Annotated in this window: 40 protein-coding genes; 20 read left to right on the top strand and 20 right to left on the bottom strand. The window is 70.8% G+C overall.

The genetic code is table 11. The features are described from left to right. From AB0K07_RS00200 to AB0K07_RS00190, 3 genes are all read left to right on the top strand, one after another. Positions 1-188, top strand: a 188-nt coding sequence (locus tag AB0K07_RS00200; RefSeq protein ID WP_363749758.1) for a hypothetical protein, incomplete at its 5' end; no start/stop codon positions are given. 867 nt (positions 189-1055) lie between these two features. Then, complete coding sequence (locus AB0K07_RS00195; protein WP_363749756.1) at positions 1056-1613, top strand: hypothetical protein; 558 nt, start codon at positions 1056-1058, stop codon at positions 1611-1613. A 64-nt stretch (positions 1614-1677) separates the two neighbouring features. Next, positions 1678-2898: a M23 family metallopeptidase gene (locus AB0K07_RS00190; protein WP_363749754.1), complete on the top strand. Its 1221-nt coding sequence runs from the start codon at positions 1678-1680 to the stop codon at positions 2896-2898. Between the two features lie 239 nt (positions 2899-3137). Here AB0K07_RS00190 and AB0K07_RS00185 read toward each other — a convergent pair whose 3' ends face one another. Then, positions 3138-3833 (bottom strand): hypothetical protein, encoded by a 696-nt coding sequence (locus tag AB0K07_RS00185; RefSeq protein ID WP_363749753.1) that lies wholly within the window; start codon positions 3831-3833, stop codon positions 3138-3140. A 155-nt stretch (positions 3834-3988) separates the two neighbouring features. Between AB0K07_RS00185 and AB0K07_RS00180 the strand changes: the two genes are divergently transcribed. The 3 genes from AB0K07_RS00180 to AB0K07_RS00170 all read left to right on the top strand — a co-directional run bounded on the left by AB0K07_RS00180 (position 3989) and on the right by AB0K07_RS00170 (position 6190). Beyond that, the gene (locus tag AB0K07_RS00180; RefSeq protein ID WP_363749752.1) at positions 3989-5188 is read left to right on the top strand and encodes a sensor histidine kinase; all 1200 of its coding nucleotides are present in this window, start codon (positions 3989-3991) and stop codon (positions 5186-5188) included. Beyond that, positions 5185-5835 (top strand): response regulator transcription factor, encoded by a 651-nt coding sequence (locus AB0K07_RS00175; protein ID WP_363749751.1) that lies wholly within the window; start codon positions 5185-5187, stop codon positions 5833-5835. Before AB0K07_RS00180 ends, AB0K07_RS00175 begins: the two co-directional genes overlap by 4 nt. Before the next feature lie 217 nt (positions 5836-6052). After that, positions 6053-6190, top strand: coding sequence for a hypothetical protein (locus AB0K07_RS00170; protein ID WP_363749750.1), 138 nt, complete (start codon positions 6053-6055; stop codon positions 6188-6190). A 313-nt stretch (positions 6191-6503) separates the two neighbouring features. Here the strand turns inward: AB0K07_RS00170 and AB0K07_RS00165 are convergent, their stop codons facing one another. Then, the gene (locus tag AB0K07_RS00165; protein WP_363749749.1) at positions 6504-7748 is read right to left on the bottom strand and encodes a hypothetical protein; all 1245 of its coding nucleotides are present in this window, start codon (positions 7746-7748) and stop codon (positions 6504-6506) included. A 370-nt stretch (positions 7749-8118) separates the two neighbouring features. On the opposite strand from AB0K07_RS00165, the gene AB0K07_RS00160 reads away from it, so the two are divergent. Beyond that, positions 8119-9405 (top strand): hypothetical protein, encoded by a 1287-nt coding sequence (locus AB0K07_RS00160; RefSeq protein ID WP_363749748.1) that lies wholly within the window; start codon positions 8119-8121, stop codon positions 9403-9405. A 1434-nt stretch (positions 9406-10839) separates the two neighbouring features. Here the strand turns inward: AB0K07_RS00160 and AB0K07_RS00155 are convergent. From AB0K07_RS00155 to AB0K07_RS00135, 5 genes are all read right to left on the bottom strand, one after another. Next, a complete protein-coding gene (locus AB0K07_RS00155) occupies positions 10840-13428 on the bottom strand; it encodes a non-ribosomal peptide synthetase (RefSeq protein WP_363749747.1) in 2589 nt (862 codons plus the stop codon). A gap of 83 nt (positions 13429-13511) precedes the next feature. Continuing rightward, positions 13512-14546, bottom strand: a complete 1035-nt coding sequence (locus AB0K07_RS00150; RefSeq protein ID WP_363749746.1) for an ABC transporter ATP-binding protein — start codon at positions 14544-14546, stop codon at positions 13512-13514. Then, complete coding sequence (locus tag AB0K07_RS00145; protein ID WP_363749744.1) at positions 14543-16144, bottom strand: iron ABC transporter permease; 1602 nt, start codon at positions 16142-16144, stop codon at positions 14543-14545. Before AB0K07_RS00145 ends, AB0K07_RS00150 begins: the two co-directional genes overlap by 4 nt. Beyond that, positions 16128-17153 (bottom strand): iron ABC transporter substrate-binding protein, encoded by a 1026-nt coding sequence (locus tag AB0K07_RS00140; protein WP_363749743.1) that lies wholly within the window; start codon positions 17151-17153, stop codon positions 16128-16130. The genes AB0K07_RS00145 and AB0K07_RS00140 overlap by 17 nt, the downstream gene beginning before the upstream one ends. Beyond that, positions 17132-19735 (bottom strand): AMP-binding protein, encoded by a 2604-nt coding sequence (locus AB0K07_RS00135; protein WP_363749742.1) that lies wholly within the window; start codon positions 19733-19735, stop codon positions 17132-17134. Before AB0K07_RS00135 ends, AB0K07_RS00140 begins: the two co-directional genes overlap by 22 nt. Positions 19736-19761: 26 nt before the next feature. On the opposite strand from AB0K07_RS00135, the gene AB0K07_RS00130 reads away from it, so the two are divergent. Together AB0K07_RS00130 and AB0K07_RS00125 are read left to right on the top strand one after the other, a co-directional pair. Then, positions 19762-20328 (top strand): hypothetical protein, encoded by a 567-nt coding sequence (locus AB0K07_RS00130; RefSeq protein ID WP_363749741.1) that lies wholly within the window; start codon positions 19762-19764, stop codon positions 20326-20328. Between the two features lie 708 nt (positions 20329-21036). Beyond that, complete coding sequence (locus AB0K07_RS00125) at positions 21037-21465, top strand: MerR family transcriptional regulator (protein ID WP_363749739.1); 429 nt, start codon at positions 21037-21039, stop codon at positions 21463-21465. Positions 21466-21620: 155 nt separating this feature from the next. On the opposite strand, the gene AB0K07_RS00120 is transcribed toward AB0K07_RS00125, so the two are convergent. Further along, on the bottom strand, positions 21621-22379 hold the full coding sequence (locus AB0K07_RS00120) for a methyltransferase domain-containing protein (RefSeq protein WP_363749738.1): 759 nt from the start codon (positions 22377-22379) through the stop codon (positions 21621-21623). 342 nt (positions 22380-22721) lie between these two features. On the opposite strand from AB0K07_RS00120, the gene AB0K07_RS00115 reads away from it, so the two are divergent. Beyond that, entirely contained in the window at positions 22722-23270 is a 549-nt protein-coding gene (locus AB0K07_RS00115) for a DUF1062 domain-containing protein (RefSeq protein WP_363749736.1), read from the top strand. Positions 23271-23363: 93 nt separating this feature from the next. Here AB0K07_RS00115 and AB0K07_RS00110 read toward each other — a convergent pair whose 3' ends face one another. Beyond that, the gene (locus tag AB0K07_RS00110; RefSeq protein WP_363749734.1) at positions 23364-24122 is read right to left on the bottom strand and encodes a methyltransferase domain-containing protein; all 759 of its coding nucleotides are present in this window, start codon (positions 24120-24122) and stop codon (positions 23364-23366) included. Positions 24123-24358: 236 nt separating this feature from the next. Between AB0K07_RS00110 and AB0K07_RS00105 the strand changes: the two genes are divergently transcribed. Further along, positions 24359-24538 (top strand): hypothetical protein, encoded by a 180-nt coding sequence (locus tag AB0K07_RS00105; RefSeq protein ID WP_363749732.1) that lies wholly within the window; start codon positions 24359-24361, stop codon positions 24536-24538. A gap of 14 nt (positions 24539-24552) precedes the next feature. Here the strand turns inward: AB0K07_RS00105 and AB0K07_RS00100 are convergent, their stop codons facing one another. Both AB0K07_RS00100 and AB0K07_RS00095 read right to left on the bottom strand, forming a co-directional pair. Beyond that, complete coding sequence (locus tag AB0K07_RS00100; RefSeq protein WP_363749730.1) at positions 24553-25068, bottom strand: hypothetical protein; 516 nt, start codon at positions 25066-25068, stop codon at positions 24553-24555. Continuing rightward, positions 25049-25885 carry an inositol monophosphatase family protein gene (locus tag AB0K07_RS00095; protein WP_363749729.1) on the bottom strand — a complete coding sequence of 279 codons (837 nt, stop codon included), beginning with the start codon at positions 25883-25885 and terminating at the stop codon, positions 25049-25051. The genes AB0K07_RS00100 and AB0K07_RS00095 overlap by 20 nt, the downstream gene beginning before the upstream one ends. Before the next feature lie 157 nt (positions 25886-26042). On the opposite strand from AB0K07_RS00095, the gene AB0K07_RS00090 reads away from it, so the two are divergent. Then, positions 26043-26639: a hypothetical protein gene (locus AB0K07_RS00090; RefSeq protein WP_363749728.1), complete on the top strand. Its 597-nt coding sequence runs from the start codon at positions 26043-26045 to the stop codon at positions 26637-26639. Between the two features lie 24 nt (positions 26640-26663). Then, entirely contained in the window at positions 26664-26849 is a 186-nt protein-coding gene (locus AB0K07_RS00085) for a cellulose binding domain-containing protein (protein ID WP_363749727.1), read from the top strand. A gap of 87 nt (positions 26850-26936) precedes the next feature. Here AB0K07_RS00085 and AB0K07_RS00080 read toward each other — a convergent pair whose 3' ends face one another. Continuing rightward, the gene (locus AB0K07_RS00080) at positions 26937-27605 is read right to left on the bottom strand and encodes a hypothetical protein (RefSeq protein ID WP_363749726.1); all 669 of its coding nucleotides are present in this window, start codon (positions 27603-27605) and stop codon (positions 26937-26939) included. Between the two features lie 181 nt (positions 27606-27786). On the opposite strand from AB0K07_RS00080, the gene AB0K07_RS00075 reads away from it, so the two are divergent. The 4 genes from AB0K07_RS00075 to AB0K07_RS00060 all read left to right on the top strand — a co-directional run bounded on the left by AB0K07_RS00075 (position 27787) and on the right by AB0K07_RS00060 (position 33434). Next, positions 27787-29004, top strand: coding sequence for a HupE/UreJ family protein (locus AB0K07_RS00075; RefSeq protein WP_363749725.1), 1218 nt, complete (start codon positions 27787-27789; stop codon positions 29002-29004). 223 nt (positions 29005-29227) lie between these two features. Further along, complete coding sequence (locus AB0K07_RS00070) at positions 29228-31120, top strand: metallophosphoesterase family protein (RefSeq protein ID WP_363749724.1); 1893 nt, start codon at positions 29228-29230, stop codon at positions 31118-31120. 92 nt (positions 31121-31212) lie between these two features. Continuing rightward, the gene (locus AB0K07_RS00065) at positions 31213-32292 is read left to right on the top strand and encodes a DUF916 domain-containing protein (RefSeq protein WP_363749723.1); all 1080 of its coding nucleotides are present in this window, start codon (positions 31213-31215) and stop codon (positions 32290-32292) included. A gap of 170 nt (positions 32293-32462) precedes the next feature. Next, positions 32463-33434: an NADP-dependent oxidoreductase gene (locus tag AB0K07_RS00060; RefSeq protein ID WP_363749722.1), complete on the top strand. Its 972-nt coding sequence runs from the start codon at positions 32463-32465 to the stop codon at positions 33432-33434. A gap of 9 nt (positions 33435-33443) precedes the next feature. Here the strand turns inward: AB0K07_RS00060 and AB0K07_RS00055 are convergent, their stop codons facing one another. Further along, positions 33444-34127, bottom strand: a complete 684-nt coding sequence (locus AB0K07_RS00055) for a TioE family transcriptional regulator (RefSeq protein WP_363749721.1) — start codon at positions 34125-34127, stop codon at positions 33444-33446. A gap of 100 nt (positions 34128-34227) precedes the next feature. Here AB0K07_RS00055 and AB0K07_RS00050 point away from each other — a divergent pair, with 100 nt between their 5' ends. Beyond that, positions 34228-34743 (top strand): DUF6194 family protein, encoded by a 516-nt coding sequence (locus AB0K07_RS00050; protein ID WP_363749720.1) that lies wholly within the window; start codon positions 34228-34230, stop codon positions 34741-34743. A gap of 28 nt (positions 34744-34771) precedes the next feature. Here AB0K07_RS00050 and AB0K07_RS00045 read toward each other — a convergent pair whose 3' ends face one another. The 7 genes from AB0K07_RS00045 to AB0K07_RS00015 all read right to left on the bottom strand — a co-directional run bounded on the left by AB0K07_RS00045 (position 34772) and on the right by AB0K07_RS00015 (position 40288). Beyond that, a complete protein-coding gene (locus AB0K07_RS00045) occupies positions 34772-35371 on the bottom strand; it encodes an HAD-IA family hydrolase (RefSeq protein ID WP_363749719.1) in 600 nt (199 codons plus the stop codon). A gap of 42 nt (positions 35372-35413) precedes the next feature. Further along, positions 35414-36694, bottom strand: coding sequence for a sigma-70 family RNA polymerase sigma factor (locus AB0K07_RS00040; RefSeq protein ID WP_363749718.1), 1281 nt, complete (start codon positions 36692-36694; stop codon positions 35414-35416). 2 nt (positions 36695-36696) lie between these two features. Beyond that, a complete protein-coding gene (locus AB0K07_RS00035; RefSeq protein WP_363751335.1) occupies positions 36697-37047 on the bottom strand; it encodes a YciI family protein in 351 nt (116 codons plus the stop codon). 104 nt (positions 37048-37151) lie between these two features. After that, positions 37152-38363 (bottom strand): low temperature requirement protein A, encoded by a 1212-nt coding sequence (locus AB0K07_RS00030; protein WP_363749717.1) that lies wholly within the window; start codon positions 38361-38363, stop codon positions 37152-37154. A gap of 133 nt (positions 38364-38496) precedes the next feature. Next, positions 38497-39555, bottom strand: coding sequence for a tryptophan--tRNA ligase (gene trpS / locus AB0K07_RS00025; protein ID WP_363749716.1), 1059 nt, complete (start codon positions 39553-39555; stop codon positions 38497-38499). Positions 39556-39643: 88 nt separating this feature from the next. After that, positions 39644-39814: a hypothetical protein gene (locus tag AB0K07_RS00020; protein WP_363749715.1), complete on the bottom strand. Its 171-nt coding sequence runs from the start codon at positions 39812-39814 to the stop codon at positions 39644-39646. A 9-nt stretch (positions 39815-39823) separates the two neighbouring features. After that, on the bottom strand, positions 39824-40288 hold the full coding sequence (locus AB0K07_RS00015; RefSeq protein WP_363749714.1) for a PRC-barrel domain-containing protein: 465 nt from the start codon (positions 40286-40288) through the stop codon (positions 39824-39826). A gap of 288 nt (positions 40289-40576) precedes the next feature. Between AB0K07_RS00015 and AB0K07_RS00010 the strand changes: the two genes are divergently transcribed. Then, the gene (locus tag AB0K07_RS00010; protein ID WP_363749713.1) at positions 40577-40789 is read left to right on the top strand and encodes a hypothetical protein; all 213 of its coding nucleotides are present in this window, start codon (positions 40577-40579) and stop codon (positions 40787-40789) included. 87 nt (positions 40790-40876) lie between these two features. Further along, positions 40877-41140, top strand: a complete 264-nt coding sequence (locus AB0K07_RS00005) for a hypothetical protein (protein WP_363749712.1) — start codon at positions 40877-40879, stop codon at positions 41138-41140. Positions 41141-41818 lie beyond the last annotated feature (678 nt).

The raw sequence follows: 41818 nt of genomic DNA, 5'->3' as shown, positions 1-41818 counted from the left end.
CCGGCCTGGCTGGCGGTGTCACCGGTGACCTCGGTGGGACTCTCGACGGCACGGTCGGCGGGCTCGGTGTCGGTGGTGTGACCGGTGACCTGGGCGGCCCGTTGCACGGCATCGGCAGCATCGCGGGGGACCTCGGTGTAACCGGCGACGCGCATGCCAGCGTGGATGGCGGGCTCCTGGGCGCCTGACCGGCGGCCCGCTTGAGCTGGGCCTTCGCGGCATGCGGGGGCCGGGGTCGCGTTCCATCGCGCGGTTCCCGGCCTCCGCAGGGGCTTTGCCGGGGCCTCGTTGACGTGCGGTGCGGCTGGGCGGGCGCGACCCCGGCGGGGCCGTTCGCTGCGTCGGGCCGGCTCTCTACGACCAGGGGCCGTCACCGTACTGGTCGCCGCACACGTCCAGAACGTCAAGCTGTGCCTGGGCGATGTCAACGTTCGTCTCCGGCCCGGGTGCTGCACTTGCCGCTCCCGCCGAGGCTACCGTCGTCGTCCAGACGCCGTAGCTGCCGTGAGTGAGCTCCTCAGCTCGGACGAGGCAGCACGACCAAGCGCTCGCGGTTGCCCCTAGCTGACCGTCGACAGGGCGCGCTACCGGACGCCCCTCGGGGGCTTGCGGCCTCAACAGGGCCGCAGTCCGACTCCGGGGATCGGGGCGGTAGTAGGTATCGCCGTCCCCGCCCGAAGGGCCGGGTCCATATTGGGTGGGGCCGGCGCCGAAGGAAACCTACGCGGCGGCCCTCGCCTAACCATCATCTCGCCGCCGCAATTTGCCGGCACGGCGATGGACTCGTGCTCCTGGGGCAGCACCGGCAGCTACACCTATTGATGAACAGCACCGCATGAGCACCGGCCCGCCCACCGCGCGGGCCGGTGATTCCCTTTCAAAGGTGCTCGGGGTCCGAACCTCTGGCTCGGTTGAGCACGACGTGCATCTGGCCGGGGGCGGACGTGGGTCGGCCGGCTTACAGTGTGGACATGTGGGAGTCGGTTGCTGCGCCGGTGGTGGGACTGCTGGCCGCCGTGGCCGCGGCTGCCCCGACGCCGCCACCGTCCCCTCGGGTGGATGCCGCGCCGGTGCTGACGTCGACACCGTTTGGCGCACTGCCCGGGCAGCAGGTGACCCACACCATCACGATCTCCGGTAGGGGCACCCTCAATGCGGCCCGGGTCACGTTCACCACGACAGCTGATCTCGACAGTGTCACTGCCCGGGCCGTGCCAGGTCGGTGTGCGGCAGCCCCTCGTACCGTCGTCTGCGACCTCGGTGACCTGCGCCTGGGCACAGCCGAGGCGGTGCCGCGGATGACGATCACCGGGCGTGTCCACGCGGGTGCGACGCCGGGCACACTGGTCCGCAACCGGGTCGCTGTCACCTCGGTGGAGTTCACCACGACGAGCGCCCAAACCGCCAGCAACGCCTATCTGCTCCCGGGGTCGACGCCCACCGATCGGCCGCTGAGTCCGCCGGCCGTGGCGAGCGAGGTTTCGCCGCCCGGACGGTCGATGCGGGTGCCGGCCGTCGCGGGGGTGGTCGTGGCCGCCGTGGTCGCGGCGGCTGCTCTACTGACGCGTCGTCGTCGGCGGCGTCGCAGCCCGCCGCCGCTCGGCCGGGTGTAACGGACAGGCACCGGATTCCGATGTAGCAAAGGAACGGGGACAGGCCGGCGGGCAGGAGTACAACATGGACCAGAAGTGGTGGAGGCATGCCACGCTGGCGACCGTCGCCGGGGCGACGACGCTGATGATGACATCGCTCTGCTTGGACGCCGGGGCGGCGACCGCCGCAGCACAGACCTCAACGCAGGGGCCACTGCCCCTACCGACTCTGCCGGCCCTGCCGAGCCCGTCGCTGACGGTGTCGCTACCACCGGTGAAACCGCCGATGGTGACGCTGCCGCCCATCAAGCCGCCGACGGTGAAGCCGCCGCCCGTCCCATCGACCACTGCGTCGACGCGACCGACTGCGCCACCCGCGACCACTCCGCCGCCCGCCGGAAAGCCACCGCGGGTGGGCGTCTCGGCCCCGCCCAGCAACGACGGGCCGATGGTGAGCCCCGGAGTGGCCCCTGCGCTCATTGCTGGCGACCCCGGCGCCGACCTGTATCCGCAGCCGCCGGTGGACGTCGCCGTCACCCCACAGGCCCGCCAGGTCGCCGCGCTCAGCGACGTCCAGCACCGGATCCAGTACCTGGAGAACATTCTCGCTCGGACCCGCGACGACCTCACCAAAGTGCAGCGCGGACCGGACCCGGTGCTGCAACTGCTGACCTCGCTGACCGTCGGCGGGGATGCGGATGCGGCATCGCCCTTCGCCGTGGCGGACTCCGCGGAGGTGGTGGACACCCCCACCGGTCGCGCTGTCGCTCTGTCCGCCGCGATCACCTCCGGCCAGGCCGAACTTATCCGCCGCCGGACGGAGGAGACGCGGCTGCGGCAGGAGATCAGCAGTCGCGTCCGCGCCGTGCCCGCCCTGGCCGCACCGGCCCGCACCGTTGCCACGGTCGGTGGGGGCCGGCTCGGGCGTCCACTGTCGGGCCGGCTCACCAGCAAGTACGGCACCCGGTTCGACCCGTACTACCACGTATGGCAGTTGCACTCGGGCGTGGATCTCGCCGCTCCAACTGGTACCCCGATCCTCGCGGCCGCGGACGGCCGTGTGTCGCGCGCCGGCTGGTACGGCGGCTATGGCAACTACACCTGCATCGATCACGGCAGGGCTGACGGGCAGCGGCTGTCTACGTGCTACGGCCACCAGTCCAAGCTGCTGGTGTCTCGCGGTCAGCGGGTCCGCGCGGGCCAGGTCATCGGACTGGTCGGATCAACCGGTGCCTCCACGGGTCCCCACCTGCACTTCGAGGTACGTCTGGGCGGCCGTCCAGTCGACCCTCTGCCTTGGATTTGAGCCGGACCATCCTCTCGGCGTGACGCGAGGTCGTCGGCCGGGTCAGGCCCGCCGAAGAAACCGTCGAGGGTCGGCGCGGCGCCTGCCGAGCCAGCGCGCAGCCCTGATGCGCTCGGCCGTTCGAACGAGCGCGCGAAGGCCGCTGGCCGGCTACCTTGTTGCGGACGCTCGGCCGCGCGACATGTCTGTGAGACGTATGTAGGTCTGGCAGACATGTCGCTCCCCGGCGTGACTCCGAGTCAGGCGTCTGCGGTCGCCCGGGTTGCCGTCCCTGCCGGCGCGGAGACCGGGCGCGACCGCTCGACGCCGAACGCCAGGCCGGTGAACCCGGCCATCATCAGCACGCTCACCGCGACCTTGAGCGGGACCCCCTCGGTGACCAGGTCCAGCACCTGCCCGACGGTGAGGACCAGCGGCACCCAGAGCGCCACCAGCCGGGCCCGCCACGCGCCGAAGGCGAGTACCAGGAGGCCAACGAGCCAGCCGATCAGCCACACCGCGAACGAGGCCATCACGAACGGGTCCCCGTCGAGAGCGTTCGTCACCGGCCGGGCGGCGTCGGCGTCGACCCCGCCGCCGGCCAGGGCCCCGAAGAAGGCGTTGTAGTGCCAGAGGTGGACGGTGGAGAAGTAGAGCCCGAGCAGGGCGAGCGCGCCGCCGATGGTGGCCGCGACCGGCTTCCGTCCGCCCAGCACGGCAGCCAGCCCGAGCGTCGCCGGCAGCAACACCAGGTGGGCCAGGGCGAACAGGACGGTCTCCACCCGCCACGCGCCCACGTTCCCGGCGGCCACCGCCACGTTGCCGGCGCCGTCCGACACGTCGTCCGGGAACATCACCCAGTAGAAGGCGTTCGCGGCGCCGTAGAGCAGGCCGCCTGTGAGCAGGGTGGCCGCCGTGAGACGCCGACCCATCCGCCGTCCGGTCCCGTCATCCATCAGAATCTCCCTCCAAGAAGCTGTGCGAGGGACGCTAGGAGCCGGGCACGGTCGAGTCGTCGGTCGCGAAGTTGATCCCCGGGTGGAGTCCCGGCCGTCGCCGCTACACCCGTGGGTGGACGCGGAACTCCGCTCGCCGTGGATACGCTTCCGGCATGTCACCCGCCCTCCACCTTCGGGCCCGGTGGCGCGGGGTGGCCACCACGCTCGCCGGTGTCGCGCTGCTCGCGTTCGGCCTGGCCGAGCTTTACGTCCCGCTGGCCGGCTACGTGGAGGGGCAGGGGCCGGACCTCGCCGCGCTTTCCGCCGGCTGGCTCGCCGTGCTCACCGTGCTGCTGGCGGGCTACGCCCTCGCGGTGGCCGGCTGCACGTCGTACCCCCGGGCGGCCGCCGTCCTCGCCGGCGCCTGCTTCACCGCGCAGAGCTTCACGCCCGTGCTGCCGGAGTGGCCGGTCGTGCCGCTGCTGGCGCTGCTCGCCGCCTGCTTCGGCTGTGTCGCCGTCGGCGGCCGGGCCGCGCCAGCGGTCGCCGCGGTCAGCTACTTCGTCCCGCTCGGGATCGAGAACGCCATGGCGGGCGACTCCGACTGGGCGTTCATCCTGTTCGTCGGGCTCGCCGTGTTCGGCCCCGGGTACGCCGTACGGATGCGGCGGGCCCAGGCGGCCCGGCTGGTCGCGCTGGCCGCCGAGCGGGAGGCCGCCGCCCGGACGGACGAGCGGCTGCGGGTGGCCCGGGAACTGCACGACATCGTCTCGCACGGGGTCTCGGTGATGGTGCTGCAGGCCGCAGCGGCGCAGGCCGTGCTCGACTCGGACGCGGCGCAGGCACGCGCGTCGCTCGACGCGGTTCAGGACGTCGGACGCGAGGTGGTCACCGAGCTGCGGCGGCTGCTCGTGATCCTCCGGGGCGCGGAGGCGGCCCCGGAAGGACTGCCGTCGCTGCGGCGGATCGACGCGTTGACCGCCGGGGTGCGTCTCGCCGGCGGACGGGTCGAGGTGACCGTCGCCGGCGACCTCAGCACGGTGCCCGCCGCAGCCGACGTCAGCGGGTACCGGGTCCTCCAAGAGGGGCTGACCAACGCCGCCCGGCACGCGCCAGGCTCGACCGTCCGCGTCTCGATCGAGGTGGCCGGCGACGTCCTTCGGCTGCACGTGGTCGACGACGGAGCGCGGCCGGCTCGGCGGAACGCCGGCACCGGCCACGGTCTGACCGGCATCCGGGAGCGGGCGGAGCTATTCGGCGGCACGGTCAGCGTTGGTCCGGGTCCGCACGGCGGCTTCGAAGTACGGGTCGAGCTGCCCTTCGACGCCGAGGCGTCCGCCGCCCCGCTCTCCCCGACGGGAGTCGCCGGGTGACCCGCATCCTCATCGCCGACGACGAGGCGCTGGTGCGCGGCGGCCTTCGCATGATCCTCACGGCACAGCCCGACATCGAGGTCGTCGCCGACGCGGCCGACGGCGAGGAGGCCGTGCTGCTCGCGGCCCGGTGCGTGCCCGACGTGGTCCTGATGGACATCCACATGGCGCCCACCGACGGCATCGCCGCCACCGAGCGGATCCTGGCCGAGCGCAATGAGACCCGGATCATCATGCTGACCACCTTCGACCTCGACGAGTACGTCTACCGCGCGCTCCGGGCCGGCGCCTCCGGGTTCATGCTCAAGACCACACCGCCCCGGGAGCTGGCCGAGGCGGTGCGGACAGCGGCCCGGGGCGACGCCCTGCTCTCCCCGTCGATCACCCGTCGGCTGATCGACCACTACACCGCGACTGCTTCGGTGGTCGGCAACCCGGGCCTGGCGGAGCTGACCGTCCGGGAGACCGAGGTACTGCGGATGATGGCCCTCGGCCTGTCCAACCGCGAGATTGCCAGTGAGCTCTTCGTCGGAGAGGCGACCGTGAAGACGCACGTGAACCGCATCTTCGCCAAGCTCGGGGTGCGGGACCGGGTGCAGGCGGTCGTGCTGGCGTACCAGAGCGGGGTGGCCCAGCTCCGGCGGTAGCGGGTGCCACCGTCAGCCGATCAGCGGGCGGAAGGTGCCGAGCGCGACGCTGACCGTCAGCGCCGCGCCGGCCAGCACCGCCGCCCCGGCGATCAGCAGGCCGTCCGCGGCGGAAATCAAGGACACCCCGGATGGTCCGCCCGCTGCGCAACCGTCGCCCGTCACGCCGGTCGAGCAGTCAGCATCGGAGGTGCCACTCCCGTCGATCGACCCCGCTGTGGGTGCGCCTTCGACTGGCCCGCTCACGCCGGTCACGCTGCGGCAGCTGGCCGCCGAACTGACGGCGGTGATCGACGACGCGGAGAGCAGGAACGAGATCGACCCCGCCGACCGCCACCCGGCCGGCCGACTGTAACAGGCCACAGGCAGGACCGGATCCAAGGAAATAGGCACTAATCTTCACATGCGAAATAGCGGCTACCAGCGCCAGTAGCCGCGTCCGGCAAACACGGGCGCCCCCACCACCTCACGGCAGCGGGGGCGTTCCGGTGAAGATCAGGCGTCGAAGCGGACCCGACAGCGGCGCGCCACCACCAGCGCCACGCCAGCAAGCACCGCGAGAGGGCGGCGGCCTTCGCCGAGAGCGACCTCGGGCCCCTCACCGCGATGCCCAGCGGTGACCGACCGCCGATCGCCCGGCCCGTCGGCGACGGGCCGGGCGTCGGGTGTCACGGCAGGGTACGGATCCGCAAGGTCACCATCTCCGGCTCGGCCGACTGGTCAGTGACCGCGTAGATCTTGTTGCCGGACACGGCCAGCCCCCCCTTGACCAGGTTGTGCGCCCACGTCTCCTGGTTCGGCAGGTGCCCGAATTCGCATGTGATGATCGGCGTGATGCCGCCCGGCTCGAAGACCCAGACGTCCTTGTCGTACGACGAGTTGGTGCCGGCGACGACGAGGCCGTCGGGCCGGATCGCCACGGCGTTCGGGTACGTGACGGTGGGGTACCGGTGCACCTCGACGAGGTCGGACGTGCGCAGGACCGGGTGGTAGTACGGCGCGCCCGAGGGGACGATCACCTCGGTGCCGTCGGGAGTGACCGCCAACTGCGCGACCGAGCCACCGTCGGTCCGGCTGATCGCCCGCTGGACCAGCCCCGTCGCGGTGGCCTCGAAGCGGACCAGCAGGGCGGGGCTGGAGCCCGTCGCGCCGGCGATCAGCATGTCGGGTTGAGCGGGTGAGGTGGCCAGCAGCATCGCCGAGCTGATCCGCTCGTCGATGGCGTCCACGGCGTTCACGGAGAACTTGCCGGTCGCGAGGTCGACCCGGCCGATGCCCGCCGTGGGCTCGTTCTCGCACCCCCACGAGACCCAGAGTTGGCCGGCCGCGAAGGCGATGTCCTTCGGGCACGTCATGGTCCCGTCGGTCTTCCCGGTGAACTGTCCGTCCAGTTCCCACGTGTCCAGGTCCACGATCCTGAGCCAGTCCTGGTCGCCAGCGGCGATGTAGAGCTTGCTGCCGTCCGGGCTCAGCGTCATCCCGGCGGCCCCCGGCGCGATGCCTGGAAGGGTGCGAAGGACGTTGCCGTCCAGGTCGGTGACGATCAGACCGTCGGTGCCCTTGCCCCCGGTTATGTAGACCCGGCCGCGTGCCTCGTCTACCAGGATGTCGCCGAACCGGAAGCCGGTGACGTACCCCGGGATCGGGATCTGGGCGTTCACGTCGGTGCTCGGAGGCGAAGTGGTGGTGGTCGGGGTCGGCGTCGGGCTGGCGGTCGGGCTGGACGTCGGCGACGCGGTGGGACGTGGCTTCCGTCCCGGCCGCGGAGACTGGGGCGTCTTGTCGACCTTCGACTTGGTGCTGTCAGCGACCAGATGCGCTTCCGCCGCGGTGTCGTCGGCGGACCGGTCGCTGCCCGCCACGGCGGTGCCCGCACCGGCGGCCAGGAGGGCGAGCACGCCGGCCCCCACCATCCAGATCCGTGCGCGCCGGCCCCTGTTTGCTCTTCGGCTCATCGTTCCCCGTTCTGATCCGGTACGTCGCGTGGGCCGGAATCGGACCCCGGCCCGCCGACCAGAGGGCGCTCCGAAGTGCGAAAACGTTACGCGAAACACCATCGGCACCGAGGCGGCCAGATGAGGCGGAGGAGTGGGCCAGTCTCGGCGTGAGGCCCGCCGACCGGGGACCGGAAGCCAGGCGCTTGCCAGTGTCGGACGAGAGCCGGAACCGACGACGGCGCGGACGTAACAGTGATCACGATCTTCGCGCTCAACCCGAGGGACGCCGAAGATCCCCACGACTCGGGCCGGCTGGCCCGGTCGATCCCTCCGACGTTAGGACCTGATGTCCGTTCGATTCCGCTCCACCCGCCGTCACCTGCTCCGTAGCAGTCTCCTGGTCGGCGCGCTGGCCGGTCTCGGTGCCGGTCTGCTGCCCGCCGCCCCGGCCGGCGCCGCCCCCGCCCGGGCGGACCTGGTGGTCGCCGCGTCCGTCGGCCCGGTCGAGGTGCCGGCCAGCGGTGGCTGGTCGACCCTGACGCTCGACGTGCGCAATTCCGGCACCAGAGCCAGCCAGGATGTGACCGTGGCGTTCACGCTGCCGCCGGGAGCCTGGTTCTCCACCGACGGGTTCGTGATTCCGCCGAGCTGGCACTGCGACCTGGCGGGCGCCGCGACCTGCACCCACGCCCCCCTGGCCGCCGGGGAGGTCGCCGACGCGCTGAACATCCCGTTCGGTGTCCCGGCCGGTACCGCCGGCGACACGCTGACCGTCACCGCCACGGCGTCGACCCGTACGGACTCGACGACCACCAACAACACCGGCCGGGCGAGCGTGCGTTACGTGCCCAGCACCGTGGACCTCGAGTTCGTGCCCGCCGGAAGCAGCCAGCAGCTGCTCCCGAACGAGTATGTGAACCTTTCCGCGTCGGTCCGGAACACCGGGAACTCGCCCTCGGGTGAGGTGACCGTCACCATCCCGGTGCCGGCCGGGGTGCAGGGCTCGGAGACGTCGAGCGAGGGGTGGGACTGCGCGTTCGGCGACGGCGTGGCCGACGGCCGGACCGGCTGGCGCTGCATGCACGGCCCACTGCAGCCGGGTCAGACGAGCGAGCAGCTGTACTACGGCGGGATGCTCACCGCCACCACGGTCGGCGAGGTCGTGACGGTGGAGGCGACCGCCGAGACGACCGCGCCGGAGACCACCCTGGACAACAACACTGCGCGGCACACCATCACCGTCGAACAGGGGGCCATCATCCGCGGCACCGTCTGGGTGGACGGCAACAACAACCGCGTATGGGACTCGTGCGAGGCGGGCGCCCCGGTCGGCTCCGAGGGCATCTCCCGCATCGACGTGGCGACGGCCCCCGGCCAGCCCGGCTCCGGTGGGCTGACCACCATCAACCCCGACGGCACCTTCACCGCGTACGTCCGCTCGGGCACCTACCGGGTGCAGTTCCACGTGTATCACCCGCACGACTTCATCGACTCCGTCGACTCGGACCTGATCTACTACTGGAACGAGACCGGCGGCGCCAACTACGGCCACACCGACTGGGTCACCGTGGCTACGGGTGACGAGGTGACGCTGGACGCGGGCGTGAGGTCACGATGGATCGAGTCCTGCTGAGATTCCTCGACGCCGTTCCGGCGACACCCGGGCGGTCCGGCCTCCGCGGCCGGGCCGCCCGTTGCTCGTCGTGGAGCCTCGCCCTCATCGAGGTCCGGGTCTGTCACACCCGCCCTGACCTGCAAGATCAGGTTAGAAAGGCTCACCGACGAGGCTCAGAGCGAATGGCGAGATCTGCTGCGGGCCTGGGAGGTCTTTGGCCAGCGGTGCTGGCACGGAGATTCGATACCTCGCCATGATCCTTTGAACGGGCACCGGCGCCATCGTCGCACTCGACGGTGAGGGTGTCGGTGACGTCGATGGTGACGGTCTTGCCGGCGTGCACGCGGCTGAGAGCGACCCTCAGGTCCCGGGTGGTCCCGGGTGCCCCAAATGGCTACCAGCCCAGCCGATGCTTCCGGGTGGCTGCTTCCACTCCTTGGCGCGCCTCTTCGAGATCGATAGGTTGGGCCAACGCTTGCGCGCTGCTTGCCGGCTGGCGCCCACCGCTGCCCCAAGCTCGGGATAGCCCGCACCGCACTGCACCGCTTTCTCGGCGCTGGCGGACACGAGGTCGGCGAGAAGACGACGCATCTGCTCACCTGCCGCCATCCGTGCCAGGTGACTCCGCATCCTCTCCGTGTAGCTTCGCTCGTGGTCTGCTCTGGGTAAGGCATCCATGTCGGAGGCGTTTAGCCGCCGCGCCCAGTTGGCCGCAACAGCACTCAGTTCCCGCCCTAGTTCCTGCCGCTCTTCCAGCGTTAGGTCGCGCATGACAGCACTCCCTCGTCAGTGACCTCGCACTTCAGAGTGCGCTCGACAACTAAGGTTGTCCGGCAGGTAGGACTGCAGGTTGGTCACGGCGGCGAGGGGGTGGGTTGCGATCGGCCCGGTAGAACAGCGTCTTACCGTCGCGACCGCGGTGACCACTCACCCGCGTCATAACAACGAGTTGGTGCTCGGCGCACTCGAGTGTTACGAGCGCGCGGTGCGCCGGGTAGGGCAATACCTCGCCCGGCGCGGCGCCGTCGTGCAGCCGCTGGCGTAAACCTGGACGCCCTCGACGCCATACGCGTGTGCTTCAGTAGGCGGGCGCGGGAGGGCGTCCTGGGAAGCCTGCGTCCGACCCGGGACCTGGAGCAGGCCGTCGTCGAGCTGGCCGACCTGCTGCAGGAAAAGGAGTTCGACGAGGGCGACACCAGCTCGCCCGGATGTCTGTGGGCCACACCCATCCTCCTACCGCGGCTCTCGTCGACGGCGTTGCCTGCTGGCAATGCCCGAGCAGCCACGCAAACAATTTCCCGATCGAATAGCTGACCGGCAGCGCCCCAGGACCGCACCAGCACGGCCAGCCAGGCCAAGGGCGACCAGGACTCCGTCGACGTAAGCTCGGTGAGCAGGCGGATGAGTTTGACGAAGCTCCCCGCATATGGCGGGACAATGCGCCGTTTGTTGCTATCGGGTCAAGTGATCGGGGCTGCCGCCAAGGCGGCTTGAGGGGTAACGCTGACCCGTCTGCGATCTGACCTTTGCCGCTGCTATGAATGGCGGCAGCCGCCGAGCCGCCTGCCGGGCGAGTACCGCGGACGCGATCCCAAGAGCCAGGGAGGCGGCCAGCGCCGCCGGCCGCGACCAGGGGCCGACGACCGGCATCACCTGCCAGTGGGTGAGGTAGATCCAGAGCGAGCTGGCGGCCAGTAAGGCGGCCGCCCGATTGACGGCCGGCCGGCTCGGCAGCCGCGGCACCCAGACCAGCAGGGCGAAGCCGGCGACGATGAACGCCTCGCGGAACGGTTCGCCGAACAGGTCCGGCACCGTGAGCGCCGCCGCGGCGGTGACGGCCACCCGTTGCGCGGTCCGGGCGGCGCGGGCCGCGGCCCAGCCGAGCGCGAAGAGCCAGCACACCACCACGGCCGACGGGACGTAGCTGAACGTGGCGAGGCCGGGCAGGTCGTACCGGGTGACCAGGCCGAGGGCAGCGAGCGCCAGCGGCAGGCCGAACGGGTACCGCCGTTCGATCCGGTCCACCGCCGGCACGGCGATCAGCGCGGTCGTCGCCAGCAGAATGTAGATCAGCGCCTCGATGAACCAGAACTGCCACTCCGTCGCGCCATCGTGCGGGCCGAGGACGCTGTTGAGCAGCAGCACGTTGGTCAGCGTGTAGTCGCCGGTGACCGCCCCGGCCAGGGCGATGAAGGCCACCGACGGCAGCACGATCCGGCCGACCGCACGTACGGCGGCGCGTACCCGCTCCCGCCGGGCCGCGGTGGTGAGCTGGAACCGGGCGAAGTTGAACCCGGCTACGGCGAGCAGCAGGTGCGCCCCGCCCTTGACGGTGAAGACGGGAATGTGCGAACCGACGATGACCACGATCGCCAGCGCCCGCAGGGCCACGCTGGTCTCCAGCACGCGGTGCCGGGCCGGGCGGGCCGGCGCGGATCGGGGCAGCTCCCGGATCGGCGTCGTGTGCCAGCCTGCGGGCAGGTCGCCGAGGAGCTCTTCGAGGCGGACCGACATCTCGACGTACGACAGGGAATCGCCGCCCAGGTCGACGAAGCTCTGGTCGGCGCTGACCTCGGGCTGGTCGAGCAGGTCGGCGTAGAGCCGGCAGAGCTGCTCGGTCCCGACGCTGGGCGCGTCCACGGCGGGGACCGGCGGGGGAGCGGTGGTGAGGGCGCGGACGGCCGCCAGGTCCGGCTTGCCGTTGCCGAGCCGGGGCAGCTCGGCCAGCAGGTGCACGCGGACCACCCGGGCGGGCAGCCCCGCCGCGGCGGCGGCCAGGCGCCGTACCCGCTCGGGCCGGTGACCGCCCGTTGCGGCCACGACCAGCTCGCGATCCGTCCCGACGCAGTACGCCTCGACGCCCGCCACCCGCAATCGATCCTCCACCCGTCGCGGATCGACCCGTAGGCCGAAGATCTTCACGAACTCCGCGGTCCGCCCGACGATCTCGTAGAGCCCGTCCGGCCCGCGCCGGGCCACGTCCCCGGTGGGCAGCTCCTCGACGGTGCGCCCCAGCGCCAGGTCGCTCGGCCGTTCCGCGTAGCCCAGCATCACGTTGGGCCCGGCGTAGACCAGCTCGCCCGTGTCCGGCTCGGGCCGGTCCGGCAGCGCGCGCAGCCGGAACGACCCGCCCGGGATGGGCACACCGATCGCCTCCGGCCGGAGCTCGGCCAGCTCCGGCGGCAGGTACGCCATCCGGGCGGTGGCCTCGGTCTGGCCGTACATCACGAAGAACCGCCAGCCGTGGCGGCGGCCGAGGGCGGCGTACCGGGCCACCCGCTCCGCGTCGAGCCGGCCCCCGGCCTGGGTGACGTGACGCAGGTGGGGCAGGCGCATCCGGTCGAAGCCGACCCGGTCCAGCAGGTCGAAGGTGTACGGCACGCCGGCCAGACTGGTGCCGCGCTCGCCCCGGAACAGCTTCCAGAAGCAGCGGTCGGTGACCGAGAGCCCGGTGAGGATGAGCGCCGCCCCGCGCAGCAGGTGGCTGTTCACCACCGACAGGCCATAGCAGTAGTGCAGCGGCAGCGTGGTGGCCGCCCGGTCGGTGTCGCGGACGTCCAGGTACTCGGCGATTGCCTCCGCGTTGGCCTGAAGGTTCGCCGACGACAGCCGGACCAGCTTCGGGGAGCCGGTCGACCCGGAGGTGCTGAGCAGCAGCGCCAGGTCGGGGTGCAGCTCGTGCCCGGTGCCCGGGCGCCGCTCGTCGACCACCAGCTCCCCGTTGACGCGATGGAGCAGCACGTCCGGGTCGTACGCCAGGGCCATCTCGGTGACTGCGGCGTGATGGTCCCCCGGCACCAGCAGCAGGGGATGCCCGCCGGCCAGCGCCGCCAGGTACGCGACCAGCTCGTCGACCCGGTTCGCGCCGGCGAGCAGCACCAGCCGGCGGGTCGTGCCGAGCCGGGCGGCCAACTCGCTGACCCGCGCGGCGAGCTCGGCGTAGCTGAGCCGGCCGTCGGCGGTGATCACAGCCGGCCGGTCGCCGTGCCCCGCCAGGGCACGGACGAACGGCGCCGGCACGGTGTCGGGAAGGACGCGCATGGGCGACAGATTAGGGCAGGCTCACCTAAGAGAAAAGCGAGGGTGGCCTGCGTCATCTCCCGGCTGCCGGGACACTCCTAGGATCAGCGCTGGGGGAATGAGCGGACGGGTGCAGGTACGGCGATACCCACCTTGTCGCCCGGGTGAGGTACGCGATCGCCGGGGACGCGCGCCACCAGACGGGTGGTCTGGCCGACCAGTTCCAGGCGGACCATCGCGTCGGCGCCCTGGTAGGTCACCGACGAGACCGAGGCGGTGGTGTCGGACGGCTCGCCCAGGACGAGTTGCTCGGGTCGGACCATCACGAGTACGTCGCCGGTGGCCGGTTCGGCCAGGTCGAGCTGGCCCAGACAGCAGGAGACGGTCCGGCCGACGGCCTGTCCGCCGAGGAGCATCGCGTCGCCGAGGAACCGGCCGACCTCGGGCGTGGCCGGTGCGCCGTACACGCCGGCCGGGCTGTCGATCTGAGCGAACCGACCGTCGAACATGACGGCCACCTGGTCGGCGAACGACAGCGCCTCGGCCTGGTCGTGGGTCACGAGCACGGTGGTTGCGTCCCGCGCGGCGAGAGCGGCACGGGTGGCCTCGCGCGTTGCGGCGCGCAGCGCGGTGTCGAGCGACGAGAACGGCTCGTCGAGCAGTACCACGGACGGTTCGCGGGCCAGGGCCCGGGCGAGTGCGACCCGCTGCTGCTGCCCGCCGGACAGCTCATCCGGTCGGCGGCGAGCCAGGCTCGGTGACAGGCCGACGAGCTCCAGCAACGGCTCGACCTGGGCCGCCCGGCGCCGTTCGGCCCGCGGCAGCCCGAAGGTGATGTTGCCGGCGACGTCGAGGTGCGGGAAGAGTGCGCCGTCCTGTCGGACGTAACCGATGCCGCGCCGCTCCGGAGCCACCAACGCCGGTCCGTCGGTGAGCACCTCGCCGCGTACCTCGATCCGCCCGCGGTCGGGCCGGATGAACCCGGCGATCGCCCGCAGCAGCGTGGTCTTGCCGCTGCCGGAAGGACCGAGCACCGCGGTAATGCCGCCCGCGCGCACCTGCAGATCGACCTGGTCCAGCACCGGCGGGCCGCCGTACCCTACGGTGAGCCCGGTGATGGAGATGCCGCCCCCGCTCATCGCTGGTCCAGGATCTGCCGGCGCAGCAGGACGGTGAGCGGGGCGGACAGCGCGATCATCGCCGCAGCGTATGGGGCACTCGCCACATAATCCAACTCGTCGCTGGCCGACCAGAACGCGGTGGCCAGCGTCTCGGTGCCGGTCGGGGCGAGGAGCAGGGTCGCGGTGAGTTCGGTCGACGTCGCGAGGAAGACCAGCACGAATCCGGTCAGCGCCGATGGCAACACCAGCGGGAGGACCACCCGGATGAGGGTACGGAAACCGGACAGCCCCAGCGAACGCGATGCCTCGAGGAGCTCGGGCGGAGCCGCGGCCAAGCCGGACCGCCAGGCGACCATGGCGCGGGGCATGAAGAGCACCGCGTAGGCCAGCACCGCGAGTGCGGCGGTCTGGTAGACCGGACGGGCCCACTGCACCGCCAGCGTCACCAGAGCCAGCCCGATCACGACCCCGGGAAGCGCGCTCGCAAGGTAGGTCACCCGCTCCAGCGCGGTCGCCAGTCTTGACGGGTATCGATGCAGCAGCCACGCGGCGGGCAGCGCGGCGACCGACGCCGCCAGGCCCGCCAGCACCGCAAGGCCGACGGTCGAACCCGTCGCCGCGAGCAGCGGGCCGACGAACACCGCGCCGGACGTGATCGCCCGCACCAGCCAACGCAGCACCAGCACCAGCGGAACCAGCAGCGCCAGGCCGACCAGTGCGGCGAGTGCGGCGGACGCGGGGATGGTCCATGCGCCGAGGCGGTACGCGACCGGACGCTGTCGGGCGCCGGCGCCCATCCGGGCGATCCGCGCACGGCCGCGCAGCGGCGCCTCGAGGGCCAGCAGGCCGATGCAGAGCACCACCAGGACCGCGGCCAGCAGACTGCCGGCGGCGTTGCTGAACCCGACCGCGAACTGCTGGAGGATCGCCGTGGTGAAGGTCGGAAACCGCATCATCTGCAGGACGCCGAACTCGGCCAGCAGGTGCAGGGCCACGAGCAACGCGCCGCCGGTGATGGCCGGCCGCAACTGCGGCATCGCCACCCGCAGCACCGCGCCGAGACTGGATGAGCCGAGCGACCGTGCGGCGTCCAGGTGCCCCTGGTCGAGCGCCCGCAGCAGAGCCGCGGCCGGCAGGAAGACGAACGGATAGTAGGCGAGGGCGGTGATGAACACCGCGCCACCCAGCCCCTGGACCTGCGGCAGCACCGACGTCCAGGCGTAGCTGCTGACGAACGCCGGAATGGCGAGCGGTGCCAGGAGCAACGTGCGCCACGTGCCGGCGCCCGGCAGGGTCGTCCGTTCCACCAGCCAGGCCGCGCCACATCCCAGCAGCACGGTGATCGGTACGGTGAGCAGGACCAGGAGCATGGTGTTGCCGAGCAGTTCGGCCGTCCTCGGACGCAGCAGCAGCCTCGACGCCTCGTCGCCACTGGCCGAAGCCTGACCGACCACTTCCAGGACCGGCAGGACCATCACGGCCGCGACCAGCACGGCGGCCGCCACGACGAGCCACGGCATCCGGGTGGACCGGCGGGCGCGTACGACTGGCCGGGGCGCCGCCGGTTCGTCGTACGCGGCGGCGGGCGACTCGCGAAGGTCAGATGATGCCGACATCGGTCATCAACTCAGTCACCTTGTCGGAGTTCAGCGCGAAGGGGTCGACCGGGGGCGCCTGCAGGCTGTTCAACGGCGGCAGCGCGGGCGCCGAGGCGACACCGCTGCCCACGGCGTACTCCATCGACTGGGAATCGACCAGCACCTGCTGCCCGGCCTTGCTGGTGATGAACGTCAGGAACTTGTGGGCCTCGATCGGCTTCTTCGTCCGGGCCAGCACAGCACCTCCGGACAGCGACACGAACGCGCCGGGGTCCTGGTTGCGGAAGTAGTGCAGGGCCGTGTTGGCGCTGCCTTCCTTGGTGCCGGCCTGGTCCCGGTACCAGTAGTAGTGGTAGATCACGCCGCACTCGATCTCGCCGGAATTGACTGACTTCATCGTGGCGATGTTGTTCTGCAGCACCCGCGCGTTGGACTTCAGGCCGTCCAGCCAGTCGGTGGTCTTCTGCTCGCCCTGACCCGCGAGCATGCCCGCGACGATCGCCTGGAAGTCGGCACCACCCGGGGCGCACCCCCAGCGGTCCTTCCATTGCGGCGCCGCGAGATCCATCAGCGACTTCGGCAGGTCGGCCTTGTCGAGTTTGGCGGTGTTGTAGACCAGCACGGTGGACCGGGCGGCGATCGAGGTCCACGACTTCGACGACGGGGTCAGGTGGGCCGGCACCTGCCGCCGGGTCGCCTCGTCCAGCGGCGCGAGCAACTTGTTCCGCTCGACCAGCGTCATCGCCGGACTGTTCTCGGTGAGGAACACGTCGGCGGGCGACGCCGAGCCCTCGGCCACGATCTGATGACCCATCGAGGCGTCGGAGCCCTTGCGGACCTGCACCTTGATGCCGGTCGCCGAGGTGAACGCCTCGGCCCACGCGTTGGTGAGGTTCTCGTGCTGCGCGGAGTAGACCTGCAGCGAATCGGGGTCGGCCTGGTACCCGTCCTCGGATTTCGACCCGCATCCCACCAGGCCCGCTGCCCCGAGGGCCCCCAGGCCGGTCAGGAACGTGCGTCGACGCATGTCATGTCCTCTCTCACGAGTTGCTTCGCCGCCACGCGACGACGGATGACTGCGACCGCGGGCAGAGGCGACAGCCGCCGGCGCAGGACGTGGTTGCCGATCGCACAGAACCCCAGGCCGGCGGCGATCGCGGCCGTGAACTTCATGATCGGAGAATCAAAGAACGCAAACAGCTGGAACTGCACGAGGTAGATGTGCAGCGAGGCGGCCGCCAGTGCGCCGAGCGGACGGACGAGCAGCTGCGGCACCGGTAGCGCGGGCACGAGCGCCAGCACAGTGAGCCCGGCCATGATGGTCAGGTTGCGGGCGGGGTCCCCGGCGAAGAAGCCGAAGGCGGCGCCTGCGGCGACCGCCGCCGTGACCAGCCGGCGCTTTCGGCTGTCGGCCACCGCCATGGCGACCCCCGCCACGAACAGCCATGCCACCGTGCCCGGCAGACCACGCAGCGGACCGTCGTACAACGCGAGCACCAGATAGCGAGGCACGAGCAGCACCGCCACGGCGGCCATCACGGTGCGCCAGGCGTCGGCGGCGTAGGCGGCCCGCAGCCTCGGAACAGCCAGGACCGCGACTGTGGCAGCGATGATCACCAGGTAGGCCTCGACGAACCAGAAGTCGTTGATGTCCCGCGGCCGGGCGAGCCAGTGCACCAGCGCAACGTTCGACCAGTGGACCGTTCCGAAGCCGAACAGCATCAGCGCCGCGACCGTCACCGCCGGGACGACGACCCCGACCGCGACCCGGGCGGTCCGCCGCACGCGCTCCGCCGTCGTCGGCGAGGCGAGTACGTACCTGGCGAACAGGAAGCCCGCGACCGCCAGGAGGATGTGCGCTCCGCCGGGCAGCCGGAACAACCCGACATGACTGCCACAGATCGTCACCACGGCCACGCCGCGCAGGACGACGCTCGTCTCCACCCGCCGCGTCAGCGGACGCCACCACCGGGAACGCGGCACCCGGTCGGCGAGCGCCATGAGGTCGCGCACCGGGCGGTGGTGCCAGTCGGACGGCAGATCTCCGAGCAGACGCGTCAGGCCGACGGACGCCACGACGTGGCTGAAGGAGTCGCCGCCGAGCTCGACGAACGACCGGTCGGGGTCGACGCCACCGGGGCCGACAAGCGGCTCCAGCACGGCGACCACCGCGGCGGCGGTCTCTGCCTGCTGGCCGGGGGTCTCCGTGACGTGCAGCTCGGCGCTGCGCCGGCGGTCGATCTTGCCGTTGGACAGCAGCGGGAGGTCGTCGACCGCGCGGACCGAGATCACCGACCGGCCGAGACCGGAGACCTGCGCGGCCTGGTCGCGAACCTGGCCGGGGGACTGCTCGCAGCGCCGGTAGGTGACCTGAAGCTGGTCGTCGCGGCCGGTGACGCAGGACTGCAGCCCCTGGCCGCGCAGGGAGCGCTCGACCTGGCCGAGGTCGATCCGGATTCCCATGATTTTCACAAAGTCGGACCGCCGTCCGACAATCCGGACCAGCCCGTCCGCGTCGATCCACGCCAGGTCGCCGGTCCGCAGCTCGGTGTGCATCCGGCCCAGGGCCAGGTCGTCGGGCTGCTCGGCGTACCCGAGCATGACGCCCGGACCCGTGAACACGAGCTCGCCGACCGGCACGTCGGGCGAACCCACCGCCTCGTCGATTCCGGCCGCGTCCAGCCGGAACGCCGACCCGGCGATCGGCCATCCCACAGCATCCGGGTATCGCTCCGACAGCTCGGGTGGCAGCACGGCCATCCGCGCGGTGGCCTCGGTCTGGCCGTACATCACGGTCATTCCCCAGCCGGCCGCGCGGCCCCGAGCGGCGAGCTCCCGCACCCGCGCGGGCGGCAACGCGCCGCCGGCCTGGGCGAGCAACCGGAGCGAAGGCAGATGATCGAGCACACCCTGGACGTCGAGCAGATCCACCACGTGCGGAGTGGCGGCGACCACGGTCACCCGGTCGCGGCGCAGATCATCGACGATGCCGGGGTCGGCCACCGACCCGGGCCGCAGCACTGTGGTGGCACCGGCTCGGAGTTGAGCATGCAGCACCGACAGCCCGAAGCAGTAGTGCAGCGGTAGCGAGGTGACCGCACGATCGGCCGGCGTGATTGACAGCGCGGCCGCGATCGCCTCGGCGTTGCTGAGCACGTTGCGGTGGCTGAGCCGAACCAACTTGGGTGACCCGGTGCTGCCCGACGTGCTGAGCAGCAGCGCCAGATCCGGATGCAGGAGGTGCCGCGGTTCATCGGTGTCACTGCTCGGCGTTGCGGTCGCGAAGGTGCCATCCGAACAGAGCCACTGGTCGGGCTGGTAGACCGCCGTGATCGACCGATGCTCCGGCGGGGTGATGAGCGCCACGTGCCCGGCCGACATCACCGCCAGATAGCCGAGCACCAAGTCGCGATGCGGGGCCAGCGGCACGTGCACGAGCCGCCGGCCAGCCTGTACTGACGGCAGACCGGCCGCGAGCGCAGCCACCCGATCGGCCAGCTCCCCGTAACTGAGATGGCCGGCCGAGTCGATCAGGGCAGGATGCTGCGTGTCGACCGTGTCAGACACTGGCACGGCGGCGCGCACCCGCCGGGGATCCAGCAGAGACACGGTAGGTGAGGCTAACCTAATCAACCGTGGCTGTCCAACCGTCGACAACGAGCAAGATCACGGTGTTCACCGTCGGTCTGACCAGGGCGCACGTCGGGCTACTGGACGTGCTCGACGACCGCGAGCGGCAGCGCGTCGATCGCGTCGTGGCTGAGGCGGATCGCGCTCGGTTCCTGCTCGGAGCGGCACTGCTGCGCACCGTCGCCGGCTCGATGCTCGACCTCCCCGCTGAGGCGGTGACGGTGGACCGCACGTGCTCGCAATGCGGCGGCTGGCACGGCCGGCCGAGGCTGCCCGCGACCGCATTGGAGATGTCTGTGTCGCACAGCGGCGCGGTGGTGGCCGTTGCCGCCTTGCCCGGCGGTGGGCGGGTCGGGGTGGACGTCGAGCGGACCGGTGACCAGCCGGTGCGGGAGGTAGTGGCCTGGACAATCGCAGAAGCACAGTTCAAAGCCGGTGGCGGATCGGGCCTGACACTCCACCGGCTGCCGCCCCCTGCGCCTGGACACGTGCTGACCTTGGCCACCGACCGGGCCGCGGCCACGGTCAAGGTGGTCGACGCGACGACCCTGCTGCCGCCTTCTACATCATGACGAGCGACTACGGGATGCCAGCGCTCAAGCATTTCGCAGGGCCCGGACAGACCGGTAGGCCGGAACGATCTTCCAAACCGGCAGCGGCGTAGACGTTGGTTACGTCATGTCCGAGGATCCGGCACGTCTGCTGTCGCGTGGCCGATATCTGACGAGGCCGAGTGCGAGGAACACGAGCGCCAAGCTCGCAAGCGTCCACGTTGTTGCGGGTCCGAACGCGCCGATGAGACGTCCGAGGTACCCCACTGCGAGTAACAAGAAGGAGAGTCCAGCGCAGAGGAACCACATCGCTGCGTCGACCGGCCGCCTCCACCTTCTCTGGGCGAAAGGCGACATGCGGCCAGTCAGCAGGAGACGAACACCGTAGCTGGCAAGGACCAAACCGCCGACGCCCAACAGCATCTGGAACAAGTCTCGGGGGCCCATAGATTTGCCTCTACCCGGGCGACCTGGTCGGCAACCAAGTCGAGGCAAGGCCGGGCCATCTTGGCAGCAGCGCAATTCGCATCCAGTCCGCAAGAGGTCAGTCGCACAAGCCATTGAGAGGCCGGCGGAACCGGGTCACCCGTCAGTTCACGAGTGGGGAGCCGTGGTGAGCTATTCCAGCCGCGTCCGTGGCGGACGGACGAGTGGCGGTGCCAGATCTGATCATCGGCGCGCCGTCAGTTTGGCTTGCTGGAGTCGGGCGGCCTGCGGCCTAATGGCGGCATGCAGGCAGGCGAGGACGCGATGATGACGATCGGTGAGATCGCCAACAAGTTTGGGCTGGCCACGCACGTGCTGCGGCACTGGGAATCGGCCGGGTTGCTGGCGCCGGCGCGGGTGGTCGCCGGCCGCCGCCGCTACCGCTCGGCGGACCTCTACCGGGTCGCGACGATCCTGCGTGCCAAGGAGGCGGGACTGTCGCTGCACCAGATCCGTGAGCTCATGACCGCCGCCGGGTCAGCGCGGCGACGGGAGATCCTGTTGCGGCACCGCGAGGACCTCGTCGCGCGTATCGACGCGCTGCGGGATTCCCTGGGGTTCATCGAGGGGGGTCTGGAGTGCGAGCACGAGGACTTCACCGCGTGCCCGCACTACCAGGCCACGGTACGGGCGCGCATTGGGCGGCAGGCCGCGCCTCACATACCCGTATGACAGCCGATGCGGACATCGCCGGGATGGTCAGCCCCGTTGGTCAGCCGACGTCATTGCCCCGTGGCAGCCGGCCGCTGCCGTCACCGGCCCGTCCGCTGACAGATCGTGCGAGAGTGACCAAGTCGTGGCCGCGGCCCTGTGCCAGATCGAGAGGATCACGGTCGGCGGGCAGAGGCGACGAACATGGGAAACGCCACGAATAGACGTTCCCTCCTTGCCCTAAAGCGCTGGTCCCGTACCCATTCGGCGCTCTGTTCAGGGGTGATGCTGCCGGCGGTGACCGCTGTTGCGGCGAATCCCTCGACGATCGGCAGGAATTTGGGCTCGGTGAAGATGCCGGTGTGTGCTTCGACGGTGACGTCCTGGAAGCCAGCGTCGAGGAGCAGATTCCGGTGGGCCCGCGCGGCCTGTGGGTTCGGGACGGAGTCGGCGGTACTACGCAGGATGGTTCTGGTGAGCTCGGGGTGAGATGAGTCGATCATCAGTGCGTCCCAGTCCTGTCCGAGCAGAACGATTCGCCCACCCGGGGCCAAGACACGGTGCGCGTCCTCCAGCGCCGAAGCAGGGTCCGGCACCTCGTGTAGGACTTTGTCGGCCCGGTAGCCCGTCACCGCCTGGTCAGGAATCGGAAGCGACTGCGCGGTCCCGATCCGGAAATCCGCGCCCGGCCAGCGGTCGCGCGCCGTGGCGATCATCAGCTCATCTACATCGACGCCGATCGCGGTGACACCGCGCTCGTTGAGCTCTGCCACGGCACGTCCCGCGCCACAGCCCACGTCAACCACAGTGCCGGGGGAGAGGTCCAGCAGCTCGTAGCTGCGCTGCCGTAGCCGCACCGCGCCGGGTTCGTTCTCCGCCGCGTCGAGTCGCGCGATGAGCCGTGCGGTGGCAGCCGTGCTGTTCGGGACGGTCATGGACGCGATCCTCTGACTTCAGGTCGACCTGAAGTCAAGGCTTTGCCACCCCGTCCCACCCGCTTATGACCGCGACGCGGGTTCCCTCCGAGCGGTCTCTGCCTTGGTCCCGGTCGACTGGCAACGGCAGTGACCACACGTCGACCACACGGGGCGCCCGCCCAAAAACCAGTGGAGCGGCACTTCCGTGCGTCGTTACCGTGCTCCCGCCCCCTGTCGCCTCGTCGAGGACATGCCGTTGTACATCCAGTGAGACCTCCTGAGCGCTGATTCGTCGCGCGTCGCGCATGTGCGACGCGCTCCTTTTCGCTGCGGACTTCTCACTGGAACCGGTGAATTTCTGTGTCCAAAAACTGGGTGGTCGTGCCCACCTGCCTGCCGATCGTTCTCCGCCGTTGCCACGCGTGCGCCTCCGAGCGATTCCGGGCAAGCGGTAAATTTCGCGTCAACGCAAACCACAAGCTCATCGACGCCTGGCTCCTCGCGCTGTGCACCGTCTGCGGGGAGACCACCAAGCTCACCGTCCTGGAACGGATGAACGTGCGTTCCATACGACCTGAGCTCCTGGACCTGCTGCACGACAACGACCCTGGCCTGACAGCCGAGCTGCTCCAGGATCCGGTCGTGTTGCGCCGTAATCGCATCGCCCTCGACTGGGACAACGCCTGGCGCCTCGACACCGGCGGGTCGGACCACCTGGAGGGCGAGGCGATCGAGGTCTCGGTCCGCTTTGCGGCTCGGATCCCTGTCCGGGCGGTGCGACTGATCGCTGAAGGCTTCGGCTTTTCGCGAGCCGAGGTCGAAAGACTGATCATCGAAGGGAATCTCGTATCGACAGTTCGCCTGAGCGGCAAGCTGTCCGGCGACTTCACCTTCACGCTCAAGCGCTGAGTCCTCCGAGGCAGGGCCTGTCCGGGCAAGATCCGCCGGACAGGCCCTGGCGGTGCCGAGGCGGGCATGCTGGTGGAGATCAGCCGTCGCGTGTCAGAGCAGTTCGAGCGTGAGCAGTGGCTCAGCAAACACCGGCGCTGGCGCGTCCGGGTTCTCGGCTACAACCTTCTCCAGTCGGCGGAAGCCAGCCTCCAGGTCGTCGGGACCGAGCTGCGCGAAGAACGAGAGGGTACGCAGGCGCAGCCGTTCGAGCATGTCGGCGTAGGTGCCCGAGGACGGCTCGGTGACCGTGCCGAAGCTGGTGACGCGCCAGCCGACCGACGTGAACATCGCGACGACCTCGTGCAGCGGCTGGAACAGTGCGGCGTCCACCTCGTAACCGTGGCGGAAGTGCCCCAGCCACCACGGCTGCGGATGGTGGTCGCTGAAGTTCGCGCGCAGGAGCAGCCGCCCGCCGGGCCTGAGCACCCTGGCCAACTCCCGGGCGGCCCGGGGCTTGTCCTGGACGTGGTGCCAGGACAGGAACATGAGGGCGTAGTCGGCGCTGTCGGACGGCACGGGAATGTCCTCGGCGGCGCCTGCCAGATACCGCACATCGGGATGCTGGGACTGGGTCTGTGCGATCTCGCGCATGCGGACCGACGGCTCGACGCCGGTGACTGGCCCGAACGCCTCGGCCAGCGCGGGGGTGAACCTGCCGGTCCCCGAGCCGACGTCGAGCCCCACCAGCGGACGTCGCTCGGGCAGTGCCGCTTCGAAGGCGCTGATCCACACCTGCAGTTGCTGCTGGGTGAGCGCGCGGCCGCGCGCGTAGTCCTGGTGCTGCTCCGTGTCGTAGTCGATCGACCTCATCGCACCTCCCGTGTCAGCCGGGCAACCACAGCGTCGCCCTGATATATCGAGCCGATACATCGAGACGCTATTCGTCGTCGCATCGCCCCACAAGGTGCCTGTGCGACCGGAGCTTCACCACCACGAGCGGCGGCCGCCCCGACGTGTCGACTGTGGACCAGCAAATTCGCTGATCACAGCCCTGCGCCCGCAGGCCCGCAGGCATCGTGCGACTGTTGCCGCGTGCCCAACCGATCTTGCGAACTGATCGTCTGCTGCTTGTCCCGCTCGCCGACCAGCACCTCGAGGTGGTCAACCCGCGCGTCGGAGGCTTCGACAGGCACACCGTCGCGCACCTGCGGGAGAACGTCTCCGCCACCGCGCTGACCCTTCCCGGGGACGCGCTGGCCGAACTGAACGCCATCAGCCTCGGGTGAGGCGGCGGTAAAAGTCAGTCCTCCAGTTCGGTGATCGGCCGGTCGCTGACGACCGCCGTCAGGATCATCGGGGCGTCGCCGTCGCACTGGCTGACGGAGACCCCGATCCATCGGCCGCCCACGGTCAGCGGCCCCCACACGGCCAGATCGCCGTAACAGTCCATGTCGCACAACGCCTGGAACATCGCGGGCATGGGTTCGCCCGCCTGATCACGAAAGAGCGGTACCCGCATGGAAACCCGCCGGTGCGGTCCCCACCGGCTGTCCAACTCCCGTACGACGAGGGCCAGGTTCTCCGCCGCGGCCTCCTCCGCCTCGTTCCACTCCCTCCCGTACACGCCGGTGAGCGCCTCGCTCTCCCAGAGTGGTCCGAATCGGAAGCCCTCGCCCCTGGTGACGGTCCACTCCCCGGTGGCCGGGTCTCCCTCGCTGACCGTTGCGCCACCGGTGGGTAGGTCCGCGGCGAGCAGCGCCTCGATGTCGGAAACGGTTCGGTCGGTCGCGAACGTCTCACCGGCCCGGCTGGTCACCGACCGACTCCTTCCACTGCTCGCTGGAGAGTTGGTTGTCGACGAGTGCCAGCAGGGCGGCGTGCGTCTGCTGATCCGCCGCCACGATGAGCCCACCCGCGCCGGTGTGCAGGGGTTGGCCCTGGATGCCGGTCACCACGCATCCCGCGGCCCGGCACAGGGCGATGCCACTGGCGAAGTGCACGCTGTCCCGCAGGTCGCCGTCGGTCACGTACGCGGCTCGCCGGCCGGCTGCCACCCACGCCACGGCCAGGCTGGTGGAGACCACGCGTGGGCGGAACCGCTCGACGAACCCCTCGTCGGCGAGCAGTCGTACCGCCCGGAACCGGGGAGCGTTCGGGAACGGCGGATCGAGATTGACATCCACCAACACCGACTCGGCCGATGGGCTGAGCTGCTCGTCCACACCGTCGCGGCGCACGTACGCCCGATTGCCGTCGGTCCAGAACACCTCGTCCGCGAACGGGTCGGCCGAGGCCGCCACGTCGACCGTCGAACCCGACCTCAACGCGACGTTCACCCCGACAAGCATGGTGCGTACGGCGTAGTTCAGCGTGCCGCACAGGGGATCGACCAGCCACATCCGCTCGGAGCCGCTGGCGCCCGTGCGGCCACTCTCCTCGCCCGTGATGGCATCCTCCGGGCGCGCGGAACGGAGGACGTCGAGGATGGCCTTCTCCGCCGCGATGTCCGCGGCAGTGGCGAAGTCACCGCCGGACTTGTCGAAGCGTGCCAGCGAGGCCCCGTACATCTCCCGTACGACCGCGGCTCCCGCCTGTGCCGCCGCGATGGCCACGTCTTCGTCTTTGATCACCATGCGCGAAGGATAGACATGCCTGCCTTGGGCGCCCGAGCGGTGCGCGGAGGCGCCCCGGATCGCGCGTACCCCAGAGCAGCCTCAGGGTGGGCACCTCCGGGACCGGTACGGGAACATCCCGATGGAGTGCCGAGGGCCGCCCTGCCAGGCTGAGGCGATGACCGACACCGATGCACGGGTCTCCCACCAGCCGATCCGCCTGGTGCGGACGGCGGCCGTCGGTGCCCCCGTGTTCCTGCTGCTCTACGGCCTCCTGCGGATGATCGACGGCCTGGACGGCGACCATGGCTCGGGCTGGGCGTGGGATCTGGGCCACGCCCTGTTCCTGGTCGCGTTCGTGCTCTTCGCCGGTCTGGTCGTCGGTCTGCGGCGGCTGCTCGCGTCCGCCGGCGCCGCTGGTTCGAGCACCACGCCGCGTACCGGCCTCCGGGTGCTACTGGACGTGGCGACGGCCGCCGGTCTGGTCGGGGCCGCCGCGTTCCTCTGGGTGATCCTCGGCGATCTCTTCCCCCGGCTGGCCGACTCCGCGCCACTGCCGGACCCGGCGATGGCGGCGGGGCCGCTGTTGTTCCAGTTCGGTCTTCTCACCCTGCTGATCCGGGCCGCTGTCGGCCGGCCACGACTCATTCCGGGCTGGGGTCCGCCTCTGGTGCTGGTCGGCTTCGTGTCGATCGCGGCCGACCTGGACCTGCTGCCGATCGGCGCCGCACTGATCCTCTCCGGGCTCCTCCCTCTCGGGCGCCGAGCCGACTGACTGTCCGGCAACACTTTTCGGTACGTGGAGGTTGGCGTACGCGCCAGCGTCACCAATGTCTGGAACGCCAACCGGAGCGGCGACACCGGGACGGTCCGGTTCACCAACGTCGGTCACAACGGCTCCATCGCCCCTGGCCAGTCCACCGAGTTCGGCTACCAGGGCGCCGGCACCGGTGGGGGAATGACTCCCACCTGCTCCACGCCCTAGCTCCCCCGCTCGGCGAGGTGCCCGGGCCCGGTGTGGAGGCCGTCGGCCTCCGCACCGGGCCTTGGCGGGCGGCCTGGTGTGCAGGGGTCACTGGTCGAGCCAGACCACGATCCCGGTCAGGTCGTTCAGCACGGCCGCCGCGCCCGCCCGGATGGCGGCCGCGCAGCGCTCGGCCGTGAAGGAGGCGGGGTCGTACGTGGAGGACATGCCGAGCCCCTCACCCCGGAACGAGGCGCCGGGCCAGTCGACCGCCGTCACGTTGTGGGTGGGCTCGGCCAGCTCGGCTCCCACCACGAGGAACCGCTGCTCCAGGTGGTTCGGGGTGACCAGCGCGAGGGGGTCGATGAGGTCGTTGCCCGCGCTGACGATGAGGTCGGGGTGCATCCCCATGGCCTTGGCGATGCTCGGAACAGCGTCGTGGGCATCACCGATCACGATCTTCCGGAGATCGAGGTGTTCGTCGTCGGCCCAGTCCTCGACCGCCGTCACGAGGGCCTTGGTCGGTTGGTCCTGTCCGGCCGTGAGCAGCACCACCCGGTAGTCCCGCGACGGATGGACCCCGGTCCAGGAGCCGGGCTGCGGCCGGACCGTCCCCTCCGGGGCGGGCGTGCTGGACGGGTCGACGAAGCCCGGTCCGAGGGAGCCGATGGCGGCGGGCCTGGGATGCGGCTGTGACCAGTCGTCGCCGGAGCTGCATCCGGTGACCAGCGCGGCGGCGGCGGCCAGCATGGCAACGGCCCGAAGCGGGGGGCGCAAGGCGATCGTCCTCCGAGTGATGGCGGAAAGGTGTGCGTGCTCCTCGCTATTCCTATCCCAATCCCGGCCGCATTCAATGTGCGGGTCGTCGTTCCGGGATTTGTTTTCCGCCGGTTCGTCGGCGGGCGGGCTCGTGTTCACCGACGGCGTGCAGCGTGCACTGGCCAACCGAGGGAGTCGCATGTCTGGGCGCGTCCGCCGTACCGTTATCGTCGCTGTTGTCGGGATCGCCGCGGCGGTTGTCCCCTTTTTGGGTGCCGGGCCCGCGTCCGCTCACGGATTCTCGTCGACCGTCTACGCGCAAATCACAGCGGGAGACGAGGGTCACATCCGTACGGCATTGGAGCTCGAATACGACCTCCTCGTCGTGTCCGCCGCCGATTCCGGCGACGACGACCCGCTCTTTCGGGAAGGAACCGCGGCGTTCGAGGCGGGTGACTCCCAGGCGCAGGCGGCAGTGTTGAACAAGCATGCCGAGACGACCCTCCGGTACGTCGCCGACCGCTTCGCGGTGAGCTCAGCAGGCGCGGCGTGCCGGCCGGAGCGGGTGGGCGGCGTGACGATCGGCGCGCGCGAAGGCGTGCCGTACGCCGGTCTGCTGCTCGACTGGGCCTGTCCCCAGCGGACCGACGAGCACGAGGTGCGCAGCGGCCTGTTCCCGGACGACGAGGGCTACGTCAAGGGCACCAAGACGATCGTCACGTATGAGATCGACGGCCGTTCGGGCAGTGCGGCGCTCGACACCGCCAACCCCTCCTTCTCGACCGCTCAGTCCTGGTACGAACGGTTCCGGGAGTTCTTCCTGCTGGGTGCTGAGCACCTGCTGTCCGGGATCGACCACATCCTTTTCCTGCTGGCGCTCATCGCCGGGTCCCGACGTCTGCGGGAGATCGTGCTCGCGGCCACGAGCTTCACCCTGGCGCACTCGGTGACGTTCATGCTCGCCGCCCTCGGTCTGGTCGACGTGCCGGCGAGCGTCGTGGAGCCGATCATCGCGCTGTCGATCGCCGTGGTCGCCGGCTGGCACCTGTGGGGGATCTGGCGGCGCGGCGACCACGCCACCGACCTCGATCCGGCCGGCCAGGGCCACTTCAGCCTCGACCGCTCCGGCTGGATCCGCCTCGGCGTCGTCTTCTGCTTCGGCCTCGTCCACGGCCTGGGATTCGCCGGCGCGCTGGGCATCGACGAGGCGTGGTCGTGGACCCTGCTGTGGTCCCTGCTGGTGTTCAACGTCGGCATCGAGGTCGTGCAACTGGCGATTATCGCGGTCGTCTTCCCGTTGCTGATCGTGTTGCGGCGCCGCGCGCCCAAAACCGGCCTCTGGACCACCGGAGCCATTTCCGCCTGCGTGTCCATTATGGGGCTGGTCTGGTTCGTCCAACGCGTGTCGGGATCCTGAGCAAGGCTAAGTAGTTCGCGAAGTGCAGCCATCCGCAAGATCACGTTCATGGTTGGTTCATCACGCGGCGAAAGCTTGAGTTTGCTTCCCCAACGTCGGGAGAAGATCGTCCATTTCTCTATTTGAAAAGGGAACAATGTCGATGACATTGAGCACCTCGACACGGACCCCGGGGCTCGTGCGGCGGCGTGTGGTCGCCGGGGTCGCAGCGGGATTCCTCGGGATGACCGCGGCCGTCGGTAGCGGCCTGATGGCCACCGCCAGCGCGGCCGAGTCCACCACGATCACCGGCGTCATCCTCGGCGTCGGCGCCAACGAGACCCAGCGCGTGGTGACCTGGTACTCCTCCGCCGACACCGCGCAGAAGATCCAGCTCGCCCCGACCGCCGAGATCGTCAACGGCGAGTTCCCGGCCAGCGCCGTCAGCTTCGACGCCGTGGGCGGGGCGAACACCTCCACCACCGGCTTCAACCGCCACGCCACGATCACCAACCTGCGTGAGAACACGGCGTACTCGTACCGGGTCGGTGCCGAGGGCAACTGGTCTTCGGCGTACGCCTTCAAGACGCAGGACTTCGAGGGCGACTACGACTTCCTGTTCTTCGGTGACCCGCAGATCGGCTCCTCCGGCGACCGGCTGAAGGACCAGGCCGGCTGGGAGGAGACCCTGAAGGTCGCCACCGCGGCCAACCCGAACGCCGAGCTGCTGGTGTCGGGCGGGGACCACGTCGAGAGCGCCAACGACGAGGGCCAGTGGACCTCGTTCCTGGCGCCCGATCAGCTCCGTCAGTACCCCCTCGTCGCCACCATCGGTAACCACGACGTCGGCGGCAAGTCCTACGAGCAGCACCACTTCACCCCGAACACCGACCGCACGGCCCCGTACTACGACAACGGGAACCCGGCGGGCACCAAGTCCGGTGGTGACTACTGGTTCGTCTACAAGGACGTGCTGTTCATCGACATCAACAGCAACAGCTACAACCCCGCCACGGGTGGCGGCGGCGACGCGGCGCACGTCGCGTACGTCACCGACGTCGTCAACAAGCACGGCGCCGAGGCCAAGTGGAAGGTGCTGGTCTACCACCACTCCATCTACTCGCCGGCCAGCCACGCCACCGACACCGACAACAAGCAGCGGCGGGAAGACTTCACGACCGCCTTCTCCAACCTCGGCATCGACATGGTGCTGCAGGGTCACGACCACAGCTACTCCCGTAGCTACTCCATCAAGAACGGTCAGAAGGAGAACCCGGACGAGAAGCCGGGTGCTGCCGACGTGTTCCCCGGCCCGGGCGGCGTCATCTACGTGACGGCCAACTCGGCCTCCGGCTCGAAGTACTACGACATCAAGAAGCCGGACAGCAGCGGCACCGGCATCCGTGGCAACGGCCCGGACCCGCTGGACCCGGGCAAGTACTGGTACAACTCGGTGCAGAACCAGGAGCACGTCCGCAGCTACGTCAAGGTGCAGGTGCGCGGCGACAAGCTGGTGCTGGCGAACGTCCGCAGCGGCACCTGCGCCGCGCCGAACGCGGCCGTCGAGGAGGGCCTCTCCTGCACCAACACCGCCGAGGGTCAGCCGGTCGGCTCGATCGTCGACAACGTGACGGTGCACCCGTACCACGGTGACGGCCAGGCCATCCAGGTCAACGTGCCGAACCCGGCTCCGGGTGAGTTCGGCTGGACGATCGACGGCTACAACGGCCTGGTGGACCTCGGTGTCGCGCAGGAGCGCAACGGCACCTACTTCGAGGCGAACGGCAAGATCAACCCGATCCTCGTGTCGGACAGTCGCCGCTCGCTCGCTCCGTGGTCGATCTCGGCCAGCGTGGGCGACTTCCAGGACGGCGACAAGAAGTTCGCCGGCTCCTACCTCGGTTGGACCCCGTACGTGCTCGACGGCGGCGCCGGTGCCGAGGCTGGTGCCCCGGTCCTGTCGTCCTACGACGACCAGGGCAAGGGTCTCTCGGTCTCGAGTGGCCTCGGTGCCGCCGTGCAGGGCCACCCCCGTGGTGGCGCCAAGCTCGGCGCTGACCTGGACCTGAAGATCCCGGACAGCATCGCGAAGGGCAGCTACCGCACCACCCTGACGATCACCGCGCTGAGCAGCTGATCGAACCCGCATGAGTTGGCGGGGTAGGCGCCCTCGGGTGTTTACCCCGCCGCTCGTTCCAGAACCAACCCAGACCGTCTGAGGACCTCGAGATGTCAACGACCACAACGCGTCGGAGAACGACCGTCGCCACCCTCCTCCGTACCGCCGTTCTGGCTCTGCTCGCCACGTCCGCCGTTGCCGGCCTGGCTCCGGGCCCGGCGCTGGCGGCGGAGGGTGACGTCGCCTGGACGGTCCGGACGGCCTCCAACAGCTACGGCGACGCCCGGTCCAGCTTCAGCTACGCGGTGAACCCCGGTGGACGGGTCGAGGACGCGATGGTCGTCGCCAACCGCGGCCCGGTCACGCTCAATCTGGCCGTCTACGCCGCCGACGGCTTCACCACCAAGGCGGGCCAGCTCGACCTGCTCGCCAAGGACGGAAAGTCCGTGGCGGTCGGTGCCTGGGTCCACGCCGATCGCGGCAGCGTCACGATCCAGCCCGGGAAGACCGCCCAGGTCCCCTTCACGATCAGCGTTCCCGACAACGCCACGCCCGGCGACTACGTCGGCGGCATCCTGACCTCGCTGACGCAGGCGGACCAGGCTGAGGGCATCAACGTCGACCGGCGCCTCGGTATCCGGATCACGTTGCGGGTCGGCGGCGAGCTGAAGCCGAACCTCGCGATCGAGGATCTGCACGTGACGTACGGCGGCGCGTTCAACCCGTTCAGCAAGGGCGACGCCACCGTCACCTACAAGATTCACAATTCCGGCAACGCCGCCCTGTCCGGCCAGCAGGCGGTGTCGGTCTCGGGCCCGTTCGGTGCGCTGAGCACCGACGCGAGCGGGATCGCCGCACCGCCGGAGCTACTCCCGGGTGAGAGCTGGACCGTGACGGTGCCGGTTCGCGGCGTGGCACCCGCCGTGTGGTTGGCGGCGACCGCCACCCTCACGCCCCGGCTCACCGACGCGTCGGGTTCCACCACCTCGCTCGAGCCGGTCCGGGCCACGACGCACGGCTGGGCCCTGCCGTGGATGCTCCTGCTGGTGCTCGTCGTCCTGATCGCCGCAGTCGTCGGGGTGCTCCAGTACCGCCGCCGCAACCGGGTCCGGCGCAAGACGCGCGAGGACGCCCGGGTGCGCGACGCCGTCGAGCAGGCGCTCCGCGGCCAGGAGCCGCAGACGTCCTGAGCGTGTGATCAGGTATCCGGCGGTGGCGCGCCCGGCGGGTCAGCGCGACGGCGACCGCGGTCCGGCGCCGCCGGTCGCCCTTGTGGGTGAACGGTGCTCAGCCCCGGACCGGGCGTGCCCCGGAGCCGGCATGCTGCGACGGGTGACGCCGGCACGGAGAGGGAATCCACATGGCTGACGGGGATGTGCCCGAGCGGATGCAGGCTGCGGCCTTCGACGAGTTCGGCGGGCCAGAGGTGATCACCCTGCGGATCCTGCCGGTGCCGGAGATCGCCGACGACGAGGTGCTGATCAAGGTCTGGACCGCCGGCGTGGGGGTGTGGGACGCGTACGAGCGGCAGGGCGTCCTGGTGCCCGAGGGCGCCGCGTTCCCGATCGTGCCCGGCGCCGACGGTGCCGGAACCGTCGCCGCGGTCGGCAGCCAGGTGACCAACGTGTCGGTGGGTGACCTCGTCTACGTCGCCGCCACCACCCGGCCGAAGGGCGGCTTCTACGCCGAGTACGCGGTGGCGAAGGCCCAGTACGCCGCGAAGCTGCCCGAGGGTGTGTCGGCGCAGCACGCGGGCGCCATGCCCACCGACGCGCTGACCGCGCTGGCCGGGCTGGACGCCCTCGACCTGTCGACGAACGACTGGGTGTTGATCTTCGGCGCGAGCGGCGGTCAGGGGCACTTTGCCGTGCAGTTGGCCAAGCGGCAGGGTCTCAACGTGGTCGCCGTGGCCTCCGGACCGGAGGGGGTGGCGCTGGTGACCCGACTCGGCGCTGACGTGTCCCTCGACGGTCACGGCGACCTGACCGAGGTGATCGCACGGATCAGGGAGGTGGCCCCGGATGGCGTGCGCGGCATCCTGGCGATGGCCGGCGGCGGGACGCTGGACCGGCTCACCGAGACGCTGGCCGACGGCGGCGTTGTCGCGTACGCGCACGGCGTGCAGCCGGAGCCGCGCGAGCGGCCGGGCGTGCCGGTCCGGGCGTACGACGGTGTGGCCAACCCCGGGCAGTTGCAGCGCCTCAACGACCTCATCGAGGCGGGGCCGTTCGAGGTGTACGTCGCCGAGACGTTCCCGCTCGGCAAGGTGGTGGAGGCGCACCGGCGGTTGCAGACCTCCTTCCCCGGCAAGCTGCTGCTGACGGTCAGCTAGCCACCGCGATCACGGCCCGGTCGTCGCCAGGTAGCCGGCGAGGTGACCGGCGGCCACCAGCATCGCGTGCCCACGTGTGGCCAGCCGCTCCCGCCAGTCGTGCAGGGACGCCGCCAGCGGGCCCGGGCCGTCGGCGGCGCGTACCTGCCGCATCACGGTCGCGATGTGGTCCAACCGGTAGCCGCCCCGGCGCAGGAGATGGGCCAGTTCGGCGTCGCGGACGTCCTCGGGGCCGTACTGGCGCTGCCGTGACGGGCGCTCCCGCGCGGGCGACAGCACGCCCGCCCGTTCCCACTTCCGCAGCGTCGCCGGTGTCACCCCGAGCCGGTGGGCGAGGTCGCCGACGGCCAGCGGCCGGCCGGGCGGGGTGGGGGTCGGTGCGGCGGTGAGCACCCCGATGGTCGCCTCGACGGCGTCGAGCGTCTCGCGGTCGCGCAGCAGCTGCGCGTGACTGGTGTCGACGGCGCGCAGGGCGGTGTCCAGATCGCCCCGGACCACGGCCCGCATGATCTCGCCGCCGGTCGCGTAGCCATGTGCCACGACGAGCGCCAGGTACGCGCGCAGCGCCGCGACGTGCACCTCGGTGTACGCGCGGTAGCCGCTCGGCGTGCGCCGGGCGGCCGGGAGGACGCCGTCGCGCTCGTAGTTGCGGACGGCCTGGCTGGAGATGCCGTGCGCGCGGGCCAGGTCCACCGGCCGGTAGGCGCGTCCTGAGCTTTGAGGGTTCAGCTGCCCCTCCTGAAGCGATCGGCGCGGAAGTCTCAACGGGCGGTTCAACGATACGGTGAAGGTCATGGCTTCTTCATCAATGCCCGCCGCCTGGTCGTTCGACCTGGGTGCCGACGACATCGCCGACCTCATCCTCGCCCTGCCCGAGGTGACCGTCGTACGGGCCGACGAGGCTTCCGGCGCCCCGAAGTCCAGCTGGGGCGATCGGTTCTTCTTCGTCGGGCCGGACCGCCGCCGGCCGTTCGCCACCCTCGTCGGGCAGGACACCGCCGGCTTCGACGAGGACTCGGAACTCGACCGGCCCGGGGTCTTCCGGCTCAGCCTGGACCTGGGCCGCGAGGAGTTCGAGCGTCGGTTCGGCCACCCGCCGGCGCAGTTCGCCGCGCACCGGTCCGCGGTCGATTTCACCGCGCTCGACCAGGTCGTTCCCCATCCCGCGTACGGCACCCACGGGTGGGCGTGCGTGCTCAACCCGGGGCCGCGCAGCCTGGCCGAGGTCGACCGCCTGCTCGCGCACGCCCATCACCGGGCGCTACGGCGCCACCAACGCTCGCTCGACCGTCAGCACCGCCCGGCCTGACCCCGCGCGCCGGCGCCGGCCGGCCGCGTCACCGCTCGGATCGCTCGCGGGGTTGCGGGACGCGCACCGACGCCATGCCGGCGGCGGTGGCGGCCCGGATGCCCAGGTCGGTGTCCTCGAACACCAGGCACGAGCCCGGCGGTACGCCGAGGTGCTCCGCCGCGAGCAGGAAGGCTTCCGGGTCGGGCTTCCCCCGCGTGTAGTCGTCGGCGCAGACCAGCACGTCGAACCGGTCGAGCAGGCCGAGCGTGTCGAGGGAGGCGGTGACCGAGGCCCGGGTGCTGCCGGAGACGACAGCGAACGGCACCCGCCGGTGCGCGTCGTGGATGTGCGCCAGCACCTCGGGCACGGCGGCGAGCTGCGGCAGTAACTCCTCGTAGTAGCTCTCCCGGCGCTCGACGACGGTCGCCACCGGCATGGCCAGGCCGTGCTGCTCGTTCAACGCGACGACGATGTCGGCGGTCGGCCGGCCACCCCACGCGTAGAAGAGGTCCTCGGGGAACTCGCAGCCCCACTCGTCCAGCGCCCGCCGCCAGGCCACGTAGTGCAGCGGCATCGAGTCGACGATGGTGCCGTCGCAGTCGAACAGGTACGCCGCGAACTCGCCGGGCGGCAGGGGCAGACTCACCCGAGCAGGGTACAGCGGGCGACGCCCCACCGGCGGATCCGCTCAGTCGGTCGGCTTCCCGTCGGTGACGGAGTCCAGCCGCCGGAGCAGGTGCGCCCGCTCCGGCTCGGTGCCGACCAGGGCCAGGGCGCTGCGGTACGCCGCCGCCGCCTCGCCGTGCCGACCGAGCCGGCGCAGCAGGTCGGCCCGGGTGGCCGGATAGAGGTGGTAGCTGCGCAGCCGCGGGTCGTCGGCCAGCTCGTCCAGCAGGGCGAGCCCGGCCTCCGGTCCGTCCCGCATGGCCACCGCGGCGGCCCGGTTGAGCGCGACGACCGGCGAGGGGACCAGTCCGAGCAGTACGTCGTAGAGCGCCACCACCTGGGGCCAGTCGGTGCTGGCCACGTCGGCAGCCTCGTCGTGCAGTGCGGCGATGGCGGCCTGCACCCCGTACGGCCCGGGTGGTCCCCCGGTCAGCGCGACCACCACCAGCCGGCGCCCCTCGTCGATCATCCGATGGTCCCAGCGTGCGCGGTCCTGGTCGTCGAGGAGGACGATCGCGCCGTCCGGCCCGGTACGCGCGGCGCGCCGGGCGTGGACGAGCAGCATCAGGCCGAGCAGCCCGGCGACCTCCCGCTCGGCGGGCAGCAGCCGGCGCAGGATCCGGGCCAGCCGGATGGCCTCCTCGGCGAGGTCGGTCCGTTGGAGATCCGGGCCGGAGCTGGCGGCGTACCCCTCGGTGAAGACCGAGTAGACGGCCTGGAGCACCGTCGGCAGGCGTTCGGGCAGTTCGTCGGCGCCGGGCACCCGGAACGGGATGCGGGCGTCGCGGATCTTCCGCTTGGCCCGGACGAGCCGCTGGGCCATGGTCGCGGGCGGCACCAGGAACGCCCGCGCGACCTCCGCCGTGGTGAGGCCGGCGAGGAACCGCAGGGTGAGCGCGCCGCGATCCTGCGCGGCCAGGGCCGGGTGGGCGCAGGTGAAGAAGAGCGCCAGCCGGTCGTCGGGCAGGTCGCGGTCCGCGTCGGCGGGTGGAGCGGCGTCGGCCCGCTCGGCCTCGGCCTGGAGCACCGCGAGCCGGGTGGCCAGGACCCGGTCGCGGCGCAGCCGGTCCACGGCGCGGCGGCGGGCCGTGGTGAGCAACCAGGCGCCCGGCCGACTCGGGACGCCGTCAGTCGGCCAGTGCACCAGCGCCGCCTCGATGGCCTCGGAGGCGACCTCCTCGGCCAGGTCGAGGTCGCCGAAGCGATGCACGAGCGAGGCCAGCAGCCGACCGCGTTCCTCCCGGAACACCGCCTCGACCGACGACCCGACCCGCTCCGTCCCGGTTGCCCCCTCGCCGGGCATCGTCAGGCCTCCACCTCGATCTCGGCGACCGGGCGCACCTGGACCGACCCACCGCCGAGGGCTCCGGGGCTGCGGGCCGCCCATTCCAGCGCGGCGTCGAGATCCGGCACGTCGATGATGTCGTACCCACCGAGCACCTCACGGGTCTCGGCGAACGGTCCGTCGGTGATCGTGCGTTCGCCGGCCGGGCCAACCTGCACGGTCGTACAGGTGGTCAGGTCCTGCAGGGGGTGCCCGGACACCCAGATCCCCGCGTCCTTCATCTCACGGTCGTAGCGGATCCAGTCCTCGAAGCTGCACCCGTCGACGGGCTGGTCCCAGTCGGTCGTCGCGGGGGTCATGAACATCAGCATGTACTTCACGCCTCGGCTCCTCTCGGTGCGGCGGGTCGCCGTCCAGCATGACGACGAACGGGGACCGGGGATATCGACACGGCGTCCGGAAAGTTCTCCGAGGTTCACCGACCGGCCGGCGGAGCTGCTCCGATGTGCGGGTCGCGTCTGTCGACCCGCCGCTCGTACCAGGTCACGCCGACCAGGAAGACGGTCAGCAGGGCGAGCGAGGCCAGCGCGGGCAGGGCCTGGCCGATCGGCAGCAGGGCCAGCGGCACCAGCGCGGCGACGACCTGCGCGGGGTGCGCGGCGCGGACGGTGAGCCGGCGGAAGAGCAGCCGTGCGAGCAGGTAGAGGGCGGCGCCGCCGTAGAGGGCCGTGGCGACGACCCAGCCCGACCGGGTGGGCCGGTCGTTCTCCTCGTTGAGTTGACCGAGCACCTGCTCGATGCCGAGCGCGATGTAGATGGCCCCGATGATCAGAGGGGCGTGCACGAGGCCGTACGCGTCACCAGCCACGGCGGACCGCCGCTCGCGCGGCACCAGCATGACGGACTGCCGGGCGGTGGGTGCCAACCGGTCGAAGTAGAGCCACCACAGGCAGACCGTGGCGACGAGGCCGAGCAGGGCCGCCACCAGGCTGCTCCCGATCGGTGCCATCGACGTCGATCCAGCGCCGGCCGCGATCAGCGACTCGCCGAGCGCGATGATGAGCACCAGGCCGAAGCGTTCGCTGAAGTGGTCCAGGCTGTGCAGCGGCCACGGGCGGTAGGCCGACGCGAGACGGGCGCCGCCGATGTCCACCAGGAACGCCACCGTCCAGAGCGCCGTCTGGGCGGCGCCACCGAGCAGCGCGCCGACGATGAGCGGGAGCCAGGCCACCGTCGCCGGCACGGCGAAGAACCGGAGGGTCGAGCGCAGCGGCGGGTCGGTGGTGCTCACCCAGAGCAGCACCCCGAGCTGCACCGCCCGGGTGACCAGGTAGGCCAGGGCGAGGGTGAGCGGCGCGTCGAACAGCTCCGGGCCCTGCCGCCACGCGTCCGGCAGCACCAGCGCGGCCACGAAGATCGCACCCATCGCCGTGAGGGTGGCCGCGCGGACCGCGCCGACGTCCGCGCGAACCAGGTTCCCCAACCAGAGGTACGGATTCCAGGAGTAGATGAGCAGCAGGAGGAGGAGCAGCCCCTGGGCCAGGGTGAGCGCGGTCGGCGGCTGCGCCATGAACGTGATGACCCGGGTGAGCGCGAACACGAAGACCAGGTCGAAGAAGATCTCGAACATCGTGGTCCGGTGCGTCTCCGCAGCCGGCACCGGGCGAACGTCGAAAATCCTCCTCATCCTCGCATTCTGCGCCACTTCCGGGCCATGTTGATCGACGGTTCATTCGGTCCCACCGTTCGGCGCCGCCGGGAAGGGCGGGAAGAACCGCTCCGGCGACGAGCCCCTCGCCGCACCGGGACGACACGCTGGCTCAGGCCGGAGCGTCCGTTCGCCGCCGGCTCCGCTCGGCCCGCCGGCGGACCTGCTGGTACGCGCCGGCCAGCCCCATCGCCCGGCGGACCTCGATCAGGGTTTGCCGTACCTCCTGGCGGGTCCGCTCGGTGCCCTCGACGATCAGCCGGTCGACCAGCCCACGATCCGCCTCGATCGCGGCCCGACGTTCCCGGATCGGCGCCAGGAACCGCTCCAGCGCGACGACCAGCCGCTCCTTGACCTCGACGTCGCCCACAAGACCGGCCTGGTAGCGCCCGGCCAGGTCGGCCACCTCGTCCCGGTCGGGGTTGAACACCTCGTGGTACGCGAAGACCGGGTTGCCCTCGACCCTGCCCGGCACAGAGGCCCGCACCCGGTTCGGGTCGGTGTACATGCCGAGCACCTTGCGACGCACCGTGGCCGGGTCGTCGGAGAGGGCGAAGGTGTTGCCCCGGCTCTTGCTCATCTTGGCGGCGCCGTCGGTGCCCACCAGGCTCGGCGTGTCCGCGGGGATCAGCTCGGGCACCGGGAAGACCGGGCCGTAGAGGTGGTTGAACCGGCGGGCGATCTCCCGGGTCACCTCGACGTGCGCCGCGTTGTCCCGGCCGACCGGGACCACCTCGCCCTTCACGCAGAGGATGTCCGCGGCCTGGAGCACCGGGTAACCCAGCAGCCCGTACGGCATCTCCTCCTTGCCGGCGTCCCGGGCCATGTCCTTCAACGACGGCACGCGCTCCAGCCTGGGCACGGTGACCAGGTTCTGTAGGAGGGTGTTGAGGTCACCGACCTCCGGAATGGCCGACTGGAGGTAGAAGGTGGCCCGAGCCGGGTCGACGCCGGCGGCGAGAATGTCGGTCACCATCTCGCGGGCGTTGCCGGAGACCTGGTCGATGTCCTCGCGGCGGTTCCGCGTGGTGAGCATGTGCAGGTCGGCGATGATGAAGAAGCTCTCGTAGCGCTGGTGCAGCCGTACCCGGTTGGCGATGCTGCCGACATGGTGGCCAAGGTGCAGGCGGCCGGTGGGCCGGTCGCCGGTGAGCATGCGTGCGACGGACATGATGGTGTGCCTCTCGTGCGGGAAGGTGGGCGACGCGTGGGCGCGCGCCGAGCGGGGCGGGTTCGCCCCCTCGGTCAGCGGGATCGGCTCAGTACGCCGTCCGCCATCGCGCGCCGGCGCGGTACCGCAGACCGCCAGCACGGAGGACGTCCAGAAGTTGCTCACGGCCGTCGCCGGAGCGGGTCGGGGGCACGACACCGAGCGGGAGGCCGTCGACCGTGTCGACCGCCTCCGCCGCGCTCATGCCCGTCCGGACCACGACTTCACGCTACCCGTGGTGCCCCGCCTGGTGTGGCCGGTAGCTCTCGGCGTAGTAGCTGCCGACGCGTTCCCGGTACTCCGGGCCGGCCGAGTCCGGGTCGAACGGCGGAGCGTCCCTGATCTCCTGCCGCGTCCGGTCGACGTGCACGCTGCGCTCCAGGTGGTCCACCCTGGCCACCGTTCCGGCCGGCAGCAGCCCCTTCCGACCGAGGATCCACGGCCCGGTGTCGACCACCAGGTACCGCGCGTCCGCCTCGTTGCTGGCCTCATCGATGGTGCCGATCCGTCCGTCGGTCGCGTGCACCCGGTAGCCGACCAGGTCGACGGGCGTGCCGGGGCCGGGAGCGTCCGGCCCGTCGTGCCCGCCGTCCGGGCCGTCCGGCGGCGTGACCGACGGGGTGGTCTGCGTGTATCCGCCGGCGAGGGCGGACGGGTCGCGCCAGGCCCAGGGATTGAAGATGGACGGTTGCACGGGACACCTCCGGTGGCGGTCGTCGGTCGTCCCGTTCCGCAGTGCCCACCCCACGGCAATCGGAAACAGCTCGGCAATTTCGAGTTGACGGAAATGGCGACTGCGAAATACGTCATGGCCGTCGGGCGGGATGACCGGCTGGACCGAGGCCCAGGTCAGCAGGCCGACGACCCGCTTCTGGCACACCCGCCGCAGCGGTGCTGTGTCCTCCCGGCACATTCGATCGCGGGTCGAGAGGGCCGACCATTCTGTTCCGCATCCGGGCAACGGCGAAAAAGGGGGACGCAGATGTACCGCACCATTCAACGGGCCGGCGCAGCTGCTGAGCACCTACCGACGCGGGTCGACGACGGCGCCAGGCTCCACGCCGCCGGTCCTGTCCGGGCGTACGTTCGGGGCGGCTACGCGATCTGGGGTGGGCTGATGGCCGACCAGGGCGGCACCGTCCACCACCACGAGCGGGCCAACCCGGCGATCGGTGGCATCGGGACCTGCTTCTGAGTCGCCCCGGGAGATGAACCCATCCTCGTGCCGGTTCGCCTCGGTGTTCGGGCCCGGCGACCAGCTCCGCTGGCATACTCGGTCGCCATGGTGCTGTCGCGAGGGTGGGCTGTCTTCCTGGTCGGAGTCGGAGTCTGGACCTGGGTGATCTGGCCGAGGTTCGCGGTCGCCATCTGGAACGACCCGCGCTCCTGGGCGTCCGGTGCGGTGGGGGACGGAGCGGCCACCAGCTTCCTGTGGGTGCACGCCCTCCTGATCGTGGCGTCCCTGGCGATCGGCACCACCGTCGGCGTCCTCGGTATCCGCGCCTTGTTCGCCGCCCGCCGACGCCAGGACACTCCGGCCGCCTGACGGCCACGCCGTCACGACGGATTCGGGGTGGTCCGGTCACTCTGGGTTGGGGCGGGGCCGTGTCACTGACCCCCTCCGAGCCCTCGTGGAGCGGCTGACCTGCGAATACAGCTCTACGCAACGAGTGTGACGCGGGACGCTAACCCCCGAGTTGACGATCAAACCCACGGACGCGTAACTTTCTCTCTGTCAGCGCGGAACGGACGAAACAGGCGAAAACCTGACGGCCGGAGCGCAGGACGGACCGCCAGGTCGGAGGGGTTCGCACCTCTTGGACCAGGTGCCGGGTGGTGCCCCTGGATTCGCTGCGAGGCGGATTTGGTGCGGCGGAACCGACCGGGTAAGGTTCACGACCGGCAGGGCACCGGGCGAGCTTGCGGGATACCGCAACGGCCGGCCTGCCGAATCCGACGACCTGACGCAGCGGTTCGCTGCTGCGTGAGTGCGCCGGGATCGACCCGTACGAAGCACGACAGACCGGGACACACGGTTTGACACGGCGAAGACGGTGCGGTAACGTAGTAAAAGTGCCCGGCGCGAGTGAGCGGCGGGAAGCGGTACGGAAAGCCCCGAGATGGGGCCTCACGGTGTGGGGCTTTTGATCGGTGTGTGGTTGTTCTTTGAGAACTCAACAGGGTGCTTGATAAGCCAGTGCCAATTATGATTTATACCCCGGAC

Source organism: Micromonospora sp. NPDC049301, assembly GCF_040678715.1.
Taxonomy (GTDB): Bacteria; Actinomycetota; Actinomycetes; order Mycobacteriales; family Micromonosporaceae; genus Micromonospora.
This window is presented reverse-complemented; position numbering and strand designations above follow the sequence as displayed.

What these genes read in the sequence shown, in the direction of transcription:
- AB0K07_RS00155 (WP_363749747.1), bottom strand. Translation starts at nt 13,428, where the DNA reads ATGCGCGTCCTTCCCGACACCGTGCCGGCGCCGTTCGTCCGTGCCCTG.
- AB0K07_RS00030 (WP_363749717.1), bottom strand. Translation starts at nt 38,363, where the DNA reads ATGAGGAGGATTTTCGACGTTCGCCCGGTGCCGGCTGCGGAGACGCAC.
- AB0K07_RS00065 (WP_363749723.1), top strand. Translation starts at nt 31,213, where the DNA reads ATGTCAACGACCACAACGCGTCGGAGAACGACCGTCGCCACCCTCCTC.
- AB0K07_RS00120 (WP_363749738.1), bottom strand. Translation starts at nt 22,379, where the DNA reads ATGACCGTCCCGAACAGCACGGCTGCCACCGCACGGCTCATCGCGCGA.
- AB0K07_RS00095 (WP_363749729.1), bottom strand. Translation starts at nt 25,885, where the DNA reads ATGGTGATCAAAGACGAAGACGTGGCCATCGCGGCGGCACAGGCGGGA.
- AB0K07_RS00070 (WP_363749724.1), top strand. Translation starts at nt 29,228, where the DNA reads ATGACCGCGGCCGTCGGTAGCGGCCTGATGGCCACCGCCAGCGCGGCC.
- AB0K07_RS00060 (WP_363749722.1), top strand. Translation starts at nt 32,463, where the DNA reads ATGGCTGACGGGGATGTGCCCGAGCGGATGCAGGCTGCGGCCTTCGAC.
- AB0K07_RS00035 (WP_363751335.1), bottom strand. Translation starts at nt 37,047, where the DNA reads ATGCTGATGTTCATGACCCCCGCGACGACCGACTGGGACCAGCCCGTC.
- AB0K07_RS00090 (WP_363749728.1), top strand. Translation starts at nt 26,043, where the DNA reads ATGACCGACACCGATGCACGGGTCTCCCACCAGCCGATCCGCCTGGTG.
- AB0K07_RS00110 (WP_363749734.1), bottom strand. Translation starts at nt 24,122, where the DNA reads ATGAGGTCGATCGACTACGACACGGAGCAGCACCAGGACTACGCGCGC.
- AB0K07_RS00140 (WP_363749743.1), bottom strand. Translation starts at nt 17,153, where the DNA reads ATGCGTCGACGCACGTTCCTGACCGGCCTGGGGGCCCTCGGGGCAGCG.
- AB0K07_RS00050 (WP_363749720.1), top strand. Translation starts at nt 34,228, where the DNA reads ATGGCTTCTTCATCAATGCCCGCCGCCTGGTCGTTCGACCTGGGTGCC.
- AB0K07_RS00040 (WP_363749718.1), bottom strand. Translation starts at nt 36,694, where the DNA reads ATGCCCGGCGAGGGGGCAACCGGGACGGAGCGGGTCGGGTCGTCGGTC.
- AB0K07_RS00125 (WP_363749739.1), top strand. Translation starts at nt 21,037, where the DNA reads ATGCAGGCAGGCGAGGACGCGATGATGACGATCGGTGAGATCGCCAAC.
- AB0K07_RS00185 (WP_363749753.1), bottom strand. Translation starts at nt 3,833, where the DNA reads ATGGATGACGGGACCGGACGGCGGATGGGTCGGCGTCTCACGGCGGCC.
- AB0K07_RS00165 (WP_363749749.1), bottom strand. Translation starts at nt 7,748, where the DNA reads ATGGTGGGGGCCGGCGTGCTCGCCCTCCTGGCCGCCGGTGCGGGCACC.
- AB0K07_RS00160 (WP_363749748.1), top strand. Translation starts at nt 8,119, where the DNA reads ATGTCCGTTCGATTCCGCTCCACCCGCCGTCACCTGCTCCGTAGCAGT.
- AB0K07_RS00075 (WP_363749725.1), top strand. Translation starts at nt 27,787, where the DNA reads ATGTCTGGGCGCGTCCGCCGTACCGTTATCGTCGCTGTTGTCGGGATC.
- AB0K07_RS00010 (WP_363749713.1), top strand. Translation starts at nt 40,577, where the DNA reads ATGTACCGCACCATTCAACGGGCCGGCGCAGCTGCTGAGCACCTACCG.
- AB0K07_RS00150 (WP_363749746.1), bottom strand. Translation starts at nt 14,546, where the DNA reads ATGAGCGGGGGCGGCATCTCCATCACCGGGCTCACCGTAGGGTACGGC.
- AB0K07_RS00145 (WP_363749744.1), bottom strand. Translation starts at nt 16,144, where the DNA reads ATGTCGGCATCATCTGACCTTCGCGAGTCGCCCGCCGCCGCGTACGAC.
- AB0K07_RS00180 (WP_363749752.1), top strand. Translation starts at nt 3,989, where the DNA reads ATGTCACCCGCCCTCCACCTTCGGGCCCGGTGGCGCGGGGTGGCCACC.
- AB0K07_RS00005 (WP_363749712.1), top strand. Translation starts at nt 40,877, where the DNA reads ATGGTGCTGTCGCGAGGGTGGGCTGTCTTCCTGGTCGGAGTCGGAGTC.
- AB0K07_RS00190 (WP_363749754.1), top strand. Translation starts at nt 1,678, where the DNA reads ATGGACCAGAAGTGGTGGAGGCATGCCACGCTGGCGACCGTCGCCGGG.
- trpS (WP_363749716.1), bottom strand. Translation starts at nt 39,555, where the DNA reads ATGTCCGTCGCACGCATGCTCACCGGCGACCGGCCCACCGGCCGCCTG.